The sequence below is a fragment of the Cumulibacter soli genome, from assembly GCF_004382795.1.
GTDB classification, from domain to species: Bacteria; Actinomycetota; Actinomycetes; order Mycobacteriales; family Antricoccaceae; genus Cumulibacter; species Cumulibacter soli.
On record NZ_SMSG01000001.1, the window covers coordinates 399951 to 457621 of the forward strand.

At 64.1% G+C, this 57671-nt stretch carries 51 protein-coding genes and 3 tRNA genes (2 of these 54 cut by a window edge); 24 read left to right on the forward strand and 30 right to left on the reverse strand.

The genetic code is table 11. The features are described from left to right. The 5 genes from E1H16_RS01980 to E1H16_RS02000 all read left to right on the forward strand — a co-directional run. Positions 1-1041 carry the 3' portion of a metallophosphoesterase gene (locus E1H16_RS01980; RefSeq protein ID WP_134321999.1) on the forward strand. 750 nt of this gene lie to the left of the window's left edge, so 1041 of the gene's 1791 nt are visible here — the last part of the coding sequence; its start codon lies off the left edge, out of view; the stop codon is at positions 1039-1041. 119 nt (positions 1042-1160) lie between these two features. Further along, positions 1161-1233, forward strand: a tRNA-Glu gene (locus tag E1H16_RS01985). Between the two features lie 38 nt (positions 1234-1271). After that, positions 1272-1345, forward strand: a tRNA-Asp gene (locus E1H16_RS01990). 36 nt (positions 1346-1381) lie between these two features. Then, positions 1382-1455: transfer RNA gene (locus tag E1H16_RS01995), tRNA-Phe, on the forward strand. A 184-nt stretch (positions 1456-1639) separates the two neighbouring features. After that, positions 1640-2785: an epoxide hydrolase family protein gene (locus tag E1H16_RS02000; RefSeq protein WP_134322000.1), complete on the forward strand. Its 1146-nt coding sequence runs from the start codon at positions 1640-1642 to the stop codon at positions 2783-2785. 189 nt (positions 2786-2974) lie between these two features. Here the strand turns inward: E1H16_RS02000 and E1H16_RS02005 are convergent, their stop codons facing one another. Next, entirely contained in the window at positions 2975-3793 is an 819-nt protein-coding gene (locus E1H16_RS02005; RefSeq protein ID WP_134322001.1) for an ABC transporter permease, read from the reverse strand. A gap of 22 nt (positions 3794-3815) precedes the next feature. Continuing rightward, entirely contained in the window at positions 3816-4712 is an 897-nt protein-coding gene (locus tag E1H16_RS02010) for an ATP-binding cassette domain-containing protein (RefSeq protein WP_243837571.1), read from the reverse strand. A gap of 62 nt (positions 4713-4774) precedes the next feature. Between E1H16_RS02010 and E1H16_RS02015 the strand changes: the two genes are divergently transcribed. Beyond that, positions 4775-5743, forward strand: a complete 969-nt coding sequence (locus E1H16_RS02015) for a helix-turn-helix transcriptional regulator (protein ID WP_134322002.1) — start codon at positions 4775-4777, stop codon at positions 5741-5743. A gap of 35 nt (positions 5744-5778) precedes the next feature. Here the strand turns inward: E1H16_RS02015 and E1H16_RS02020 are convergent, their stop codons facing one another. The 5 genes from E1H16_RS02020 to E1H16_RS02040 form a co-directional block, all read right to left on the reverse strand. After that, a complete protein-coding gene (locus E1H16_RS02020; protein WP_134322003.1) occupies positions 5779-7185 on the reverse strand; it encodes an MFS transporter in 1407 nt (468 codons plus the stop codon). 55 nt (positions 7186-7240) lie between these two features. Further along, complete coding sequence (locus E1H16_RS02025; protein WP_134322004.1) at positions 7241-7873, reverse strand: winged helix-turn-helix transcriptional regulator; 633 nt, start codon at positions 7871-7873, stop codon at positions 7241-7243. Positions 7874-7931: 58 nt separating this feature from the next. Continuing rightward, on the reverse strand, positions 7932-8333 hold the full coding sequence (locus tag E1H16_RS02030) for a PaaI family thioesterase (RefSeq protein ID WP_166741584.1): 402 nt from the start codon (positions 8331-8333) through the stop codon (positions 7932-7934). Positions 8334-8631: 298 nt separating this feature from the next. Next, positions 8632-9651 (reverse strand): LLM class flavin-dependent oxidoreductase, encoded by a 1020-nt coding sequence (locus E1H16_RS02035; protein WP_134322006.1) that lies wholly within the window; start codon positions 9649-9651, stop codon positions 8632-8634. Between the two features lie 115 nt (positions 9652-9766). Further along, positions 9767-10327 carry a GNAT family N-acetyltransferase gene (locus tag E1H16_RS02040; RefSeq protein WP_134322007.1) on the reverse strand — a complete coding sequence of 187 codons (561 nt, stop codon included), beginning with the start codon at positions 10325-10327 and terminating at the stop codon, positions 9767-9769. A 228-nt stretch (positions 10328-10555) separates the two neighbouring features. Between E1H16_RS02040 and E1H16_RS02045 the strand changes: the two genes are divergently transcribed. From E1H16_RS02045 to E1H16_RS02055, 3 genes are all read left to right on the forward strand, one after another. Then, complete coding sequence (locus tag E1H16_RS02045; RefSeq protein WP_134322008.1) at positions 10556-11989, forward strand: OB-fold domain-containing protein; 1434 nt, start codon at positions 10556-10558, stop codon at positions 11987-11989. After that, on the forward strand, positions 11986-13179 hold the full coding sequence (locus E1H16_RS02050; protein ID WP_134322009.1) for an acetyl-CoA acetyltransferase: 1194 nt from the start codon (positions 11986-11988) through the stop codon (positions 13177-13179). Before E1H16_RS02045 ends, E1H16_RS02050 begins: the two co-directional genes overlap by 4 nt. A gap of 71 nt (positions 13180-13250) precedes the next feature. Continuing rightward, on the forward strand, positions 13251-14441 hold the full coding sequence (locus tag E1H16_RS02055; protein WP_134322010.1) for an MFS transporter: 1191 nt from the start codon (positions 13251-13253) through the stop codon (positions 14439-14441). A gap of 186 nt (positions 14442-14627) precedes the next feature. On the opposite strand, the gene E1H16_RS02060 is transcribed toward E1H16_RS02055, so the two are convergent. Together E1H16_RS02060 and E1H16_RS02065 are read right to left on the reverse strand one after the other, a co-directional pair. Continuing rightward, complete coding sequence (locus E1H16_RS02060) at positions 14628-15791, reverse strand: MFS transporter (protein WP_134322011.1); 1164 nt, start codon at positions 15789-15791, stop codon at positions 14628-14630. A 101-nt stretch (positions 15792-15892) separates the two neighbouring features. Continuing rightward, positions 15893-16696, reverse strand: coding sequence for an enoyl-CoA hydratase/isomerase family protein (locus E1H16_RS02065; RefSeq protein ID WP_134322012.1), 804 nt, complete (start codon positions 16694-16696; stop codon positions 15893-15895). 126 nt (positions 16697-16822) lie between these two features. On the opposite strand from E1H16_RS02065, the gene E1H16_RS02070 reads away from it, so the two are divergent. From E1H16_RS02070 to E1H16_RS02080, 3 genes are all read left to right on the forward strand, one after another. Beyond that, positions 16823-17956: a serine hydrolase domain-containing protein gene (locus E1H16_RS02070; RefSeq protein WP_134322013.1), complete on the forward strand. Its 1134-nt coding sequence runs from the start codon at positions 16823-16825 to the stop codon at positions 17954-17956. A gap of 203 nt (positions 17957-18159) precedes the next feature. Further along, the gene (locus E1H16_RS02075) at positions 18160-19752 is read left to right on the forward strand and encodes a VaFE repeat-containing surface-anchored protein (RefSeq protein ID WP_134322014.1); all 1593 of its coding nucleotides are present in this window, start codon (positions 18160-18162) and stop codon (positions 19750-19752) included. Positions 19753-19812: 60 nt separating this feature from the next. Next, positions 19813-20319 carry a MaoC family dehydratase gene (locus E1H16_RS02080; protein WP_134322015.1) on the forward strand — a complete coding sequence of 169 codons (507 nt, stop codon included), beginning with the start codon at positions 19813-19815 and terminating at the stop codon, positions 20317-20319. Here E1H16_RS02080 and E1H16_RS02085 read toward each other — a convergent pair. After that, entirely contained in the window at positions 20316-21668 is a 1353-nt protein-coding gene (locus E1H16_RS02085) for an MFS transporter (protein ID WP_208378802.1), read from the reverse strand. The genes E1H16_RS02080 and E1H16_RS02085 overlap by 4 nt on opposite strands. 337 nt (positions 21669-22005) lie before the next feature. On the opposite strand from E1H16_RS02085, the gene E1H16_RS02090 reads away from it, so the two are divergent. Next, positions 22006-22440, forward strand: coding sequence for a QcrA and Rieske domain-containing protein (locus E1H16_RS02090; RefSeq protein ID WP_134322016.1), 435 nt, complete (start codon positions 22006-22008; stop codon positions 22438-22440). Between the two features lie 46 nt (positions 22441-22486). Here E1H16_RS02090 and ligD read toward each other — a convergent pair whose 3' ends face one another. Further along, a complete protein-coding gene (ligD, locus tag E1H16_RS02095) occupies positions 22487-24442 on the reverse strand; it encodes a non-homologous end-joining DNA ligase (RefSeq protein WP_134322017.1) in 1956 nt (651 codons plus the stop codon). Positions 24443-24503: 61 nt separating this feature from the next. Here ligD and ku point away from each other — a divergent pair, with 61 nt between their 5' ends. Further along, a complete protein-coding gene (gene ku, locus E1H16_RS02100; protein WP_134322018.1) occupies positions 24504-25322 on the forward strand; it encodes a non-homologous end joining protein Ku in 819 nt (272 codons plus the stop codon). A gap of 21 nt (positions 25323-25343) precedes the next feature. Here the strand turns inward: ku and E1H16_RS02105 are convergent, their stop codons facing one another. The 3 genes from E1H16_RS02105 to E1H16_RS02115 all read right to left on the reverse strand — a co-directional run bounded on the left by E1H16_RS02105 (position 25344) and on the right by E1H16_RS02115 (position 29893). Next, positions 25344-25937: a TetR/AcrR family transcriptional regulator gene (locus tag E1H16_RS02105; RefSeq protein WP_134322019.1), complete on the reverse strand. Its 594-nt coding sequence runs from the start codon at positions 25935-25937 to the stop codon at positions 25344-25346. Then, positions 25934-29131, reverse strand: a complete 3198-nt coding sequence (locus E1H16_RS02110; RefSeq protein WP_134322020.1) for an acetyl-CoA carboxylase family protein — start codon at positions 29129-29131, stop codon at positions 25934-25936. The genes E1H16_RS02105 and E1H16_RS02110 overlap by 4 nt, the downstream gene beginning before the upstream one ends. 117 nt (positions 29132-29248) lie before the next feature. Then, the gene (locus E1H16_RS02115; RefSeq protein WP_134322021.1) at positions 29249-29893 is read right to left on the reverse strand and encodes a nitroreductase family protein; all 645 of its coding nucleotides are present in this window, start codon (positions 29891-29893) and stop codon (positions 29249-29251) included. A 141-nt stretch (positions 29894-30034) separates the two neighbouring features. On the opposite strand from E1H16_RS02115, the gene E1H16_RS02120 reads away from it, so the two are divergent. Together E1H16_RS02120 and E1H16_RS02125 are read left to right on the forward strand one after the other, a co-directional pair. Further along, complete coding sequence (locus E1H16_RS02120) at positions 30035-30856, forward strand: AraC family transcriptional regulator (RefSeq protein ID WP_134322022.1); 822 nt, start codon at positions 30035-30037, stop codon at positions 30854-30856. Continuing rightward, a complete protein-coding gene (locus E1H16_RS02125) occupies positions 30849-31235 on the forward strand; it encodes a VOC family protein (protein ID WP_134322023.1) in 387 nt (128 codons plus the stop codon). Before E1H16_RS02120 ends, E1H16_RS02125 begins: the two co-directional genes overlap by 8 nt. 156 nt (positions 31236-31391) lie before the next feature. Here E1H16_RS02125 and E1H16_RS02130 read toward each other — a convergent pair whose 3' ends face one another. From E1H16_RS02130 to E1H16_RS02140, 3 genes are all read right to left on the reverse strand, one after another. Next, entirely contained in the window at positions 31392-32711 is a 1320-nt protein-coding gene (locus E1H16_RS02130; protein ID WP_134322024.1) for a cytochrome P450, read from the reverse strand. 1 nt (position 32712) lies between these two features. Further along, positions 32713-32910 carry a ferredoxin gene (locus E1H16_RS02135; RefSeq protein WP_134322025.1) on the reverse strand — a complete coding sequence of 66 codons (198 nt, stop codon included), beginning with the start codon at positions 32908-32910 and terminating at the stop codon, positions 32713-32715. Between the two features lie 118 nt (positions 32911-33028). Next, on the reverse strand, positions 33029-33793 hold the full coding sequence (locus E1H16_RS02140) for a crotonase/enoyl-CoA hydratase family protein (protein WP_134322026.1): 765 nt from the start codon (positions 33791-33793) through the stop codon (positions 33029-33031). A gap of 294 nt (positions 33794-34087) precedes the next feature. Between E1H16_RS02140 and E1H16_RS02145 the strand changes: the two genes are divergently transcribed. Continuing rightward, positions 34088-34717, forward strand: coding sequence for a DUF2461 domain-containing protein (locus E1H16_RS02145; protein WP_134322027.1), 630 nt, complete (start codon positions 34088-34090; stop codon positions 34715-34717). Positions 34718-34741: 24 nt separating this feature from the next. On the opposite strand, the gene ispF is transcribed toward E1H16_RS02145, so the two are convergent. Then, positions 34742-35221: a 2-C-methyl-D-erythritol 2,4-cyclodiphosphate synthase gene (gene ispF, locus E1H16_RS02150; RefSeq protein ID WP_134322028.1), complete on the reverse strand. Its 480-nt coding sequence runs from the start codon at positions 35219-35221 to the stop codon at positions 34742-34744. Between the two features lie 38 nt (positions 35222-35259). Here ispF and E1H16_RS02155 point away from each other — a divergent pair, with 38 nt between their 5' ends. Beyond that, positions 35260-35931, forward strand: coding sequence for an IspD/TarI family cytidylyltransferase (locus tag E1H16_RS02155; protein ID WP_134322029.1), 672 nt, complete (start codon positions 35260-35262; stop codon positions 35929-35931). 26 nt (positions 35932-35957) lie between these two features. Here the strand turns inward: E1H16_RS02155 and E1H16_RS02160 are convergent, their stop codons facing one another. Both E1H16_RS02160 and E1H16_RS02165 read right to left on the reverse strand, forming a co-directional pair. Then, the gene (locus tag E1H16_RS02160; RefSeq protein WP_134322030.1) at positions 35958-36320 is read right to left on the reverse strand and encodes a glycosyltransferase family protein; all 363 of its coding nucleotides are present in this window, start codon (positions 36318-36320) and stop codon (positions 35958-35960) included. A gap of 4 nt (positions 36321-36324) precedes the next feature. Beyond that, entirely contained in the window at positions 36325-36807 is a 483-nt protein-coding gene (locus E1H16_RS02165; protein WP_134322031.1) for a CarD family transcriptional regulator, read from the reverse strand. Positions 36808-37105: 298 nt separating this feature from the next. On the opposite strand from E1H16_RS02165, the gene E1H16_RS02170 reads away from it, so the two are divergent. From E1H16_RS02170 to disA, 3 genes are all read left to right on the forward strand, one after another. After that, positions 37106-37669 (forward strand): copper chaperone PCu(A)C domain-containing protein, encoded by a 564-nt coding sequence (locus tag E1H16_RS02170; RefSeq protein ID WP_134322032.1) that lies wholly within the window; start codon positions 37106-37108, stop codon positions 37667-37669. A gap of 85 nt (positions 37670-37754) precedes the next feature. Beyond that, positions 37755-39134, forward strand: a complete 1380-nt coding sequence (radA, locus tag E1H16_RS02175; protein WP_134322033.1) for a DNA repair protein RadA — start codon at positions 37755-37757, stop codon at positions 39132-39134. Between the two features lie 46 nt (positions 39135-39180). Then, positions 39181-40236, forward strand: a complete 1056-nt coding sequence (gene disA / locus E1H16_RS02180; RefSeq protein WP_134322034.1) for a DNA integrity scanning diadenylate cyclase DisA — start codon at positions 39181-39183, stop codon at positions 40234-40236. A gap of 10 nt (positions 40237-40246) precedes the next feature. Here disA and E1H16_RS02185 read toward each other — a convergent pair whose 3' ends face one another. Together E1H16_RS02185 and E1H16_RS02190 are read right to left on the reverse strand one after the other, a co-directional pair. After that, the gene (locus tag E1H16_RS02185) at positions 40247-41806 is read right to left on the reverse strand and encodes a multicopper oxidase family protein (protein ID WP_134322035.1); all 1560 of its coding nucleotides are present in this window, start codon (positions 41804-41806) and stop codon (positions 40247-40249) included. After that, on the reverse strand, positions 41803-42273 hold the full coding sequence (locus E1H16_RS02190) for a hypothetical protein (protein ID WP_134322036.1): 471 nt from the start codon (positions 42271-42273) through the stop codon (positions 41803-41805). The genes E1H16_RS02185 and E1H16_RS02190 overlap by 4 nt, the downstream gene beginning before the upstream one ends. A gap of 142 nt (positions 42274-42415) precedes the next feature. Here E1H16_RS02190 and E1H16_RS02195 point away from each other — a divergent pair, with 142 nt between their 5' ends. From E1H16_RS02195 to E1H16_RS02205, 3 genes are all read left to right on the forward strand, one after another. Further along, positions 42416-43561 carry a sensor histidine kinase gene (locus E1H16_RS02195; RefSeq protein WP_134322037.1) on the forward strand — a complete coding sequence of 382 codons (1146 nt, stop codon included), beginning with the start codon at positions 42416-42418 and terminating at the stop codon, positions 43559-43561. Next, complete coding sequence (locus E1H16_RS02200; protein ID WP_134322038.1) at positions 43558-44217, forward strand: response regulator; 660 nt, start codon at positions 43558-43560, stop codon at positions 44215-44217. The genes E1H16_RS02195 and E1H16_RS02200 overlap by 4 nt, the downstream gene beginning before the upstream one ends. Before the next feature lie 185 nt (positions 44218-44402). Beyond that, positions 44403-45293, forward strand: coding sequence for an HhH-GPD family protein (locus E1H16_RS02205; protein WP_134322039.1), 891 nt, complete (start codon positions 44403-44405; stop codon positions 45291-45293). Positions 45294-45313: 20 nt separating this feature from the next. Here the strand turns inward: E1H16_RS02205 and E1H16_RS02210 are convergent, their stop codons facing one another. From E1H16_RS02210 to E1H16_RS02245, 8 genes are all read right to left on the reverse strand, one after another. Then, on the reverse strand, positions 45314-46252 hold the full coding sequence (locus E1H16_RS02210; RefSeq protein ID WP_134322040.1) for a hypothetical protein: 939 nt from the start codon (positions 46250-46252) through the stop codon (positions 45314-45316). A 273-nt stretch (positions 46253-46525) separates the two neighbouring features. Next, positions 46526-49162, reverse strand: a complete 2637-nt coding sequence (locus tag E1H16_RS02215) for an ATP-dependent Clp protease ATP-binding subunit (RefSeq protein ID WP_134322041.1) — start codon at positions 49160-49162, stop codon at positions 46526-46528. 996 nt (positions 49163-50158) lie between these two features. Next, positions 50159-50899: an SDR family oxidoreductase gene (locus tag E1H16_RS02220; RefSeq protein ID WP_134322042.1), complete on the reverse strand. Its 741-nt coding sequence runs from the start codon at positions 50897-50899 to the stop codon at positions 50159-50161. Between the two features lie 307 nt (positions 50900-51206). Then, positions 51207-52793 (reverse strand): acyl-CoA carboxylase subunit beta, encoded by a 1587-nt coding sequence (locus E1H16_RS02225; RefSeq protein ID WP_134322043.1) that lies wholly within the window; start codon positions 52791-52793, stop codon positions 51207-51209. 66 nt (positions 52794-52859) lie between these two features. Next, a complete protein-coding gene (locus E1H16_RS02230) occupies positions 52860-54425 on the reverse strand; it encodes an acyl-CoA carboxylase subunit beta (protein WP_134322044.1) in 1566 nt (521 codons plus the stop codon). 8 nt (positions 54426-54433) lie between these two features. Further along, complete coding sequence (locus E1H16_RS02235) at positions 54434-55390, reverse strand: ABC transporter permease (RefSeq protein WP_208378804.1); 957 nt, start codon at positions 55388-55390, stop codon at positions 54434-54436. A 4-nt stretch (positions 55391-55394) separates the two neighbouring features. Next, positions 55395-56330 carry an ABC transporter permease gene (locus E1H16_RS02240; RefSeq protein WP_134322045.1) on the reverse strand — a complete coding sequence of 312 codons (936 nt, stop codon included), beginning with the start codon at positions 56328-56330 and terminating at the stop codon, positions 55395-55397. A gap of 41 nt (positions 56331-56371) precedes the next feature. Then, positions 56372-57671: the 3' portion of an ABC transporter substrate-binding protein gene (locus tag E1H16_RS02245; protein WP_134322046.1), read on the reverse strand. Its footprint extends 290 nt past the window's final position; 1300 of the gene's 1590 nt are visible here — the last part of the coding sequence; its start codon lies off the right edge, out of view; its stop codon occupies positions 56372-56374.

The following is a 57671-nucleotide window of genomic DNA, read 5'->3' on the forward strand; positions in this document are numbered from 1 at the left end:
GTTGAGGACCTTGGTCAAAAGTTTGCCGATTACCGCCAGTCACTGGTCAAGATGGTGGCCAACGTGTCGAAGCTGTATACGACGGTGTCCACCCTCCCCGCGGATCCGGAAAGCGCCGACACCATCAAGGTGCTGCACATCTCCGATATCCATATGAACCCCGAAGGCTTCGACCTCGCCGCGCAACTCGCTGAGCAGTTCGACGTCGACTTCGTGATCGATACTGGCGACCTCGTGGACTGGGGTACCACCCATGAGGCAGCGACCTTCTCCGCGATCGGCGACATGGACGTCCCGTACGTCTACATCCGCGGAAACCACGACTCGCTGGTCACGCAGCAGCAGGTCGGCGAGTTCGACAACGTGATCGTGCTTGACGAATCGACGGTCGAACTGGAAGGCATCACGATTGCTGGCGTCGGGGATGCCCGGTTTAGCCCCGACCGCCTCACGTACAACAACGCGTCATTGCAGGAGGCCATCGAGAAGTCGGCGAAGGACTTCGACGGCTACTTGCAGGATCTACCCGAAATGCCCGACGTCGTCCTCTTCCACGACCCGGCGGGCGCAGAGTTCCTAGCGGATTCGACCCCACTGATTCTGTCCGGGCACAAGCACACGCGATCCTCCGAGGCTCTCGACAGCGACACATTACTGCTCGTGCAGGGCTCCACCGGCGGCGCAGGACTGCGAGGTCTAGAGAACGAAGAACCAACGCCGCTGGAAGCCAGCATCCTGTACTTCGATGCGAACACGCACGCATTGCGCGCCTGGGACAACATCACCGTTGGCGGGCTCGGAGAATCCGACGTGTCCATCGAGCGCATGCTCGCTCCCGAAGCGATCAACGAGGCCGAAGAGGAAGCCACCAGCATCGAGGAGAGCGAGCAAAGCGCCTCAGACAGCGCCGAGAGCGCCTCGAACGAGTCCAGCTCGGGCAGCGCCAGCAACCCGTCGGACGAAGGGACGGAACCGAATTCCGATACCGGCTCGCCGAGCTCTCCCACCACGACCGGAGCACCGCAGAACCCCGGCGAATAGTCACGCATCGTGACGCTGCGCACCCTGGCTGGCGCCGGACATCGTTCATCCTTTATGCTTCTCTAGCCCCAAACGACGGGAAACAGACGAGAGTTTGTCAAAGGTCGTCCGGCGGGTGAGGCCCCATCGTCTAGCGGTCCAGGACTCTGCCCTTTCACGGCAGCAACACGGGTTCGAACCCCGTTGGGGTCACGAGGTACTCTAGGGTGCTTCGCATATTTGAATAGCAAGGCCCTGTGGCGCAGTTGGTTAGCGCGCCGCCCTGTCACGGCGGAGGTCGCGGGTTCGAGTCCCGTCAGGGTCGCTCATACGTCGAGCGACAAGCAGTACATCGCAGCAAGGCCAGGTAGCTCAGTTGGTACGAGCGTCCGACTGAAAATCGGAAGGTCGGCGGTTCGACCCCGCCCCTGGCCACAGCAGAAAGGGGCCTTCGCGGGCCCTTTTTTCGTCCTCACCAACCTGCGGGGTAGTGAATAACCTCCCGAGCGGTTAGCGTTACTCACTCCCCCGCGGATCCTGTAACGGCCCCTTGCGCGTAGCCCGGATCCCGGCGACCAGGCCGACCGCCGCGCTGATAACTCGGCGTTAGCATCGATGCATGGACATCACGCCCTTCGCGCCCACTATCGATTCCGCGGCCATCGAGGATCTTCGACGGCGGCTGAGTGCCACTCGGTGGGCGACGCAGGAGACGGTCGACGACTGGTCACAAGGTATGCCGTTGGCCTACCTGCAAGATCTGTGCGCGTACTGGGCGAACGACTACGACTTCGGACTCGCCGAACGAGTGAGACGCTTTCCCAACTTTCGTACGACGCTGGCCGGCGGCGGAAGCGAACCCCTCGAGATCCATTTCCTGCACGCGCGATCACCCGAACCGGATGCATTTCCGCTGGTGCTGACGCACGGTTGGCCCGGGTCGGTGGTCGAGTTCTTCGACGTCCTCGGCCCGCTGACTGATCCCGCTGCGCACGGTGGTGATCCTTCCGACGCGTTCCACGTGGTGGCTCCCTCGCTGCCGGGCTATGGCTGGAGCGCCAAACCGACCCGTCCGGGGTGGGGCGTATCGCGGATCGCCGACGCATGGGACGAACTCATGCTTGGTTTGGGATACGTCCGGTACGGCGCACAGGGCGGTGATTGGGGCTCCATGATCACCACCACGCTTGCCCAGGCCCATCCCGAGCACCTCGCCGGCATCCACGTCAACATGGTGAACGTCGGGCCGGACCGTACGACGCTCGACGACCTCACCGCCGACGAACAGCGCGCCCTGGCGGCGATGGAGGAGCACCGGCGTACCGGCATCGGGTATTCCACCCAGCAATCCTCCCGGCCGCAGACGCTCGGGTATGGGCTGAATGATTCTCCGGTCGGGCAGGCGGCGTGGATCGCGGAGAAGTTCTGGGCCTGGTGCGATCACAATGGCACGCCCGACTCGGCGCTGAGCCGTGAGCAGATGCTCGACGACATCTCCCTCTACTGGTTCACCCAGACCGCGACGTCATCGGCGCGGCTGTATTGGGAAAGCTTCGGTGACGCGCCGAAGGCGAACATCACCGTGCCGAGTGGAATCTCCAACTTCCCCGGCGAAATCTGGCGTCCGTCGCGTCGCTGGGCCGAACGCCGCTTCACCGACCTGCGCTGGTACGAGGATCTACCTCGCGGTGGTCACTTCGCAGCTTGGGAACAACCGGAGCTCTTCGTCGACCAGATACGCGGGTTCTTCCGCCTCGTGCGCTGAGCCCGGCGCGTTGCCTGCTCCGGGCTGGATACGCGGCTACACATCGCGCCGTCGGATGACCAGTACCCCGATGGGCAGGACCGCCATCGCCCGTGAGCTATATATCGGCGTCGCTAACTTTCACCAACCTGCGGGGCAGTGAGTAACGATCCCGAGTGATGAGCGTTACTCACTACCCCGCGGATCCTGCTAGCGCGCCTTGCGCATGGCCCGCACTCCGACGACCAGGCCGACCACCGCGACGGCGCTCGCCGCGACCAGTCCGGCCAGGAGTTCGCCTGCCGGCCACTGGCCGGCGAATAGCGCCCGCTCGGCCTCGACGACATACGTCAACGGGTTAATGCTCGAAAGCACCTGCAACCAGCCAGGTGCGCCGTCGATCGGCAAGAGCATCCCCGCCAGCAGCAGCACAGGAAACAGGAATGTCTGCTGTACAACCCAAAACATCCAGTCGCGACCGATCGACGCGAGCGCCAGCGAGTACGAGAGAGCCGACACACCGACAGCGAAGATCGCCATCAGGAGCACACCGACCAACACGCCCGCCAGATGCAGTTCAAACGAGAACGGAGTGGCGACGGCGACGATGATCGCCGCCTGCGCAATCATCGGCAGGATTTCTTTCAACGCGCGTCCGGTCAGTAACGCAGACCGGCGAAGTGGTGTGACGATCATCCGCTCGTGGGATCCGGTTTGCGTCTCCAATAGCAGGTTCGATCCGACCATCGACGAACCCATCAGACACGACATCGCGACGATTCCGGGCACGAACCATTGCAGGGCCGACCCGCCGTCACCGGTTATGGAATCGGGTAGCAGCGGCGCGAACAACGCCAGAAAGAACAGCGGCTGCACCACCGCGAACACGACTTGGAACGGGTCATTGAGCAGCGGTCTGATCTCCCGTGAGAACACGGTCCAGACGTCCGCGAGCCAAGTGGTGCGGGTTAGCTCGACCCGCTCACGCAGTGTCGCGTTGTCGTGGGTGGGGGTTGAAATGGCAGTCATATCGGGAATCTCCAAACTGAGGTTAGGCGGCGTCTTCGCGTAGGCTTCGGCCGGTCAGGTCGAGAAATACGTCGTCCAGGGAGGCAGGAACGACTTTCACCGAGACCGCGGGGTTGCTCGTGTGTACTGCTTCGGCCACGGTCTTGGCGGCGTACTCTCCCCCATTCGGGTGGCGCTCGGTCAGGGTGCGTCCGTCGGCAAAGCGCAAGGCGACCGAATCGCCGATGCGGCGTTTGAGCACGTCCGGTTTGTCGTCAGCGATGACGACTCCTTGATCGATGACCACAACCCGCTGAGCGAGAGCGTCCGCTTCATCGAGGTAGTGGGTGGTCAGCACAATCGTGGTCTGATGCGCCTCGTGCAGCAGCGAGATCTGCTCCTGCAGGTTCGCACGGTTCTGCGGGTCAAGCCCGGTCGACGGTTCGTCCAGAAATAGCAGGCGCGGGGCATGGATCATGCCGAGCGCGATGTCGAGTCTGCGTCGTTGTCCGCCGGACATCTCTTGCGCTTTGCGATCGACAAACGAGGACAGGTCGAGCCCATCGATCAACAACTCGGCCCGCCGCCTGGTATCGGCTCGTGACATTCCGTACGCGCGGCCCTGGCCGAGTAGTTCATCGCGTCCGCGCTGGATATGAGCCGCGCCGTTTCCCTGGCCGACGTAGCCGATGTTGCGGCGTACCTCGGACGGATCGCGGCGTACGTCGTGGCCCGCGACGTACGCCGTTCCGCTGCTCGGCGGCAGGAGCGTGGTCAGCATGCGCAGCGTGGTCGACTTTCCCGCGCCGTTGGGGCCCAGCAGCGCGACGAGTTCGCCGTCGGCAATATCCAGGTCGAGGTCGCGTACGGCGCACACATCGCCGCTGCGGCTTGAGTACGTCTTGGTGAGGTCACTGGTGCAGATCATCGAATCGGTCATGACTCAACGATCTCCGGGTTTCCGGTCACTTTTTGACCGGAAACGAAATTAGATTAAGAAACATGGCTAGCACCAGTTCACGCATGCTCAGATTGCTCTCGCTGCTCCAGACGCATCGCTATTGGCCCGGCATGGAGCTCGCCGACCGACTCGAGGTCTCCGAACGGACGCTGCGCCGCGACGTCGAACGCCTGCGCGAACTCGGATATCCGGTCGACGCCACGCGCGGTCACCGAGGCGGATATCAACTGCTGGCCGGCGCCGCATTACCTCCCCTACTGCTGGAGGACGACGAAGCGGTGGCGATTGCGCTCGGTCTCCGCGCGGCGGCCGGCGGATCGGTCCGCGGCATCGAGGACGGTGCGCTGCGCGCCTTGACCAAGGTGATGTCAGTGATGCCGCCGGGCCTCCGCCGACGCGCCGAAGCCGTGGCGTCGATGACGGTGCAGCCTGGGCGCGGACCCGCCCTCGACGCCGTCGTACTCACCCGCCTGGCTCAGGTCTGCCGCGACCACGAGCGAGTGCGGTTCACGTATTCGGCACAATCTGAGTCCGACCTGGCCCATCGCCACGTTGAGCCGCACTCGGTACTGTCACTGAACACTCGCTGGTACTTCCTCGCCTTCGATCTCGATCGTCACGACTGGCGAACCTTTCGCGTCGATAGGATCAGCGACGTGCAGTCGGCGCGCACGCGGGTGCCGCCGCGAGCATTACCCGACGGGCTCGATCCCGTCGCGTTCGTACGTCAAAATGCAGCGCGGCGCCCACGCCGCCACGAGGTGCACATCCTGGTTCGCGATCGTGCGGTGGATGTCGCGCACGCCATCCTGGGTTGGGGCCGCGTGGATCCCGCGACGTTTCCTGGCGCCGAGGGCGGGCCGGCTTGCCGGATCACCATGGCCACAGACGATCTGACCTCGGTCGTGTGGCTACTGACCGAGCTCGACACCGACTTCATCGTCGAGCAGCCACGCGAACTTGCCGATCTCCTGCAGCGGGTAGGCGAGCGGTTCACGGCGACCGGTTAGCCGAATCAAATTCGGTCACCGGATCTGCGGTGGAGTTACCTACGGTCGTCCGTCAATATCGTTGGCGACTCCACCGCAGGTTCGACCTGCCGCGTGTGACGCGGCAGCAGGAACGCCAGCAACGTGACGACTAACCCGGTGCCGATCGCGAATGTCCACGCATGATGGAATCCGGCGATACCACCGGTCGCGGCGACCATGGCGATCGCGACGGATACACCAATCGTGGTGCCGATATTGCGTGCGGCCTGGCTGGCCGCGGCGCCCTGCCCGAGTTGATCCTGCGGTAGGTCTCGTACCGCGGCGGAGTTCAATTGCGGCATCACCATTGCTACGCCGATCGCGCCGAGCACCTGCGCAGGAAGGTAATGCGCGAGATACTGCGGATGTTCGGTCGCCATCAGGATGAAGTACGCCGGCGCGCTCGCCCACACCAGCCCTCCGGGGATCAGTATGCGGCGCTGCCCAACCCGACCCGCGAGCTTGCCGAATCTCGGCGCGAGGACCGCCACGATCGCGGGGCCGATAGCGATCGCGAATCCCGCTTGGATGACGGAGTAATCCCAGATCTCGGTCGTGAACAAGACATTGCACAGGAACACGACGCCAAATCCCGCCGAGTACACGCACGTAGCCAGGTTTGCCCACCGGAAGCCGGCGGAGGAGAGCAGTTCCAGATCGAGCACCGCGTTGTCGATCCGGCTCGATCGCCAGACGAAGACTGCACCAAGCACCACCGCGACGCCGACCGACAACCCGAGCACGCCACTGAGCCAGCCGACTCGTTCGGTCTGAACGACTCCGTACGACAGCGCCGATACCGCGGCGATCACCAACGCGATGCTCCACGGGTCCGGTATTCGCCCGCGCACAGATTCGCGCCCCTCAGGCAGCACCCGCCGGCCAAGGAGGTAGCTCGCGATCCCGACCGGCACATTGATGAAGAACACCCAGGGCCAGCCAAGCGTCTGAATCACGATCGAGCCCAGCGTTGGGCCTGCGGCGCCCGCCACTCCGCCAATGGCGCCCCAAATCGCGATTGCGCGCGGCTGCTCGGGAGCGGGGAACGTCTGCAGGACGAGCGCCAGCGACGAGGGCACCATGGCGGCGGCACCAAGAGCTTGCAGCACGCGGCCGACGACGAGCAGTTCGACCGATGGCGCGACTCCGCAGAGGACCGAGGCGGCGGTAAACGCGATGACGGCACCGAGGAACATCCGCCGACGCCCGATACGATCGGCAATCCGGCCGGCCGGGATGAGCACGGCCGCGAAAACGACGGTGTAGGCGTTCAGCACCCAGGCCAGCCCTGATGCGGTGGAATCGGGGAACGCCGCACTGATCGACGGAAAGGCCACGTACAGGATCGACGTGTCCAGGAATACGGCGAACACCGACATGCCGGTCGAGAGCAGAACGAGGCCCGGCTTGGACGACGGCACATGCACCTCCGAGTGGGATCACGAGCGACATCCACTCGGTGGTTTAATTTTTACACTATGCCTCGGGAGGTGTCAGCAGCAGTGCGGCCAATACCGCAGCGGCGGCGGCGCCGGGACCCTCGACATGGCCAGTGAACGTAGATTCCCCTCGGCGTACGGAAGCGAGGTTGCCCGCGTCGACGTGCAGGTGTACGACGTCCGAACTTGAGCTGTCCGCGTGCTCGCGCACACCGGCTACGCCGTTCTCAACGACCAGATCAGCCCTCGACCCGTCGGCGGCATGCACAATCACCAGTGGCGGCAACTTGTCGCTCATCGCCCACGGCAGTAGGAAAGCACGCGTGGACCGATACGCATTGACCGGCTCCGTGGGCTCACTCGACAGCCCCCGCACGCCGAAGCGGGCAATCGCCCGCAAGACCGGGATGACCGCCCGACCTTCTTGAGTGAGCCGGTAACCGCCTTCGTCTCGAGCGACCAATCCGTCGGCAACCATCGTGCGCATGCGGGTAGACAACAGGTTCGACGCCAGCCCCGGCAGGGCCCGCTTCAGTTCGTTGAAGCCGCGCGGTCCCCCGACCAACTCCCGACAGATCAGCAGCACCCACCGGTCACCGATCAGATCGAGGCCGGCCGCAACCGGGCAATATTGCCCATAACTGCGTTTAGCAACCGCGCGCTCACGCATTAGTCCTCCACGGCCTTCTCGCTGGAGGCCCACACTACGACGCGCCGCGCTACTTCGACTATCGCTTGCGGCGATCAAACGTACCGAAGGTCGCGATGCCCTCGGCGATCTCGGTACCGTCGCTGGGCCGCAGGACCGTCGCGCGCACGATCACGATGCGCTTGCCGCGTTTCTGCACACGCGCGTTCGCGATCAGTTCGTCGCCGAGTTCGGCACGGTTCAAGAAGGTCAGGTTCAAGGTCGCGGTGGCGGCGCCTTGGCCGTCTGCAGCCACGACCGAGCCGACGGCGTGACCCATTGCGCTATCGCACATTGTCGCGATCGCGCCGCCGTGCAGGATGCCGCCACCATTTAAGTGATCCTCGGTCACTGTCATCCGTGAGGTGGCGAAGCCCGGCTGCTCATCGTCAACCGTGAGTCCGATCAACCGGCGCAGTCCGCGTCGAATCGTGGTGGACATCCTCATCCCTTCATCGCAACAGGTGCGTGAGCCAGCGACTCGCGCTTGGTCACCCTACCGAGCAGTTCCCTGCGCGCTCGGGCACGGGTCCGCGCCGGCTGACACGCACCATTCATCGCACTGGCCGTCGGCGCGGACCAACTTCGCGCGAATGCTGCAAATCTCGCAGCAAAATCGGGCATGCATCGCTGTGGGTGCGACGCATGGCCGATTTCGCTGCGTTTTTGGATCGCGGATCGCTTCGCTCGCATCGAACTCAGGCTCGATAGAAGAGTGTGCGGAGGCGGCGACCGACGAGTTAGTGACCTGGCTTCCAGCCCAGTGCAGGGCCGAGATGTTGCGCCATGTCGTGGATGATCTGCAGGTAGTCCTCGTGCGCGAAGGTAAACGGCAGCGCGAAGGCGACCTCATCCACGCGCTGAAAGCCGGCGTGCTCCCCCAATCGCTGCGCGAGTTGTTCGCTGGTACCGACAAAGTCTGGCGAGAACACCATCCCGCGCGGCCCTTGCGGGGACGTTGTCCGTTCGAACCGGCTGGCGGCGTACGCCTCGTACCGCTCTACTTGCTCAGCGGTGGCCGAGTCCGTCGGGATCACCACCAGCCCTTGGCTCACTCGCCCGACGGGCCGATGCGGATGCGCTCGCCGCCACGTTTCGCGGTAGACGTCGATATGTTCAGCCTGAATCGTGGCGAAGTCGCGAGATTCGGTGCCACGAATATCAACCACCGAACTCGTCAGGTAGTTGAGCCCGTTGAGCGCAGCCCACTGCGCCGAATCACGCATTCCGCCGTACCAGAGGCGGTCGATCAGCCCGGGGCTGTGCGGCTGTACGCGACGCGAGTAATCCTCGATGCCCACGCGCCCTTCGAATGCGCTCAACTCGTCGCCCCGCAATGCAGCCATGAACCGCTCGACGCGACGCTTGGAGAAGTCCTCGACGTCAGAGGTATCCGGGTACAGCGACGACTTCACATCATCGAATCGCATCGGCGGGCCAACCGAAATGCCAGGATTGACGCGCCCTCCCGACAGCAGATCGACGGTGGCAAGGTCCTCGGCCAGTCGGACCGGATTTTCCCACCCCAGCGGGATAACCGCCGTGCCCATTTCGATCCGGTTGGTTCGTTGGCTCGCGGCCGCGAGCATCGCCACCGGCGAGGAAATCCCATGCTGGAAGTGCCGATCGCGCAACCACACCGAATCGAACCCGAGTTGCTCGGCAAGTTCGATGATGCCGAGAGTCTGCTCGTGGCCGGCCGCCGGATCCTGCGGATCAAACAGACCGATCGTCAGAAAACCAAACCGGCGCACAGACATTGTCGGACTCCTCGCGATGAAGGCGCCCGTTCCTCGGGCGCACACGAAGCAGTGTAGTTGAACATTCACCCATCACTGAGCGGGCCAGCGGTTCGGCCACGCCGACTACCTGTCATCACCCGGTCGGAGAGTTCAACGGCATAGCGAACAGGTCGTCGACGAACCGGTGCGCGCCCACCGCAAAGTCTCGCCGTCCTACGGCTCGCATGCCCCATTTGGCGTAGAACGTGCGCGCCCGCGCATTCTCATCGTTCACGCCGAGCCACAACGCCACGCAACCGGCCGCACGCGCACCGTCGATCACCGCCTGCATTAACGCCGCCGCGATCCCATCGCCGCGCCAATCGGCGTCGACATACAACTTCGACAGGTACGCCGTCCGCTCACCGGAGAACTCGCTCGGGACCTCGGCGTGCACGTCATCGATCCACAGCGCGTAGCCATGCACCGCGCCGTCCGCGGACGCGAGCACGACGTGAGCATCGGGCTCGGCAATCCACGACGCGAACCTCGCCGCGGACAACTCCTTATCGATGAACTCCTGCACGTATTGGCGTGACAGCCACGGTGGGCAGGCATCGCCGAACGTACGTGCGGCGAGCGCCGCGACGATCTCCGCGTCCTGCGGGGAGTCGGTGTCGGCGACTTCAATCGACGTCGCATCCATGGCGCTCATCGTAATAACCGAGCCAGGGCGCCCGTCCGGCGAATCTGCAGTCTTGTTTCCATAGACCCCAGCGGGCAATACTGGAGCGACCCGAGCACGCCGGCGCCCTCGCGAGAGACGGTGCGCAGTAGACGCCACGGCCTCTTGCGCCGGTGATGCGGACGCGCCTCGGGCTGCGCGGCCGTGTTCACGAGTTGAGGATCGCTTTCGCCGCGCGACTCGGACGAGGGGAGACAGATGAGCGACGATCCAGGGGTGCTGGCCTATGCCAGCTATCTGCCACACCACCGACTGCACCAAGCGTCTATCACCGGCGTACTAGGCGGAAAGCCCGGCAAGCGGGCACGCACGGTCGCGTCGTACGACGAAGACACCACGACCATGGCGATCGAGGCGGCTCGCGCGGCGCTACGGGCCAATCAAGGTGATCCGGCGTCATTGCTGTTCGCCAGCAGTTTCCCGGCGTACGCCGACAAGACCAACGCGACGACACTGCACGCGGCGCTGAATCTGCCTCGGCAGGTGCGCGCGAGCGATCAGTGTGGGTCGGTGCGCAGCGCGGTCGCCGCATTGCTGGGCGGATTCCATCAATCGGGCACCACGCTCGTCGCGATGTCCGACACGCGCGTCGGACCGGCGGGTTCTCCCGACGAGATCGGCAGCGGCGACGCGGCCGCAGCATTCGTTGTCGGGTACGGCGATCCCGTGGCAACGCTGGTAGGCACCGCGAGCGCAACCGCCGAATTCCTCGATCGCTGGCGCGCGCCGGGCGATGCATGGTCAGCGTCCTGGGAAGAACGGTTCGGTGAGGACGTCTACCTGGAGTTAGCAACCCAGACGTTCGAGGACGCCTGCGAGCGCGCGAGCATCGGTGTCGGGGAGATCGATTCGCTCGCCATCAGTGGACTCTCCCCGCGTGCCGCGAAGCGATTCACTGCTTCGCTGGACCTCACCGACGGCGTGCTCGCCGATGACCTCAGCGCCGCGATCGGGTACACCGGCGCCGCGCACGCTGGCGTTCAGTTGGCCGATGCGCTGGATCGCGCCGATCCCGGCGACGTCATCGCGCTGGTGGTGCTCGCCGACGGTGTTGATGTGCTCCTGTTGCGCGCAACTGCAGCGCTCGCCGACCGACGGCAGCGCGAGTCTGTCGCCGCACAGATCGCGCACACCGATGACACGCTGGACTACGCGAGTTTCCTCACCTGGAAGGGATTGCTCCAGCGGCCGCAACCACGTCGACCCAATCCCGAGCGGGCAGTCGCTCCGGCGTCCTACCGTGGTGTCGGCTGGAAATTCGGATTCGTCGGTAGCGCCTGTGAAAAGTGCGGGACCCGACATCTGCCACCGCAACGCGTCTGCTTGTCCTGTCACGCCGTCGATGCGATGCGTGATGAACCGATGGCTGACGAACCGGCGCGGATCGCCACGTACACGATCGATCATTTGGCCTTCTCCCCCGCACCACCGACCGTCGGCGTCGTCCTGGACTTCGACAGCGGCGGACGGTTCTCTTGCGAACTGACCGACTGCGACCCGGAAACCGTACACGTGGGGCAACGGGTCGAGCTCACCTTCCGCAAGATCTCTGAGGCGAGCGGCATACACAACTATTTCTGGAAAGCACGCCCGATCCACGCGGATACCGGCGGAAAGGAAGCGCAGCGATGAGTTCACATGGCATCAAGGATCGCGTCGCGATCATCGGAATGGGATGTACTCGGTTCGCCGAGCACTGGGACAAGTCCGCCGAAGACCTGATGGTCGACGCGGTAACCCAGGCGCTGGACTCTGCCGGCGTCGACCGCGACGCAATCGACGCGTACTGGCTCGGCACACTGAGTTCCGGCAACTCCGGAATGCTGCTATCGAAGGCACTCAAGATCGATTACAAGCCGATCACTCGCGTGGAGAATTTCTGCGCGAGCGGATCGGAGTCCTTCCGTAACGCCTGCTACGCCGTGGCATCCGGCGCCTACGACATGGTGATGGCGGTCGGCGTCGAAAAGCTCAAGGATTCGGGCTATTCGGGACTCACCACCGGTGGCGCTCCGGACGACGGCACTTCCCTGAGCCTCACCGCGCCAGCGAGCTTCTCGATGCTGGTTCCGGCGTACGCCGAGAAATACGGCATCGCGCGCGACGAAATCAAGCGAGCCATGACGCGGGTGGCCTACAAGAACCACTACAACGGGGCGCGCAACAGCCTCGCGCAGTTCCAGCAGGAAGTACCGGAGGAAAAGATCTCGAACGCCACCACCGTGGCCGGCGACCTCGGCGTCTTCGACTGCTCCGGCGTCAGTGACGGATCGGCGGCCGCGATCATCGTGCGGGCCGAGGATGCACACAAGTACACAGACAAGCCGATGTACGTGAAGGCGTTGTCGTTCGCGGCCGGTCCGGGGACGGGCTCCTACGACCCGAACTACGACTACACGACGTTTGAGGAGGTCGTGCAGTCGAGCAAGGATGCCTACCAGCAGGCAGGCGTGGACGATCCGGGCAATGACCTGATGATGGCCGAAGTGCACGATTGCTTCACGCCGACCGAACTTGTGCTGATGGAGGACCTCGGGTTTTCCGCGCGAGGGGAGGTTGTCGCCGACACGCTGGCGAACAAGTACGCGCTCGACGGTGAACTCCCGGTCAACCCAGACGGCGGGCTGAAGAGTTTCGGCCACCCGATCGGCGCGTCCGGACTGAGGATGCTGTACGAGTGCTGGCTACAGCTGCGCGGTGAGGCACCGCCGGAGCGCCAGATCAAACAACGCGGGAAGCAGTACGGCCTCACGCACAACCTCGGCGGCAGGCCGGGCGAGTGCGTGTCATTCGTATCGATAGTTGGGGCCGAGAAAGGTTAGCGGCCACGGCGCCTCCCAGATGTTGATCCTGTCTTCCACCGTATGAGATCGCGGGCGTAGCGTCGGGCATCATGCCCTCCGAATCCGCCGCCCCGTCCGCACGTCGCTGGCTCATCCTGGCGATCGGGGTGCTGGCACAGACGTCGGCCTGCGCCTTCGTATACGGCATTCCGCTGCTGGTGCCGGTGCTGCGCGATTCGCTGCACCTCGACCTCGCGACCGCTGGGGTGTACGTCGCGCTACCGACATTCGGTTTACTGCTGACGTTGATCGCGTGGGGTGCTGCCGCCGACCGGTACGGCGAACGCATCGTGATGTCCTCAGGCATGGCGATTACCGCGGTCGCCGTTGCGGCGGCCGCGTGGATCGACACTCCCGGTGGCGCGCTGATGACACTGCTGGTCGTCGGAGGCGCTGGTGCGGGGTGCGTCTTCGCGGCCAGTGGCCGCATGATCATGGGGTGGTTTCCGCGCACCGAGCGCGGGCTGGCCATGGGAATCCGGCAGACAGCCCAGCCCTTGGGCGTGGCGTTGGCGGGTTTCGCGCTACCGTCGCTCGCGCTCGCGCACGGCGTGTTCGCTTCGTTGCTGCTGCCCGCAGCGTTGTGCCTGCTGTCGGCCGTTTTGGTCGCGACGTGCGCACCCGACCCGCCGCGTCCACCGCGCTCGCAAATGGTCGGTACGCCGTCGCCGTACCGCACACCTCACCTATGGCGGATTCATGCCACCAGCGCGCTGTTGGTGGTGCCGCAGTTCGCGATCGGCGCGTTCGCAGCCGAGTACTTGGTGCGCGAACAGGGCTGGAGTGCGACATCGGCCGGCGCGTTCGTCGCGACCGTGCAGATCGCGGGTGCAGCCAGCCGCATCGGCGCCGGCTGGTGGTCCGACCGCGTCGGGTCCCGGTTACGACCCACCCGTCAACTCGCGATCAGCGTGACTATCGTGATGCTGGTCTTCGCGCTCGGTGACGCGCTCGCCGCTCCGCTGGCAATCGCGATGCTGGTCGTCGGCGGCATCCTGAGCGTCGCCGACAACGGCCTCGCGTTCACCGCTGTCGCGGAGGTGGCCGGCGTCGCGTGGTCAGGACGCGCGATGGGGATTCAGAACACCGGCCAAAACCTGCTCAGCTCCGGCACCCCGATCGCGCTCGGCGCGTTGATCGGTTCAACCGGGTACGCCGCCGGTTTCGCAATCGCCGCGCTCGCGCCGTTCGCGGCTATCTTCGTGGTGCCAGTGCGCGATGAAGGTCCGCCGACCTGGTGATCCCTGGCTGGCTCACCTGGCGATCGCCGGCCAGGCCGCCGGGCGACGGCCTTCACCGGCTCGGACGCAGTCCGCCGACTTGGTGCTCCTGGTCGGCCAGATCCGCAACTAACCCGCCCCACGACCGGCAGACACGCCAGCGGTCAGACCCACGCGGCGGATCTCAACCCGCTCCCACCGTGGTCCTCAACTCGCGCTCGCCGCAGCCTTCGTCCGTTTGTGCCGCGGCGGGTCTAATACATAACTGATCGCCAGCAGGAGCGCCATCACCGCACCCGCAGCGGCCCATGCCCACTCAGCTCCCCATGCAGCCAACGAAGGCGCCGCCGCGAAAGCGCCGACGCCCGCCGCCACCGAGCCCGCGGCCTCGGCGAGCCCTTGCGCCGACGCGGTGTCCCGTTTGGGCGCGGCCTCGGCGATCGCTACTTGGCTACCGGGGTTGAGTAGCGCTTCCATGATCCCGTGCAGGATCGAGATGAGGATGATGATCCAGATGACGCCGATCACGCCGTAACTCATCATCGCCGGCGCCGTGATCGCCGCAGCGGACATTGACACGAACCGCGCCCCGTTGCGATCGGTAACACCGCCCGCCCAACGCGCCACTACCAGCATCGGCAGGGCGAACAGGGTCATCGAGATAGTGATGAGCATCGTCGAGGCGCCCAGCTCATCGAAGAACACCGCCCACATCGGCTCAAAGGCGCCAACCGAGTACCTGAACGCCATCACCACAAGTAGCGCGGCGATCATGGTGCGGCTACGCAACAACCTACGTAGCACTCCCGAACGCGGCTGTTCCGATTCTTCCTCACCGAGAGGTTCATCGACCCTCAGGCCGCGCAGCGACGTGGCGCTGAGGGCGACGACGAGACCGAGAACGACGAACGGCAGCCGCACGTCGGCGATCGTGGTCAGCAGTCCCGCCAGCGGCGGGCCGAACACAAACCCGGACAGGTAAGCGGCGTAGAACGTGCCAAGCCTGCGGCCCAGATCCACTCCGGCGGTGACCACAATCGCGCGTCTCGCCGCGGGGACGACGATGCCGACCGAGGCACCGAGCATGGCTCGCGCGACGATGAACTGCCATAGTTCGGTCGCGGCCGCGAACCACAGCAACCCAACTACGGACAGTCCTAGACCCACGCGAAGCAGCAGCATGCCGTACCCGCGGTCGGCGTACCGCGCGAGCGTCAACTGCACGCATAGTGCCGCGAGGAACGCCGTCCCGGCGATCCAGCCCAAACTTCCCGGGCCAAGCGCATAGCGATGCTCCAACTCCGCGAGCAGCGCGAAGACCGAGCTGACGCCGGCCATCATCGCAGCGGCGGCGAAGTAGAGGCCTCTCACCTACTCACCCCTCTGGTACGCCCGTGGAGCTCGCGACTATCGGCACCGGCGGCGTTCTGGGCCGCCACGGCGCACAACGCCACGCCGAATCAGCGGCACGTTTAGCGGCCTTTGAACTCCGGATCACGCTTCTGCAGGAACGCTGCGACGCCTTCCTTGAAGTCCTCGGTTCCTAACAACGGCAGCAGTTGGAGGTACACGTGGTGCACGTTCTGCTCAAACGTTTCAGTCTCGGCGGCACGCATCATTCGTTTGATTGCGCGCACCGCGAGCGGAGCGTTCGCGGCGATCTCAGCGGCGATACCGCCGGCGAACTCAGCCAGCTCACCGGCGGGTACGACGTGGTTGACGATCCCTAACTCGAGCGCCTCGGCAGCGGTCAGCGTCTTTCCCCGGAATGCAATCTCGGCAGCCTTCGCGTAGCCGATCATCCGCGGGAGCAGCCAGGTACCGCCGCTCTCCGGCAAGATCCCCCGCTTGGCGAACCCGGTGTTGAGTTTCGCCGAGTCGGCGGCGATCCTGAAGTCGCAGCCAAGGGCGAGGTCTAGGCCGTATCCGGCCGCACCGCCATTAACGACCGCGATAGTGGGTGTGTCCACGTTGTGCAGCACGTTCGGCGGAGCGGTACGCATCTCCAACTCGCCCGGAGCACCCGAGCCCGTACTCAGATTTCCGAGACCGCCTGATTCGGTCTTCGATTGGGCCTGCAGATCAAGACCCGCACAGAACGCGCGCCCGGACCCGGTCAGCACGATGCAGCGCGCCTGCGCATCGCGATCGGCCTCGATGAGACGTTCGGAAATCGCGGCGAGCATCGTGCCCGAGATCGTGTTCATTCGTTCGGGAGCGTTCAACGTAATCGTCGCGACGCCATCGGCTACCTGGTAAAGCACTTCATCCGTCATGCGCTCACCCTAGCTATGGCCCGCGAGCAGAATTCGATCGACCGTTACATTCTGACCTCGCCGCAGCTTGACTCGATAGTGTGATCGGCGGCACGTTCACTTCCACCGAGCGAGAGGCACGTCTTCATGGCACAGGTCAGCGGCACGTACGACCCGAAATTTCAGAGCGTCGCGGACACGCTCTCCGGACTCATCGACTCCGGGCAGGACGTCGGCGCCTCGGTCGCCATCGTGATCGAGGGCAAACCGATTGTCGATATCTGGGCCGGCTGGATGGATCAGGAAAAGACCCGGCCGTGGGAAAGGGACACGATCACCAACGTGTGGTCGACCACGAAGACCGTCTCGGCCCTCGCCGGTCTGATGCTCATCGATCGCGGTCTCATCCATGAAGACGATCCGGTCGCCAAGCACTGGCCTGAGTTCGCTGCCAACGGTAAAGAGAACGTCACCATCGGACACGTCCTGTCCCACACCAGCGGCGTACCGGTATGGGAGAAGCCCATCACGCTCGAGGAGGTGTACGACTGGACGACCGCCACCGAAAAGTTGGCCGGCCAAGCGCCATGGTGGGAGCCGGGTACCGCCTCGGGTTACCAGGCGATGAACTACGGCCATTTCATCGGTGAGGTCGTGCGGCGGGTCACCGGAAAGCCATTAGCCCAATTCGTCGCCGAGGAAATCTCCGGCCCGTTGAATGCCGACTTCCAGATTGGCGCTGCACGGGCAGACTACGACCGGATCTCCCCGGTCATCTCTCCTCCGCCACCGGAGCCCGTCCCTGGCCTCGACCCGAACAGTGTGATGGCTCGCGCGGCAGGCAGTCCGCTGATCAAAGCCGGATATTCAAAGGGGGACGCCTGGCGCGGGGCCGACATCAGCGCCGCGAATGGGCATACCAATGCCCGCGGAATCGCACGCGTGCAATCGGTCGTCTCCAACGGCGGCGAGGTCGATGGGGTCCGGTTGCTATCGCCCGACACGATCTCGCGGATCTTCCGCGAATACTCCAACGGCGACGATCTAGTCCTCGGACGTTGGGTGCGGTTCGGTCTCGGCTATGCACTACAGTCCAGCGACATTCCCTATATACCTCAGGAAGGCGTCGCATTCTGGGGCGGATGGGGCGGATCTCTCGTGGTCAACGATATCGATCGCAAGAGCACTATCTCCTTCATGATGAACAAGATGAACGCCGGAACGCTAGGCAATCCCTCCTCGCAAGCGATCTTCGAGGCGGCGTACGACGCACTTAGCTAACAGCCCCAGTCACCCGCGTCCACTCCGATCTGGAGTGGACGCGGGCTTTGGTTATATCTCGAATCGGGGAATCCAGCGCTGCCCGATTACCCGCCTGTGCACAACTTCGCGGTTATCCACAGAGCCCGCTCGACCCGCTGGCGCCAGACACGCCTCAGGCCTAGTTTCGCTGCACCAAACGAAACCAGCACTCAGGCGGTCCGATGCGAATTCTTCGATCCATTCTCACCCTTGCCGCGGCATGCGCTTGTGCGCTGCTCCCCACGGCAGCATTCGCCGAGCCCAACGATGATCCCCCAACGTTCATCGCCGGCGACATCGAAGCCGAGGGGCTGCAACTGAAGCTGCCGGGCCAACCCGCCTTCGGCACGTTCACCTACGCCGCAACGTCCGCGGACGGAGAGCACATCACCGGATACTGCATCGATCTCGATGCGAACTATCACCCCGGCGCCGCCCTCACCGAGTCCGACTGGTCCACACCGTCGGCGATTACGCAGCACGCAGACAAGATCAACTGGCTACTGCATCAAAGCTATCCATTCGTCCCGCTCGCGCAGATCTGGCCGGGCGCCGGATTCAACAACGGGCTCTCGGAAGCTGAGGCAGTGACAGCGACGCAGGCGGCCGTGTGGCACTACTCGAACGGGCTCGACCTCACCGAAGCGCACATCGTCGGCACGGCGACCGAACGCCAAGACGTGCTGGCGCTCTACGGGCACCTCACGGGTCCAGCGAACACCGGCCAACCACAGATACCAACCGGCACACTGTCGCTCACCGCTGATGGCACCGGCGGTGTTTCCGGCACCTTGATCGGGCCGGTCACCCTCGATGCGTCAGAACCGACCACGCTCACCCTCGACGGTCCGCCCGGCGGCGTAGAACTTGTCGATGCCGACGGCGCACCGCTGGACACCGAGACGATGGCGACCGATTTCTACCTCGATGTCCCGCTCGACACCCCTGCCGGGTCGGTGATGGTCACCGCCAGCGCAACCACACACGCGCAGACCAGCAGGCTATTCATGCCGACCGGCGCGCAGCCGGCTACCCAACCGCTCGTGGCCGCATCACTGACCAGTTATCCCATGCATGCCACGATCACGATTCCGTGGACGCCAGCGCCCGCATTGATCACCAGCGCGACCGACGCGGAGGACGGAGACCAGCGGGTGCGCCCGGGAGGAACGGTGCACGATCAGGTTGCATACAGCGATTTTGTCCCAGGCACCGAATACACCCTGGTCGGCGAACTCATCGACGTCGACACCGGTGAATCGACCGGCGCCAGCGGATCAACTACGTTCACGCCGACATCAGAGGCTGGTTCGACGCAGGTCACGATCCCGGTACCGCACGATGCCGTCCCGGGCACACAGTTGGTCGTGTTCGAGCGGGCATACGACGCCGAAGGCAACCTGGTCGCCGAACATACCGACATCGCAGCCGTCTCCCAAACGGTCACGATTGACACTCCGCTGCCTGTACCGCCCCCGGACTCTCCGGCGCCCGTCACGCCCGAGTCCGTCACACCTGAGCCCGTCACACCGGAGCCAGTCACACCGGAGCCAGTCGCGCCGCAACCGGACACCGGCGAGCAAGTCACACCCGAGCCAGTCCTACCTGAACCGGCCGCGGTGATCGAACACGGCACGGATACGGCTGTCGAGATGAGCGCCGAGGAAGATCAACTCGCCGAGACCGGCACAAGCCTCGGCCCCTGGATCCTGCTATCGGGCACCGCGCTGCTGGTAGGTGCCGGCACGATGGTGCTGGCCCGGCGCGCCCGATGATGACGACGCGCGCGGTCATGCGGCACAGTGGAAGGCTCACCGAAGAACCGAGGAGCCGCCATGACCGACGCACCCGAGACCGCCTTCACGCCGGAGGCGCATCGATTCGCAGAATCGAGTTATTTCGAGGATCTATCCCTCGGCCAGCGATTCTACATACCCTCGCGCACGCAGACCCCGGCGTTATTCAGCGCCTTTCAACTCGCCAGCGGCGACAATCATCCGATCCACTACGACCGCCCGTACTGCCAGGCGCGCGGTCACCGTGACATGCTCGCGCACGGACTGCAGGTCGCGATCCAGGCAGCGGCAGGCGCTGGCGTGTTCCCGCATGTCCTAGGCGACTCATTGATCGCATTCATCGAGCAGTCCTCGAAATTCCGCGCACCGGTGTACGCCGAAGACACCCTGTACCCGATGTTGGAAATCACCGCGTTGGAGCCCGGACGTACGACCGGCGTAGTGGTTGTTGCGGTCACCATCCACAACCAAGACGGCGTCCTAGTCATGGATGGTGAGCACAAGTACCTCGTGCGCCGTCGGCCCGACGCAGCTGCCGGCGACTAGACCTCCAACATCGCGCCGGTCTTGGCGTCGTGTCGTCGCAACGCCCTCGTCAGGGGGAGCACGATGACCACGGCGACTGCCGACAGCACGCCCACCACGGCCATCCCGCTCAACGGTGATCCGGTCACGCCTTCGGAGATGCCGAACAGGTACGGGCCGACAAACCCCCCGACGAGTCCGATCGTGTTCACCAGCGCCAGACCCGCGGCGGCCTGCGCGCCGAGCACGCGCCCCATCGCCAACGACCAGTACAACGGCTGCACGCCGGTGATACAGAACCCCATGACGACCAGCAGGATCATCTGGATGACCGCGTTATCGATGGTCAAGAAGGGGACGGTGAGCACCGCCAGCACAACGGTGAGCACCACGATGATCGCTGCAGGGCGGTTGATCCGGGTGTTGATCCGCGGTACGACGATCGCGCCGACGAACGACCCGATGTATGCCACGGCGGAGACAAGGCCGATCACAAACGACCCGTCGACGCCCATTGACTCGACGATCGACGGCACGAAGAACACCACGCCGTACGTGACGATTTGGTTGATGAAGTAGATCGCCGCAATAAGCAGCAGGAAAGGCTGCCTGCTCACGGTGCGCAGGATCATGCCGACGCTCTCGCCCGACCCATCGTCCGGTGGGGCGACCCGCGCCAACACGATCGCCTTTTCCTCCTCGTCCAGGAACCGGGCATCACGCGGTCCGTTCGGTAGCCGGAACAGGATGTAGATGCCGATGAGCACCGGCGGGATGCCCTCGATCAGGAACATCCATTGCCAGCCGTGTAGACCCCCAGCGCCGTCGAGCAGCATCAGTCCACCGCCGATGGGGTTTGCGATCATCAACGCGGCGACCGCCGCGAGCAGGACGATGCCCACCGCCTTCGCGCGATCCTTCTGTGCGAACCAAACAGTGATCAGGTACATGATCCCGGGGAACAGACCCGCTTCGGCCGCACCAAGCAGCATCCGCAGCACATAGAAAGAAACCGGGCCGCTGACGAACATCATCGCTGACGAAATCAGTCCCCAAGTGATCGCGATCCGCGCGATCCACACTCGCGCGCCAATCTTGTGCAGCATGAGGTTGCTAGGGACTTCCAGCAGCGCATAGGTGATGAAAAACAGTCCGGCGCCCAGACCGTATGCGGTCGCGCTGAGGCCGACGTCTACTTCCATCCGCTCTTTCGCCAGACCCACGTTGGTCCGATCGACGAACGCCATGAAGTAGGCGAAGAGCAGGATCGGCATCAGGTACCGGAAGATCTTCCTGGTGGCCTGTCGGTGCTTGGCGTCGTACTTCGCGTCCGTGTACTGCTCACCGGCCACGTCAGCAGGCACGCTCACCGACGACGTCTGCCTGGACCTTGGTGCCGCATCGCATGGCGGGCCGCTTGCAGGTATTGATTCGCCGGACTCCACGTTCGGTTGTGCGTCGCGCATTCGTCAGCGCCCCTTTCGGACGAGCTTCGGTAGGCACCGTCCTTCCGTCGTGCGTGGGAGCCTAGCCAGCAGCCCGATCTGGTCGTGTGACCACGAACACAACCGCGGCAGCGTGTCTGAGCAGCCACGATCAGACGGCGGCTCCTGAGCAGAATCTGGGACAATGAACCCAACCCCGCGATGAGCGAACACGAGGTGTGTCCAGCCCTCCGCGGTGCTAGCAGGAGGAGCGGCGACAGGTATGCCAGGAACGACCGACCCAACAGTGAGCATCATCGGCACGAAGACCCGTCGCTCGTTCATGGTTGGCACCACCGCGCTCGCGGCAACGGCGGCACTTGCCGCATGCACCCAGCAGGGCGGCGGACCCAAACGCGATGAGCTCAAACCAGGCGAGCTGATCGGCAATCTCGATCAGGTCGCCCTCGGTAACGGGAAGGTATTTCCGGAGGCCAGCGTCGTCGTCACCCAACCCAGTGAGGGCGAGTACGTGGCGCTATCGGCGATCTGCACGCATCAGTCCTGCACGTTGCGCGAGGTCAATAGCGGCGAAATCTACTGCGGATGCCACGGATCAAAGTTCGACCTGCAAGGCAAGGTTCTGCAAGGTCCCGCGACCGAGGATCTGCCTTCGGCCGAGATCGAAATCAAGGACGGAAAGATCTACGCCGCCTGACCCCCCAGCGCCCGCGAGAGCGCGTCCCGCAACGGCGCGCCCTGCGTCAGCCGTCATCCTCGATGCGGACCTCGGCGGCATTCTTGTCCGGCCGCCAGCCCTTCCACACCGCGTGCCGCAACCGCCGTGAATCGGTCCAGTGCGCATAATCCACTTCGCCGACATAGACCGGATCGACCCACCGCACACCCTCAGAATCAGCGAGCGGTACGCCGTCGACCTGCGGCCGCGGCACCTCGATCTCACCGAGCCTGGCTAGCGCGTCGACCAGTGCGCGATCCGTAAAGCCGCTACCTACTTTGCCGACATAGGTCAGTTCCCCCTCGATCGGAACTGCCAGCAGCAAGGACCCCACCGTTGCCTTGCGGTTACCGCGACCGGGTAGCCACCCGATAACAACGACCTCCTGGCTACGGACGTGCTTGATTTTCACCCAGGAAATTGACCGCTCTCCGGGGAGGTACTTGCTCTCCACTCGCTTCGCGACGATTCCCTCCAGTTGCAACGACCGACTGGTAGCCAACGCGTCTTCGATCGAGCCGCCCAACACGGGCGGAACGTGCACCGCAGGCGTATCAGTGATCACCGCTTCGAGCGCCGCGCGTCGCTGCGTGTAGGGATGATTCAGCGTCGACACCCCATCGATTTCCAGCAGGTCGAACAACATCAGTTGTAGCGTCCCGGCGCCGTCCTGCAGCAGGTCGAACCGCGGTCGCCCGCGCTCATCTACCGCGACGATCTCGCCGTCCAGCACGCATGACTCAACGCCAATCGCCGATGTTGCAGCCTGAAGCTCGGCGAATTTGTCAGTCAGATCGATACCGTTGCGGCTCGTCAGGGTAATTTTCCCGTCGCGTAGCCGCACCACGGCACGATATCCGTCCCACTTGACCTCATAGGCCCAATCCTCCCCGCGCACCTGTGCGGGGGTCCCGGTCCGCGCCTGCATCGGACGCAGTTCACCGGATGAAGCCGCCGCGCGTGTACCAAACCACCGCGGGCGCTGCGCGGTCGTGCGGACATTCTCGGGCGACGGCGCCAATTCCAGCATCGGGTCACCATCAGAGTCGAGCCGTTCGATCACCTCGTACAGTTCCAGTTGCCGCAGACCGGGAACGATCTCCTCCCACCGCCGCGGGCACGCGACCTGCGGGCGCTGAGTTCCACGTAGCGAGTACGGCGCGACGGTCGTCTTTGCCGCGTTGTTCTGTGACCAGTCCAGCAGCACCTTTCCACCGCGAAGGGATTTCTTCATATCGCTGACAATCAGCTTGGGGTGGTCTGCCTCCAGAGCTAACGCCAACGTGTGCGCGAAGGAGGACGCCTGCTCGGAGGTCTGCGCCCCATCGAGTTGCGCGTACAAATGGATCCCCTTACTTCCCGAGGTCACCGGAACGCTGGGCAGTCCGACTTCATCAAGGATCGCCCGGCACAGCAGCGCGACCTCCACGCACGCGTCCAGGTCAGCCCCGGGCCCCGGATCGAGGTCCAGCACCAGCCGGTCCGGATTTGCTGGTACCCAGCCGGATTCCGGCCCAGCGCCCGCACCGGACCGAGGCTCGGCGCCGACACCGGATCCAGACTCAGGGCCGGCGCCGGATTCTGAATCGACGAAGGACCACTGCGGCACGTGCAGTTCCAACGCACCCATCTGGGCGCACCACACGACGGTTGATGCATCGTTGAGCAGCGGGTAGGTGACGCCGCGGTCCGAATGCTGCATTTCCACCCGTTGCACCCACTTGGGAACGCCACTGCCGAGATTCTTTTCGAAGAACACCTTGCCCGGCGTAGCGTGCGTCCCTACTCCGTCGACGTAGCGCTTGCGCGTGGCCGGACGCATCCGTGCGTGCCGCACGAGATGGGGCGCTACCGCGGCGTAGTACGACAGCACCTCCTGCTTCGTCGTGCCGGCCAGCGGGTACATGACCTTGTGCAAGCTGGTCAGGCGCAGGGTCCGTCCGTCGATCACGGTTGCTGCGGGATCACTGTTGCTGGCCATAACATCAAGTCTGACGGCAAAATGTGTCGAACGGTGCGCCAATCAGGAAGTGAGCGGACTCATGAGGTCGATCTGGAAGGGCGCGATCGCGTTCGGACTGGTCAATGTGCCAGTCAAGTTGTACTCGGCGACGCAGAGTCACGATGCGCCGCTTCATCAGGTGCACGACGAGGACGGCGGGCGGATCCGCTACCAGCGGCGCTGCGAGCGCTGCGGCGAGATCGTCGAGTACCGCAATATCGCCAAGGCGTTCGTGGACGGCGACTCGACGATCATGCTGACCGACGAGGACCTCTCGACGCTGCCATCGGAGAAAAGCCACGAGATCGAGGTTGTCGAGTTCGTGCCGCGCGAGCAGGTACCGCTGGAGCTCTACGCATCGACGTACTACTTGGAACCGGATTCGAAATCGCCCAAGGCATACGTGTTACTGCGTCAGACCCTGCAGGACACCGACCGGATGGCGATCGTGAAGTTCGCGATGCGCCAACGCACCCGCCTCGCTGCCTTGCGCGTCAGTGGCGACGTGCTCGTGATGCAGACCTTGCTGTGGCCAGACGAGGTGCGCGAGCCAGCTTTCGACGTGCTCGACACCGAGATCAAGGTCAGTGACCTCGAACTACAAATGGCCGCGCAGTTGGTGGAGTCACTGGCAACCGACTTCGAGCCGGACAATTTCACCGACGAGTACCAGGAACAGCTACAGCAGCTGATCCAGGCCAAGATCGAGCAGGGCGACACGTTCGATACGGAGGCGACGTTCGGCGAGCAACCCGCCGCCGAGGGCGAGGTCATCGACCTGATGGAGGCGCTACGCCGCTCCATCGACTCCAAGCGCGCCGCGGCCCAGGCCGACCCCCAACAGAACGTTGGCTCGTAACTTCCGGTTGGCGCGGTTCGCCTAGACGGACGCCTCCACGCTGCACCTACCCGCCTCAGCGGTGAGGTTCAACATGCTCAGATGCGCGTGCACTAAGGCGTCGCCGTACTGCTGCTCGCTCTGCTCATCGGCGCCGGACAGCTGCGCGAACCGCATCGAGGCGCCGGTAACCAGTTCGGCGATCATCCGCGGCGGCAGGTGCGGCATGGCCAGGCCGGCTTCCACCAGCGAGACCATGAACTTCTCGTGCCGACGGTTCGTACGCCGATGAATCTGGTCCAGCAGTCGCTCGTACGCCGGATCACCCAGTGCCTGATGCTCGATCACCACGAGGACGCCGTAGTGCCGCACGAACTCACGTAGGTACTGCCGCAGGGTGAGTTCGAACGTTTCCGCAGGCGTGTCACCCGCGAGCTCCTGCAGCGACAGGAAGTGATCGCGCACCGCCCCGGCCACGCCGGCCAGGACATCGTCCTTCGAGGAAAAGTACGCGTACACGGTTGGTCGCGTGACTCCCGCGGCCTCGGCGATGTCGGCCATCGTCGTATCGGCGTACCCCTTGCGAGCGAAGACCGCCTCCGCTGCCTGTAGCAACTGCTCATGTCGCGGCGTCATAGTAGGCACGCTCGCAACGCGCGAGTCACGATGTCGCGGGTATCCGCGGGATCGATCACGTCATCGACTTCGAAGGCGGCCGCGAAACTCAGCGCCTTGCCGCGCTCGTACTGCTCAGCGACGAGTTCGTCGTAGCGCACCTTGCGCTCGGCAAGGTCCTCGATCGCTTCCAGTTCCTTACGGAAGCCGAGCCGTACGGCGCCTTCCAGGCCCATACCGCCGAACTCGCCCGTCGGCCACGACACCGAGAGCACCGGGGCGTGGAAGGACCCACCGGCCATCGCCTGTGCACCAAGTCCGTATCCCTTGCGCAGCACCACCATCACGATCGGGGTGCTCAGCCGCGCGCCGGCGACGAAGAATGCCCCAAACTTGCGTACTGTGGCGTGCTTTTCCGACTCCGGCCCCACCATGAATCCGGGCGTGTCGCATAGCGAGATCACCGGCAACTGGTGGTCCTGGCACATCGTCAGGAAGCGGGTGCCCTTTTCGGCCGCGTCGTGATCAATCGCGCCGCCGAGGTGATGCGGATTGTTGGACATGATGCCGACCGAGATTCCATTGATACGGCCGATCGCGGTGACGATTCCGGCTCCGTAGCCACGCCGCAGTTCCAGCATCGACCCTTCATCCAGCAGGGTCTCGAATACTGGGCGGACGTCGTAACTGCGCAGCCGGTTCTCCGGAATCAGGTGTCGCATCTGGCGTTGGTCTGCCGCTGCGACCTCGCTGTCGGTCTTGTTCAGCAGCGAGATCGCGCGGCGCGCCTCGGCGACCGCGCTGACCTCGTCCTCAACGAGCACGTCGACCACGCCGTTCGCGTACTGGATCGACATGGGGCCGACCTCGCCCGGCTCGTAGACGCCCAAACCGCCGCCTTCGATCATCGCCGGACCGCCCATACCGAGGCTGGCTTCCTTGGTCGCGATCACGACGTCCGCGCAACCCACGAGCGCGGCATTGCCGGCGAAGCAGTACCCGGACACGACGCAGACGATCGGGACCTGCCCGACGAGCCCGGCGAGGGTACGGAAGGTCGGCACGACCAACTGCGCGACGTAGGGATGGTCGGTATCTCCGGGACGACCGCCGCCGCCTTCGGCGAACATGACCACCGGCAGACCCTGACGCGCGGCGAGTTCGAGGAAACGGTCGGTCTTGCGATGGTTCTGCATTCCCTGGGTGCCTGCGAGGACCATGTAGTCGTAGGACATCACCGCGACCGGTTTGCCCTCGATAGTGGCGGTACCGACGATGATCCCATCACCCGAGGTGCGTTCAATCAGGTCTTGCAGTGATCGGCGTCGGCGCTGAGCGGCGATAGTGAGCGCGCCGTACTCGACGAATGATCCTTCGTCGACCAGGTCGGCGAGATTCTCCCGCGCGGTACGACGCCCGATGCCGTGTCGCTTGGCGACGGCCTCGGGCCGCCCCTCGTCGAGCCCGTACATGTGGCGATCGATCGATTCCTGCAGGTCGGGGCGGATCTCGTCGAGGTCGAGCTCGACCTCGCGCGCCGAACTTTCCCCGGCGGATTCGGTTTCCTCCAGGTAGACCAGGGGCTGTCCTTCGGCCGCAACGTCCCCGGACTCGATGGCTATCGCGCGCACAATTCCCGCGCGTGGTGCGGTGATGACATGCTGCATCTTCATCGCTTCGAGGACGACCACCTCGTCGCCGGCCGCGACCGCATCGCCTTCGGCGACCCCGATCTCGACGATGACGGCCTGCATAGGCGCGGCGATGGCGATGGCGTCGTCGGGCACGTCGATGGCAGCAGCGCTCTCGACCTGCGCGGCGTCATCGGCACGTCCGCTCACCTCTTTGGAAGCCGCCACGGCAAGCAACTCGGCCAGATGCGCATCGACGTACCCGGTGTCAACACCCGATTCGTGCAATGTGTCATTGCTCAGGATCGCCCGCAGGACGGCGATGTTGCTCTGTACTCCGGCGATGTCGAAAGAGCTCAGCGCGCGGTCGGCGAGCGCGAGCGCACCGGAGATCGTCGGCGCGGTCGTGATGACCTTCGCCAGTAGCGAGTCGTACCGGGGGCTGACGGCGTAACCGACGTAGCCATGGCTATCGACGCGGATACCGCGTCCGGACGGCGGCTGGAAGCGCGTCAGTCGGCCGACGCCGGGATGCACGGTGCCGTCGGCATTGAGGACTTCAGAGTTGACCCTGGACTGGACCGCAAACTTGGTGGTCTTCGGGGATCGGACGACACCAAGATCATCCAGGGTCGCGCCGTCGGCCACCCGCAGGCCCACCTCGACCAGGTCCAGCCCGGTGACCTCTTCGGTAACGGTGTGCTCGACCTGAATCCGTGGATTGACCTCAAGGAAGATGATCTGCTCGGCAGCAGCGAGGAATTCGACGGTCGCCAGACCGACGTAGTTCGTGGTGCCGATGATGTCCTCCGCGGCGGCGTGTAACCGAGCGCGGACGTCATCGCTGACCCACGGCGCCGGGCCGATCTCGATGAGTTTTTGCCGGCGGCGCTGAGCCGAGCAGTCGCGATCACCGACGGCGGCGACGTTGCCGTGCGCGTCGGCGACGACCTGCACCTCGATGTGATGGGCGTCGCGAACCAACTGTTCTACGTACAGATCGCCGTTGCCGAAGGCGGCCTTGGCTTCGGCGGCACAGCGCTCAAATGCCTGTGGCAGATCCTCGACCGACGTCACTGGGGTCATCCCGCGGCCCCCGCCGCCAGCGATGGCTTTGACCATGACCGCGGCATCGTCGCCGAGTGAACGCATCAGGTCCGTGGCCTGCTCGAGGCTGGTCGCGCCCTCGGTGGCCTTCGCGACGGGCACCTGTGCCAACTGTGCTTGTGCCCGGGCGCTGGACTTGTCACCGAAGGTCCGCAACGTCTCGGCGTCCGGCCCGACGAAGGTGATGCCTTCCTCCGCGCAGCGCCGGGCCAGATCGGCGTTCTCGCTGAGGAACCCGAGCCCGGGGTGCAGCGCGTCGCATCGAGCCTCCTTAGCGGCCTCGATAACTGCCTCGACGTCCAGGTACGCCGCAGCGCCCGCACCGGGGATGAGCACCGATTCGGTCGCTCGCTCGACGTGCAATGTGCTCTGGTCGTCGTCGGGGTAAATCGCAACGGTGGTGAGTCCCAACGCTGCCGCGCTGTCGATGATCCGGACCGCGATTTCTCCCCGGTTGGCGACTAGCAACCTGCGCACGACATCAAACCCTCTCGGTTAAACTGGACTGTAAAATCTCACCTCAATTTTTACACGAATGTAAAGAGTGAGACAAGGGCTGCGACCGGCTCGTCCGGCGGGACGAGCACTCGCGCATCACCAACTATCGAAGGAAACAATCTCCTCGACGTTTGGGCGACGGACCGGCTTGAAGTCGGTTCCTTTGGTGTAGGCGACCGGCAACAACGCAACTTGCGTGTAGTCATCGGGAATGTTCAACAGTTCGGCCGCACGCTCGGCCAGGTTCAGGTGCAGCGTGGTGTAGCAAGTGCCGAGTCCACGCGCGCGCAGCGCCAGCATGAAACTCCAGGTTGCCGGCACGATCGAGCCGTACAGCGAGGCGATTCCGGCCAACGGCATCGATTCCGGACGGCCCGCCACGCACGGGATAACCAATGCCGGGGCTTGCCCCATCACATCCCGCAGATAGCGCGCACTGGAGCGCACCCGGTCGGTTTGTGCTTGATCGAAGTCGGCATCGGGTTGTTCGCCGTTGAAATACTCCTCGGAGGAATCCCAATAGATCTGGCCGAGCTCCCGTCGCTTCTGCTCGTCGGTCACCACCACCCAATGCCACCGCATCCGGTTGCTGCCGGTCGGTGACTGCTGCGCGATATCGATGCAGTCCAGCAGCACCTTCCGCTCTACCGGGCGTTCGAGGTCCAGACGCTTGCGCACGGCACGCGTCGTCGTCAGGAGTTTGTCGGTAATCGCGAGATCGAAGGGCGCGTCAGTCGTCATGTATACATAAACACCCGAATGTGACGCGTATGTCAAGTCTCTGAACCGAACGCGTGCGGCTACCAGCGGGTTACCCGCACAACCACGGGCATTCCACGGGAACCCGTCGTCACCTGCCGCGCAGTGACCTAGCCTTGAGGAATGGACGAGGAGGTCACGCACGCTCCGGCGGGGGCGCTCGCAGCGAGCGTTCCGCGGTTCGTCGCGTACCGCTCTGAGGGGCTGACTCCCGGATCACACGTCGGGCTCCCCTCCAGCACCATGACTCTCGTGCTCGCACTCGACGAGGGCCTCGACGTCACGCTTGGCGGCACGCGCGGGACGTACGACGCGATGCTCAGCGGACTGCATACGACGCCGGCGACAATCCGTTACGGCACCGCGCAGGTCGGGATCCAACTCGCCATCGACCCGCTCGCTAGTCGTGGGCTGTTCGGGATGCCGGCGGCGGAACTAGCGCACAGCGTGGTCGACCTCGACGCCGTGTGGGGACGCCTGGGCGAACAGGTGCTGGACGCGGCGGGCTCCGCCGACTCCCTACGCCAGGCGTGTCGTGCGGTCGAATCGAGTATCAGCCTCGCAGGAAATCCCGGCGTACGACGCGAGGTAGCCGGAGCGTGGCAGCTCATCATGAACGCGCGGGGCCAGATCTCTGTCGACGTCATCTCGGAGGCTGTCGGCTGGTCCCGCCGGCACCTGGAGCAAGAATTCCGCCATGAGTTCGGAGTCAGCCCGAAACAGGCGTGCCGACTACGGCGCTTCGAGCGGTCGGTCGAATTGGTGCGGGCGCATCACGATCTCGCTGAATCGGCAGCAATCGCCGGATTCAGCGACCAATCGCATCTGAATCGGGACTGGCGCGCGCTTGCCGGCACCAGCCCGACGAGGTGGCGCCGAAACGAGAATCTCGCATTTATCCAAGACAGCGCCCGTGCGCTGGCGGATAGTCACCTACATGACTGATCACAACATTTGGCCCGGATTTACCTACGACGACCCGATCGCGGCCCGCGCTTGGCTTACCTCGCTTGGCTTCGCCGAGGGAATTCTGGTGCTCCAGGACAGCGACCCCACAATCGTGGAGCACAGCGAGATGTACTGGCCGGAGGGCGGTCGCGTGATGATCAGCAGTCGCTCTCGGGACAGCAAATTCGCAACCGCACCCGGCGCGCAGGGCGTGTACGTCGTCTGCGACGACCCCGATGCCGTCTTCGCTCGAGCGCAGCGCATCGACGCCGAGGTCATTCAGGGACTGACGGACGAAGACTACGGATCGCGCGGATTCTCGGTCCGCGACGTCGAAGGCAACATCTGGAGTTTCGGCACGTACGCCGGCTCCTGACGCGCAACTTCCGCTGCCGGTCGAGTTGGGCAGCTTGGACGGGGTGGGACCGCGCTGAAAACGCAGCCGCAGCAGCGGGATAGCGGCTATAGAGCGCTATCTCAACTCCTGGGCTGCGTTTTCAGCAGGCTCGGTTGCCTGGTTCCGCCGCGGTAGCTATCCGATCCGCAGCGGTAGGGCGCGAGGACCACGGATCTGCCCCACACTCCACTGCGTCTGATCCCCATCCGGCGGCAGCGAGAAGTCCGGGAATCGATTAATGAACTCCTCGATTGCCACCCGCAGTTCCAGCCGAGCCAGGTTGGATCCCAGGCAGCGATGGATTCCCAACCCGAACGCGGAGTGCCGGTTCACCTCGCGGTCGATGATGAACTTGTCGGCGTTCTCGATGAACTCCTCGTCGCGGTTGGCCGCTGGGAATGGCAGCAGGACGAAGTCCTCTTCCTTCATCGGGCATCCGCCGATCTCGACGTCCTTGGCGACGAGGCGCGCCATCGTCACCGGCGCGTACGCACGCAGGAACTCCTCCAGCGCAAAGATCATCACGTCAGGATCCTTACGCAACCGCTCGACGTCGGCCGGGTTCTGCGCCAGGTGCCACAGCGACGCGCCGATCGCGCTCCAGGTCGTGTCGATCCCAGCAATAAGTAGCAACAAGATCGCACCGCGGACTTGCTCATGCGGTAACGGTTGACCGCCGATCTCCGCGTTGATCAGGTACGTCGTGAGGTCGTCGCGGGGGTTCTGGCGGTGGTCTTCGATCTGCGCATCGAGATACTCGTCGAATTCCATCGCAAACGCCCGCTTCTGCTCGGGCGGAGCGTCGATCTCTTCGAGCACGTTATGGATGAAGTAACGGAACTTATCGTCGTCCTCGGGCGGGAAGCCCAGCAACCGCGAGATTACCGCCGGCGGGATGTGTTGGGCGTACTGCGCGGCGGCATCGATGATCGTCTCCCCCGGCTCGATCTCGCCTAGGTCATCGAGCCGCTGCCGACAGACCTCACGGATGTCACCTTCGAGCGGGTTGATCTTGTTCGGCCGGAACTGCGACAGCAGGAGTTTGCGAGCCATCTGATGGAACGGCGGATCGCTGGTGATCGGCGGCGCCTGACCGATGGGGCTCTTCGCTGGATCGATGCGGCCATTGACGACAATCACCTGGCGGCTGGTGAAGTTCTCGGTGTCGTAAGCGATCGCCCGGACGTCCTCGTGCTTGGTCGGCAGCCACGTGCCGCCGTACCGCTCGGTGTGCGCGATCGGGCACTTCGACCGCAACTCGTCCCAGATTTCGTGCGCGTTCCGGTTGTACTCGGGATCCGCGTGGTCGAAGTCGGTGGCCCAGTCCGCAACCGGAACCCCGTGGCTCGAGGGATACAGCTTGTACACGTCGTCGGGTAATTCGTGTCCGTCGGCGGCGTAGATCGGTTCGCCACGGGGCGCTGGTCCTTGGTTCTGCACGGGGTCAGCGGACATCTCAGTCATCCTCCAGGGTGAGCGCGAACTCCGGGCAGTTGTCGACGGCGAGCTGCGCCTTGTGCAGCAATTCCTCCGGGACGGAGCCGTCCTCCAGGACGACCGCATAACCCTCGTCATCCGCTTCGATCAGCTCGGGCAGCAGCACCATGCACCGGTTGTGGCCCTGACACAGTTCGGAGTTCACTTGCAGTCTCATTACTCGACGGTAACCCGTCGTGAACTTAGTCACAAGTCATCCGACCAAACTCCGCTAGAGATGCCGAAAGGCGCCAACAATGCGTCAGCATCATCGGCGCCTTTTGGAGGCTAGGGAGTTAGCGGCCCTTCCACTGCGGTGCGCGCTTCTCGGCGAAGGCAGTCGCGCCCTCGATTGCGTCTTCCGACTTGAACACCGGGTCGATGACCTCGGCCTGCAGGGCGAGCAGGTCCTTGTCGATCCACTTGATGGAGCGCGAGACCAGTTCCTTGGACGCCTTGACCGCGAGCGGGCCGTTGGCCGCAATGCGCTTCGCGAGCTCGAGCGCGCCCTCAAGCGCCTTACCGTCCTCGGTCACGCGGGTAACAACGCCGAGCTCCTGGGCGCGCTCGGCGTCCAGGAAGTCACCGGTGAGCGCGAGCTCCATGGCGGCGCCGTACGGCATGGTCTTAGCGAGCTTGAGCACGCCACCGCCGGCAGCGACGAGGCCACGCTTGACCTCCGGGATGCCGAGCTTGGCGGTCTTGGCAGCGACGATGATGTCGGTGGCGAGCGCGAGCTCGCAGCCGCCGGCCAGGGCGTAGCCTTCGACAGCCGCGATCAGTGGCTTGTCGACGACGTGCTCGGACAGACCACAGAACCCACGACCCGGGATGGACGGACGCTCGCCGCGCGTGAACGCCTTGAGGTCCATACCCGAGCAGAAGGTGCCACCGGCTCCGGTGACCACGATCGCGACGACAGCGTCGTCGGCCTCGAAGGCGTCGACCGCGGCAGCGACGCCCTGGGCGACGGCGAGGTTGACGGCGTTCTTAGCCTCCGGGCGGTTGATCGTGACGATACCGACGCCGTCGGTGATCTCGGTCTTCACAACATCACTCATGTGCGCTCCTGATGTGGTTAGCAGAACAAAGTTTCGCCCCTGACTCTAACCGCACCGGGCGAACCTGACCAGCGTGTCAGGTTCGCCCGACGCATCACAGGGCGGGCGACCGCGTGAGAAGAGGACGGGCGACCCGACGGGACCCCGGAGTCGACGGGAAGGCTGGCGGGACGACGGGGCGGGAGTGCAGGGACAACAGGCAGGGACATCGAACACCGAGGCACCGGACGCCGAGACGCCGAGACGCCGAGACGCCGAGACGCCGAGACGCCGAGACGGGCATAGTGTGTGCGCGTGGAGTTCACCGGATTCTCCGAGCGCGCGCTCGATTTCTACGAAGACCTCGAGATCGACAACACCAAGTCGTTCTGGGACGCACACAAACACGTCTGGCAGGACGACGTACGGGCCCCGATGGCCGCGCTGACCGGCGCCCTCGCCGCAGAGTTCGGTGCGGCCAAACTGTTCCGCCCACATCGTGACGTCCGGTTCTCGAAGGACAAGACGCCGTACAAGATTCATCAGGGCGCTTTCGTCGGCACTGCCCCGGCCACCGGTTGGTACGTCGAACTGTCCGCTGCTGGACTGCGAGTCGGCGGCGGTTGCTACCACGCCGATGCCGCTCGCCTCGCCGCTATTCGCGCGGCGATCGATGCCGATAAGACGGGTACGAAACTGGTGAGGATCGTACGGAGGCTGGAGGGTTCCGGGTTCACTGTGTCCGGCGACCGGCTCAAGACCGCGCCGCGGAATTACCCGAAGGACCATCCGCGGATCGAGTTACTACGACACAAGTACTTGTTCTGCGAGTTGCGGTACGGCTTCGACGGGCTCGATTCGCCCGAACTCGTCGAGCGAGTACGCACCGACTGGCGCACCGTCCGCCCACTGGTGCGCTGGCTCGAGGCAATTCGGGCCGACTGACCCAAGACGCCAGCGGCCGAACGCTCAATCTTGGCGTGCGTAGATCAGCGCCGTCGCATACGCCGTGCGCCCCTCACCGCGCCCCTCGACGCCGAGCCCGTCAGTCGTCGCCCCGGCAACCGAAACGGGCGCCCCCACTACCCGGCTCAGCAGATCCTGCGCCTCGTCGCGCCGCGTGCCGAGGCGCGGGGTGTTACATACGACCTGCACCGTCGCGTTGCCAACGTCGTACCCGGCCTCGCGCACCAGCCGTACGCTCTCGGCCAGCAGCGCCACGCCCGACGCCCCGGCCCATTCGGGCCGGTCGGTGCCGAACACTGCCCCGAGGTCGCCGAGTTGAGCAGCGCTCAGCAGTGCGTTGCACAGCGCATGGCAGGCGACGTCGGCATCCGAATGTCCCGCGCACCCGTCCGCGTCGTCCCACCGCAGCCCGGCCAGCCAACACTCGCGGCCGACTTCAATGCCGTGTACGTCGATACCGTTTCCGACCCAAGGGATGAGCATGCGCCCACCCTAAGCGGTAGCGATACTCTCGTCGGACTATGGGACAGACAGTTGCGGTGGTGCTCGCCGGAGGCCGCGGAAAGCGCGTCGGCGCGGACCGCAATAAGGTGCTCATCGAGGTTGCCGGGCGCACCGTGATCGAGTGGAGCGTGCGCGCATTCGCCACCCACCCGGCGATCGAGCGCACCATTCTCGTTGCGCATCCCGACGACGCGGCCGAACTACGCGTCATCGCCGCGGCGTACGGCGAGGTCGCGGTGATCAACGGTGGCGCGGAACGCGCCGATTCCGAACGCGCCGCCCTCGATCATCTACGCCACGACATCACCGCTGGCGCGCTCGACGCGGTGTTGATTCACGATGGCGCGCGGCCGTGCATCAGCGCGCCACTGATCGCATCGACGGCGGCGATGGCGTCCGAGTGCGGCGTACTGCCGGCGCTGCCGACCCCGATGCTGGCCACCATCGAGCAGGGGGTTCTTCAGCCGGTCGACGGACGACTCGTGCGTGCGCAGACGCCGCAGGGCGCCCCGGCAACCTGGCTATTGCGGGCGTACGACGAGGCGCGAGACGAGGGGTTCACCGGCACCGATACGGCCTCCTATTTGGAGTACGCCGGATTCACCGTCCAAGTGATTGACGGCGAGCAGTCGAATCTCAAGGTGACGTATCGCCAAGACCTCGACCGCGCGGCCGCACTACTGCAGTAAAGAACGACTACTGCGGTAACGCGCGGCTACCGCGCCACAAGCGGGCGGGCCCCACCGGTCGCGAGCGCACGCTGCAACGCATCGTCCGGCTCGGCGCATCCACCGAGCAGCGCGGCGGGCACAACGATGGGAAACCCGACAATCTGCACCTGCTCGCGCGGGACGGTGCCCAGCACGACCTGGTTGTCGTCCACTCGCTTGACCGTTTCGGTCATCGGTACGACGGTCACCCACACGCCCGGGTTGAGCGGCGGGGACGCCGTGCCGGCCGGGAACAGCGCCACCGGCTCCTGCGGATGCGATTCGGGGAACGCAAGAAGGTCGCTCGCCGATACGCGGCAAGCGACCTTCTGTTGCGTACTGACCCATTCCAGGTCGGTCCACTGCATATTTCTAGGAAGCGAGAACCTCGTCGAGGAGCACTTCGGCCTTGTCCTCGGACGTCGACTCCGCCAACGCGAGTTCGGAGACCAGGATCTGCCGGGCCTTCGACAGCATCCGCTTCTCACCCGCGGAGAGCCCACGCTCCTTGTCGCGGCGCCACAGGTCGCGGACAACCTCGGCAACCTTGTTCACATCGCCGGAAGCAAGCTTCTCGACGTTCGCCTTGTAACGGCGGGACCAGTTCGTCGGCTCCTCAGTGTGCGGCGCACGCAGCACCTCGAAGACCCGATCCAAACCCTCCTGACCAACCACATCTCGTACGCCGACAATTTCGGCGTTGTCAGCCGGCACTCGCACAGTCAGGTCGCCCTGCTGCACCTTGAGAACCAGATAGGTCTTCTCTTCGCCTTTGATCGTGCGCGTCTCGATCGCTTCGATAAGTGCCGCACCATGATGGGGGTAGACGACGGTTTCACCGACGTTGAATTCCATATTCGCTTATCTCCTATCGGGTTGTGTCAATTCTAACACGCACCTTGCGTCGAAAAAAATCGGATGCCGTTGTAAAAGGCCTGTTCAGCGGCTACTTTCGGAAGCGGACTCGGTTTGACTTTCGCGCCAAGATTTGCTTGCCACCGCTAAACAACCCGCTCCGAGCCCTCATGCGGCCACCGTGAGGTAGTAACCGTGACGTCCGCCCGTCTAGGATCCGTGAGCCGGTCGTAAACGCGCGAGGCCAGCGCACTAGTGTGTTAGCCAGGTATGTGCACCGAATCCTGAGGAGACCGCCGTGAGCCTGACCGCCACATCGCGCCGTCCAGCGCGCAGTACCCGCCTCACCGCTGCTGCGATCGCGACGCCGTTCGTGCTAGGCGCTGTGCTTACCGGCTGCTCCGCCGGCCAAGTCACCCAGACCGCTGAGAAGCGACCGTCGGTCGAGGGCGAACAGGGCGAAGTCGGCGACCTTAAGGTCCTCAACGCACACTTCGTCGCACCCACAGACGAGGGCAAGTACCAGGCTGGCGACACCGTTGAGATCGAGTTCGTGGTCACCTCCGACGGCCCGACTGACGAACTCACCAGCATCGACGTGGACGGCGCGCCCGCCACGATCGTCGGCGCAAGTTCGATCGAGATCCCCGCCGGCGACCACGTCATCGTCGGCGAGAACGGCGATGTCACGGTCGAAGCCACAATGACCGATGAGGTCTACCCGTCGGCCCTGATCCCGGTCACCTTCACCTTCGCTGAGGCCGGCGAGTTGGAGATCGAGTTGCCGATTGCGGCCTCACTCGATGAGATCCCCCGGGACCCCGACCAAACCTACTCTCCCGAAGAGGGTGGCGGACACTAACGCCAACAGTCTTGCGCGCGTGGCGCCCGGCACACCGTCGGGCGCCACGCGCATTTCTGTCACCGACGTACGGCAGGGTTGAGGGATGGCGTCGAAGGTAAAGCAGAGTTACAAGTGCTCCGAATGCGGCAACCTAACCGCCAAATGGTTCGGCCGGTGCCCCGAATGCCAGTCGTGGAGCACGATCGAGGAGACCGCAACAACCGCAGCCGCCCTGCGCAAGGTCAGCGCCGGCGCGGTGAGCGCTCCCGCCCGCCGAATCGCCGATGTCGATGTCGAAGCCGCCCGCGCTCGGCCCACTGGAGTCGAGGAACTCGACCGAGTGCTCGGTGGCGGACTAGTACCTGGATCGGTCGTACTACTCGCCGGCGAACCCGGTGTGGGTAAGTCCACGCTTCTACTGGAGGTCGCGAGCCGGTACGCCGGTCGGGGCAAGCAGACCGCACTCATCGTCACCGGCGAGGAGTCGGCGTCGCAGGTGCGGTTACGCGCCGAACGCACCGGAGCGCTCGCGCCCGCTCTGTACCTCGCCGCCGAAACCGACCTATCCGCGCTGATCGGGCACGTCGATACCGTCAGCCCAGGGCTGTTGATCGTCGATTCTGTGCAGACCATCGCCTCGCCCGCGATCGAAGGCAGCGCCGGCGGAGTCACCCAGATCCGCGCTGTCGCCTCGGCATTAATCGCGATGGCCAAGGAACGCGGTATTGCGACCGTCATCGTCGGGCACGTCACCAAGGACGGCGCGATCGCCGGACCTCGACTACTCGAACACCTGGTGGACGTCGTACTGCATTTTGAGGGCGATCGGCACTCCACGCTGCGGTTGGTGCGGGCGGTGAAGAACCGCTTCGGCCCCGCCGACGAGGTCGGCTGCTTCGAAATGGTCGACGAGGGGATCCGCGGGCTCGCAGATCCCTCCGGCCTATTCATCAGCGACCGCGAGCATGCCGTCGCCGGCACCTGCGTGACGATTACCGTCGACGGACGACGCCCGCTTCCCGCCGAAACTCAAGCACTTGCCACCGACAGCAACCTTGCCTCCCCGCGGCGTTCGGTCAGCGGCCTGGATGCCGCTCGCGTCGCCATGTCGATCGCCGTACTCTCCCGCTGTGGAGTCAATCTGGGCAAGCATGATGTGTTCGCCGCGACCGTGGGTGGAGTGAAAGTAACCGAACCGGCCGCTGATTTGGCTCTCGCGCTGTCGTTGGCGTCATCGGCTCGGGACCGCGCTTTGCCGGTCTCGATGGTCGCCTTCGGCGAGGTCAGCCTCGCTGGTGATATTCGGCGGGTCACCGGCGCCTCACGCCGGTTGGCCGAGGCGGCGCGGATGGGATTCAAGACCGCGATCGTGCCCAGCGGGTCCGGTAAGGCGCCCGCGGGGCTGCGCGTCATCGAGGTTCGCACTCTGGCAGAAGCGGTTCACGCGGCCGGGCTCCACGAAGGCTCGCCGACGGGCGGTTAGCATGAGGCGCTCGCATCTATTGCCTAGCCCATGAGCAGAGGACACCATGCTGCGCACGATCCTGGCCTCGATCGCCCCAGGCACCGACCTGCGCGACGGTCTCGATCGCATCCTGCGCGGGCGCACCGGCGGATTGATCGTGCTGGGGTGGAATCGAAGCATTGAGCAGATGTGCACCGGCGGGTTCACCATCGACATCGAGTTCTCCCCCACCCGACTACGCGAACTGTGCAAGATGGACGGCGCCGTCGTACTGACCACGGACGGTGCGCGCCTCGTGCGCGCCGGCGTGCATTTGATGCCGGACGCGTCCGTGCACACCGATGAGTCCGGTACCCGCCACCGCACCGCGCAACGCGTCGCGATCCAGGCCGACGTCCCGGTGATCGCGGTCAGCGAGTCGATGAACGCGATCACGCTGTACGTCGGCAATGAGCGGCACCAACTCGAGCAACCCACGCGACTTCAGGACCGCACTAACCAGGCCCTGGCGACCTTGCAGAAGTACCGCAACCGGCTGGATGAGGTATCCGGATTGCTCTCGGCGCTGGAGATAGAGGACCTGGTGACGGTCCGCGATGTCGCCTCGGTGAGCCAGCGCCTGGAGATGGTGTCGCGGATTTCTGAAGAGATCGCCGGGTACGTCAGCGAACTCGGCACCGATGGGCGGTTGTCGGCGCTGCAACTCGAAGAGCTCCTGGCCGGCGTGGTGGACGAACGCGCGCTGATCGTCCGCGACTACCTGTCCGCGAGCCGCCGTACTCGCACGGTCGAGGACGTACTCGTCGATCTGGCCGATCTACCGGCATCCGAACTGATCGACCTCGCCCGGATCAGCGAAGCGCTCGGCTTCAGCGGCGTCGCCGACTCGCTGGACGATCCGGTCAGTCCCCGCGGGTATCGGCTGTTGGCGCGGGTGCCGCGGCTGCCCGCCGCGGTCATCGATCGCATCGTGGAACATTTCGGCTCACTACAGCGGCTGCTGGCAGCTACCACCGACGAACTGACCCAGGTCGAAGGCGTGGGTGAAATGCGAGCGCGCGGGATCCGGGAAAGTTTGTCGCGGCTAGCCGAGGCAACGATCTTCGAACGACATCACTGATTCCGTCGCACTATTGAATGTCGAACCTCGACATCATCATCATGTCTTCGTGCTCGAGATTGTGACAATGCAGGACGTACTTACCTGGATATCCGTCGATGGGCACGAGTACTTCGCAAGTATCGCCAGGATGTAGGTCAATCGTGTCCTTGATTCCGGCGTACGCCGGCCCGGGGTCCGCACCGCGATGACGCACCACGTGCATTTGCAGCAGGTGTACGTGTATCGGGTGGTGTACGTCGGTGCTCAGTCGCCATCGTTCGACTGTCCCGGACTGCAGGGTCATCAGTGGCTTGTCAGGGTCGAAGATCTCGCCGTTGACCATCCAGACGCCATGCGGATGCTGCTCCGAACTAGGGCCCAGCGCGAAGTGGAGGTCTCGTACGACGGACACCTGAGCCTCGTCAGGCACCTCGTAGGAGCTGAGTTCGGTCGGGATCTGCGCCTCGGGCTCGGAGGCTCCTGCGACGTGAAACTCCATAATATCGGCCATCTGGCCGTCGCCAAGCAAGTTGCGTACCCGCACCCGGCTACCGGCGGCGAAGGCGGAGAAGTCCACGAGGACGTCAACGCGTTCAGCCTGCGCCAGCGTCACACTTTTCCGCTCGAGGGGCTGCTGCAGCAGCCCTTGATCGGTGGCCACTTGAATCAGCGGCTGCTCGTCGATGCTGATTTCGATCCGCCGGGCATTTGACGCGTTCAACAACCGCAGCCGATACCTGGCGGCGTCCACCTCATGCACCGGCCACGGTGCACCGTTGACCAACATGACATCCGAAAGCAGCCCACCCAAGTACTCCGGGTCCACCACATCGTCATGGCCACCGCCGTGAGCCGAATGACCCGAATGACCCGAATGGCCGGTTCCATGGTCGCCATCACCACCGTGATCGTGCCCGGAGCCGCCATGATTCGGACCGCCTGCATCAGCGGAGCCCGTTGGGTAGTTGAGTTGGTGGCCGGCGTCAAAGGAGCGGTCGCAGATCAGTAGCGGCAGATCGCGATCGCCGGTCGGCAGGCCGAGCGCGTCCTCGGCTTCATCATGCACAATCGCCATACCGGCCAGCCCGTGATAGACATTGGCGCCCGTCGCGTCCATCGTGTGATCGTGGTACCAGAGAAACGCGGCGCGCTGCTGCATCGGATAGACATAGTCCCGACTCGTCCCCGGCTGCACCAAGTCGGTCGGAAACCCGTCGCTGTCAGATGGCGTGCGCCCGCCGTGCAGATGCAGCACGGTCGGTCGGTCCAGCTCATTGGTCAGTCGCACCGTCAGCGGCTGGTCCTTCGTTGCACGAATCGTCGGCCCCGGGAACGTTCCGCCGTACCCGCGGATCTTCGTCTTGTGGCCACCGAAGATCTCGATCCAGCCCGGTTGCACGGGCAAATCGATCACGCCTTCGGCGTCCGGGACGAGCTCGGGCGGTATCGGAAGCGGTTGGCTGAAGCGCTTCGGGGGTGCCACTGCGCTGCGCAGCAGAGTGCCGGTCGAACCAGACGACGCGCAAGCGGCAGCGGAGAGCACCAACGTCGCTGCCCCGGTGAGTTGCAGGAATCCACGGCGATTCATTGGCTACTCCCGCGCAACGTATCTAGCCGCTGATGACTGTCGGCGGACGCCGCATCCGGTGGTGCGCTGCTGCGGCTTCTCGATCTGCTCAAGTGACGAGTCATCGGCAGCCACGACCACACGGCGAGGGCTCCGGCGATACCGATCAGCACGACGCCCAGCGGTATGTGCAGTGCGGTGGCGCGTTGCATTCCGACGACGAACTGTCCCGCCAGGGCGAAGAACATTCCGACGCTCAGCGCAGCGGGCCACCAACCCAACCGGGCGAGCCAGCCGATCGCAACGGCACCGGCGAATACCAGCCAGGTCGCGGCGATAGCGGCGCCGCCGACCGCGCGATGGACGGCGAGCTGGTCGAACTCGCCCTGCAGGAATAGTCCGATCCAGATCGGTTGCGTCATCACCAGCAGCGCGAACACCGTCGCGATTAGGCGAAAAGCCCAGATAGCCAGGCGTGCGGAGGTCATATCACCGACGCTACGAAGGACGTGCGGCTGCGTCGTCCGATCGGCATCGACACCTCACTGTCGCTTCCCGACGTACTGCCCGACGTGGGATGTCAACAGTGAGCGACTGCTACGCGGGGCGTGTTGCGGCTAACCTCAGGTGGTGACCGAGCCACGCGTACGTCTAAGTGCGCCCGCCCTGGACGCGACCTTGGCCGTCGCCACTTTCGTGATCACCGCGACGAGCATCGCGGCCAGTACGCCGGGCACCGGCGACAACCCGACCGACCTGCTCGCGTACGCGATGCCGACGCTCGTCGCTGGCTTGCTCGGCTGGCGCCGACGGTGGCCGATCACGATTCTGGCGTTGAGCGTATTGCTCGTGCTGGGCTACTTCGCGCTCAACTACCCACCAATCAACCTCGCCCTACCGCTGGCCGGAGCACTGTATTCCTGCGCGGAAGCGGGGCGAAGCATGATCGCGAGCGCGATCAGCGCGGTGTTGCTGGGTGGCGCTGCGTTCTTCAGGATCGTCATCGCCGGTCAGGATCCGACCCGGGTGCTGCTCGTGGACACCGTGCAGATCGCTGCGATCATGTGCGGAGCCATCGGACTGGGGTATGCGGTTCTCGCGCACGAGAAACTACGCGTGCAGGAGCGCGCAGCCGCTGAGCAACAGGCCGCACGAGCGAAGCAGGACGCGGACCTGCGCATTGAGGAGGAACGGTTGCTGCTGGCCCGGGACCTGCACGACGTACTGGCGCACACCGTCTCGGTGATGTCGATCCAGGCGGACGTGGCCGCTGAAGCCCTCGGCGATGATGACCCCGAGGTGGCGCAACGTTCCGTGGCCCTCATCCGCCAGCAGTGCGCAAACGCGACGACGGAACTGCGTGGCACAGTGCAGCTACTGCGCGGGGACCGGCAGCGCGAGCCCGTGGCCGATCTGGCGGATCTACCCGGACTCGTCGAACGCGCCCGCGCCGCCGGCGTCGAGGTATCCGTGCAGCGCAGCGGCGTACTCGATGACCTGCGGATTCCGGTACGCACCACGGCCTATCGAGTCATCCAGGAAGCGGTGACCAACGCGCTACGCCACGCTGCAGCCGAGCGGATCGACATCACGCTCGCGCGCGACGCCCGACAATTGACGCTCTCGGTGATCGACGACGGTCGAGGCAGTACGCCGGGCCCTGCCGGCCTGGGACTACGCGGAATCAGCGAACGCGTTGGCCTACTCGGCGGATCGTCGCAATTCGGACCACGGGAGGCCGGTGGTTTCGGTGTATGCGCGAGAATTCCGTTATGACGGTCTCGGTACTGATAGTCGATGATCAGGAATTGGTGCGCTCGGGCCTTCGCGCACTCCTGGCTCGCTCCGACGACATCAACGTGGTCGGCGAGAGCGGCAATGGCCGCGACGCCGTTGCGCAAGCGCTCACGCTGCTGCCCGACATCATCTTGATGGATCTGCGCATGCCGGTGCTGGACGGTGTCGCGGCGACCGGCCTGATCGCGCAGGACGAGCGGCTATCAGCGTGCCGGGTCATTGTGCTGACGACCTTCGACGCCGATGCCGATGTATTCGAAGCGCTACGTGCTGGCGCGTCCGGGTTCCTACTCAAGGACACCTCGCCGCAGCAGTTGCGGGAGGCAGTACGCACGGTGGCTCGCGGCGACGGTTGGTTATCCCCCGCGGTGACTGAACGAGTAATGCGCGCCGCATCAGCAGGCGGCGAGCGGGCTGCCCGGGAAGACCTGCTCGCATCGGTGACCGCGCGCGAGCGAGACGTACTGCGTGAAGTCGGGCGCGGCCTGTCGAATGATGAGATCGCTGAGGTGCTGGTGATCTCGCCGGCGACGGCACGCACGTATGTCAGTCGGCTGCTGGCCAAGCTCGGCGCGCGGGACCGGTCTCAGCTCGTGGTGACTGCGTATGAGTCCGGGCTGGTCCGTCCCTGCTGACGCAGCGCGCTGGGCCGGCCGGTGTCGAACCCTCCTTGCCCTAGAACCCTGGGCTTCTGGCGCGGCGCACCCCTGCTGACGTACGGCTGTAGGGACTTGCTGGTGCGAGGTCGGCTCAGCTGCGCTGGCCCGGCTGGCGCGATGCTGATTCCGACAGGCGCGGGCCGGTTGGCAAGATGGAGCGCATGCCCGAGACGTATGCGCCGCTCATCGAAGCCGTCGGTGACTGGTATCGCGGCGCTAAGCGTGAGCTGCCGTGGCGCGGGGACGACGTCCCCGCCTGGGCGGTGATGGTCAGCGAGTTCATGCTGCAACAGACCCCGGTCGCTCGCGTGCTGCCGGTGTTCGAAGAGTGGATGCAGCGCTGGCCTACCCCGCACGACCTCGCGGCGGACAGCCCAGGAGAGGCCGTTCGGATGTGGGGCAAGTTGGGCTATCCGCGTCGAGCGTTACGGCTGCACGCGGCCGCGGTTGCGATCGACGATCGCCATGGCGGCGACGTACCCAGCGATCCAGCTGCCCTGAAGTCGCTGCCGGGTGTCGGCGACTACACGGCGGCGGCGGTGGCAGCGTTCGCGTTCGGGCAGCGGATCGCGGTCGTCGACACGAACGTGCGACGCGTCGTACACCGCGCGGTACTCGGCGCTGCCGACGCCGGGCCATCGACGACTCGGGCGGACTTCGCGTTGGTCGACGACATGCTGCCCGACGATCCAGCGCAGGCCGCGCACGTCTCGATCGCGCTGATGGAACTCGGCGCGCTGGTCTGCACCAGCAAGAGCCCGCGGTGCGCGGACTGCCCTGTCGTGGCCGCGTGCGCTTGGGTCGCTGCTGGCAAGCCAGCGTACGACGGTCCACCTAAGCGCGCCCAACGGTTCGCCGGCACCGATCGCCAAGTGCGCGGCTTGCTGATGGACGTGCTGCGCGGCGCGGATGAGGCGGTGCCACGTGCGGAGTTGGACGTCGTGTGGAGTGACGACGTACAACGGCAACGCGCGCTACAGGGTCTACTCAGCGACGGTCTCGTCGTCCTCGAATCCGACGGGCGGTACGCGCTGCCATCCGGTCGCCCGTAGGGGGCACCGGGTGCGGCGGCCTAGTAGTTCTTCAGGTCAAGTTCCGGGTCGGCCGCGCCGGCGGTCGTCAATGACTCAATGATCGAATCAAGCTCGTCGAGCAGTTCAGGTCCGACCTCCTGGCCATCGTTGAGTTCAACGGTGAGAATGGTCGACATCCCGTCGAAGGCGACGGAAAGTTCGCGCACCACGCCGGTGTCGACGCCCTCGATATCTCGACTAATCCGGTCAACGGCTGTCGCGGCCGCGCTATAGGTCGGCTGGAATACCGATCCTGCGGCGATGCCCGCCTCAAGTTTGGCGGCACCACAATCAAATCGGACTGAACTGAACGCAATACCACCGGCGGTTGCCGCGGAACTGAGCGCCGGGACAACCTGCGCGAGCGCCGCATCGGCGTTTTCACACACCAGCCCGGGGACGTTCGCGGCGATGCTCAGCAGCGGTGATTCTCCGGAAGACGGTGGGCCGTAATCGACGGCGACCTGAGCCGAGGCGGCCGATGCGGCCAGGAAAGCCGCCGCCTGCGTGACGCCGAATCCGTAGTGCACCGGAGCGACCTCAAGCGTCTTGTCGGGCGTCAGCATCAGCGTGATTGGTACGTCCTGCATCCCCACCTGCGACGGCGCTATCTCGTCGTGCTTGGCAACGATCGCGCTGATCTGCTCGGCTGTCGCCGAGGCCCGGAGTTCGATCGTGGCCTCATAACTGCGGCGCGTTTCGCTGCAATCATCGACGCATTCCACGGTGTCCGTGACCTGCGCGCTCTTGACCCCCTCCAGGCTGTCGAGGTCTTGTTCGATCTGCGTGGCGATGGCCTGGTCGGGTTGAGTGGGCGCGTCCGAAGGGCTGACCGTGTAGCCGGTGAGGATCCCGGTGACAACGAACCCGAGCAACGCGAGCACGCCAAAGACGATGACAGCGACAGGTCGCTGCGTACCGTCCTCGCGCGTGGCCATCTTCTGTCACCGATCCTCCGAGACACATGACCACCACGGTCGCGTTCTCGCGTTGCCCAACTTGTAGGTAGATATGTGAGTAACCGCAGTCGATAGATAAACCGACTACCACTTGTTTACGGTACTAGCCGATTACGACAAAACCCTGTGATTCGCCAAACTTCACGCGCTCAGATGCAGATATGGCCCGCGCTCGTTCCGAACGCGGGCCATATCTTTTGCTATTCGATTTCCTTCACCATCCACGCGGAATGGTTAGGCCTTTCTTGCCGACTAGGCCGTTCCGCCCGCGACGCCGCCGGGCGTGCCGAGGTCTGGCTTACCCGGCACATCCGGGACGATGCCGGTGCCACTCACGTGGTCGATACCTGTTCCGACCTCATCGGCGGCCACGGTCACCGGCTCACTCTTCGGCTCGCTGTGGAACGCGAAGTGGAAGTCGAGCAGCCCGTTCTTGTCGGCCGACAGGATGTCCTTCACCTCAAGCGACTTGCCGTCAGCGTCGATGACGTCGACAGTGATCGCCGAACCCGACGGAAGTTCGCCGTACAGAATCTTCTCCGAGAGCTGGTCCTCGATATCGCGCTGAATCGTGCGACGCAGCGGACGAGCGCCCATGACCGGATCGAAACCGCGACGCGCGAGCAGGTTCTTCGCCGCGTCGTTCAACTCCAGCGTCATGTCCTTGGCAGCGAGCTGCTGACCGACACGACCGATCATCAAATCGGCCATCTCGACGATCTGATCCTGGGTGAGCTGGTGGAACACGACGATGTCGTCGATACGGTTGAGGAACTCCGGACGGAAGTTCTTCTTCAACTCGTCGTGCACCTTGAGCTTCATCCGCTCGTAGTTCGACTCATCGCCCTGCCCCGACTGGAAGCCGAGACCGACCGCCTTCGCGATGTCCTTCGTGCCGAGGTTGGTCGTCAGGATCAGCACCGTGTTCTTGAAGTCGACGATGCGTCCCTGGCCGTCGGTCAACCGACCCTCTTCCAACACCTGCAGCAGCGTGTTGAAGACGTCCGGGTGCGCCTTCTCGATCTCGTCGAACAGCACAACGGAGAACGGCTTGCGGCGGACCTTCTCGGTCAGCTGGCCACCCTCGTCGTACCCGACGTAGCCGGGAGGAGCGCCGACCAGGCGCGAGACTGTGTACCGATCGTGGAACTCGGACATATCGATCTGGATCAACGCGTCCGGGTCGCCAAACAAGAACTCGGCAAGCGCCTTCGCGGTCTCGGTCTTACCGACACCGGACGGGCCGGCGAAGATGAACGAACCGCCGGGACGCTTCGGATCCTTCAGACCGGCGCGGGTACGACGGATCGCCTGCGAGACAGACGTGACGGCGTCGTCCTGCCCGATGATCGTCTTGTGCAGCTCGGCCTCCATGCGCAGCAGGCGAGTCGTCTCTTCTTCGGTCAGCTTGAAGACCGGAATGCCGGTCCAGTTGGCCAGGACCTCGGCAATCTGCTCCTCATCGACCTCGGAGATGACGTCCAGGTCGCCCTGGCGCCACTGCTGCTCGCGCTCGGTCTTCTGCTCCTGCAGCTTGCGCTCGTCATCGCGCAGCTTCGCGGCGCGTTCGAAGTCCTGCGCGTCGATAGCCGACTCCTTATCGCGGCGTACGCCGGCGATCTTGTCGTCGTACTCGCGCAGGTCCGGCGGCGCGGTCATCCGCTTGATCCGCATCCGGGCCCCGGCCTCGTCGATCAGGTCGATCGCCTTGTCCGGCAGGAAACGGTCGGAGATGTAGCGGTCGGCCAACTGTGCGGCCGCGACCAGCGCGTCATCGGTGATCGAGATGCGGTGGTGCGCCTCGTAGCGATCGCGCAGACCCTTCAGGATCTCGATGGTGTGCTCCAACGACGGCTCGCCGACCTGGATCGGCTGGAAGCGGCGCTCAAGAGCGGCGTCCTTCTCCAGGTGCTTGCGGTACTCGTCGAGGGTGGTCGCACCGATCGTCTGCAGCTCACCGCGGGCCAGCATCGGCTTGAGGATGTTGGCGGCATCGATTGCGCCTTCGGCGGCACCTGCGCCGACGAGCGTGTGGATCTCGTCGATGAACAGGATGATGTCGCCGCGGGTGCGGATCTCCTTGAGCACCTTCTTTAGGCGCTCCTCGAAATCACCGCGGTAGCGCGAGCCGGCGACCAGAGCGCCGAGGTCGAGCGTGTAGAGCTGCTTGTCCTTCAGCGTCTCGGGGACGTCGCCATTGACGATCGCCTGGGCCAAGCCCTCGACGACCGCGGTCTTGCCGACGCCAGGTTCGCCGATCAGCACGGGGTTGTTCTTGGTGCGACGGCTCAGCACCTGCATCACGCGCTCGATTTCCTTCTCGCGCCCGATGACCGGGTCGAGCTTGCTCTCGCGCGCGGACTGGGTCAGGTTGCGGCCGAACTGGTCGAGCACCAGGCTCGAGGACGGCGTGCCCTCCTGCGGAGCGCCGGCGGTCGCGGTCTCCTTGCCCTGGTAGCCCTGCAGCAGCTGGATGACCTGGGTGCGCACGCGGTTGAGCTCGGCGCCCAGCTTCACCAGCACCTGAGCCGCGACACCCTCGCCCTCACGGATGAGGCCAAGCAGGATGTGCTCGGTACCGATGTAGGTGTGGCCCAACTGCAGCGCCTCACGCAGCGACAGTTCGAGGACCTTCTTGGCGCGCGGGGTGAAGGGAATGTGCCCGGACGGCGCCTGCTGACCCTCGCCGATGATCTCCTCGACCTGCGAGCGCACAGCCTCGAGGGAGATGTTGAGCGACTCCAGAGCCTTCGCGGCGACGCCCTCGCCTTCGTGGATCAGCCCGAGCAGGATGTGCTCGGTACCGATGTAGTTGTGCGAGAGCATGCGGGCCTCTTCTTGCGCCAGCACGACGACACGACGGGCCCGGTCTGTAAAGCGTTCAAACATGCGTCAGTCTCCTTATGAGACCGCCCCCTAGGAAGCTGCGCCCAAGGGCACGAGGCGGTCATCCCATTAAACGACGCATAGGGCCGAGTTTCTTCCGTTGTGGCGCTCGGATGGGTACGCCACAAGCGAACGCCCTTATTCCCACCGCTGCTTCCCGACAGTTCTGCCCCACGGCGGGGCAGATTCGGAGCCGGTTCGGGGCCGCGGCGGTGCCCGCTCGGGCCGCGCGGGGTCGGTTCGAGCTCCCGCCGCGGTGCCAGTTCGGAGCCGCCGCCACATCCTGGCGGCAGATGTTGAACCGTAGTCGGTTCAACATCTGCCGTCGAAACCCGCCACCATCTGGCTCGCACCTCACCGTCATCGATTGCGGGAGCCCCACCGGCGACCAAACAGAGATGCCGGGCCGCCAGTGTCCGCGTCCAACCCACTAACCTGCGCGCCGCCGTACGCCCGCGCCGCCGCCGCACACCGTGCGACGTACACCCCACGGGCTCGTCAGCGGACTTGCCGCTGACGGGCGGACTTCCCCAATCCACAGCGGGGATCTTTCCCGGCTTCCACCCACGATCCCCACTCGCGGCCCCAGAACCCGCCCTCGATCGACAGCGCTGACCGAGCCGTCCCGGCTCCCGCCCGCTAACCCCACTCGCGACACCGAAGACCCGCCCCCGATCGGCAGTGCTGACCTGGCCGGCCACCCGTTCTCGGCTCCCGCCCGCTAATCCCACGCACAACGCCAAAACCCCGCCCTCGATCGCCGGCGCTGGCCCGACCGGCCGCCGTACACCGTCCGCCGCGGATCGCGAACGCGCTTCCCGCTACCGGGCGGACTTCCCAATCCACAGTGGGATCTTTCCCAGCTCCCGCCCGCTAACCCCACTCGCGACACCAAACCCCGCTCCCGATCGCCTGTGCTGACCTGACCCAGGCGCCGTACGCCCTCTGCTGCGGGCCGGCCGCACGCCGTCTGCCGCGGGCTGCGGTGCTCCGCATCCGTCAGCCGCGGCCGGCAAACGGCATTCCGGCGGCGATCACCATCAGTTCGGGCACCGCGACCGTATTGGGGAGGGCGATGACGTCGCGGATCATGGCCACGAGGTGCTCCGGGTCGAACGTTGGTTCGGCGCGGCGGGTGCCGTCGGGCTGCGGGGCCTCGATCATGCCGCTGGTCATCGCGGTTGCCGCGTTGCCGATGTTGAGTTCCGTCGCGGTGATCTGATGCGCCCGTCCGTCGAGGTTGATCGAGCGGGTCAGTCCGGTAATCGCGTGCTTCGTGGTCGTGTAGCCAATAGATCGCGGGCGCGGGACTCGAGCCGAGATCGAGCCGTTGTTGATGACCCGGCCACCGTCACCCTGCTCCTTCATCCGCTTGATGGCTTCGCGGGCGCAGTAGACCGAGCCCGAGACATTGGCAGCGAGGATGGTGTCCCAGTCCTCGTCGGTAACCTCATCGATCGACGCAGGGCGGCCGAACACTCCGGCGTTGTTAATAAGGACATCGACGCGGCCGAACTGCTCGTCGACGGCCGCGAACAGGCGGCGCACGGAATCCGGATCGCGAACGTCGGTCGGCACACATACCGCGTTGGGGTCCTTGCCCGCTGTCTCACAGAGCGCATCTTCGCGGCGTCCGGCGAGTGCAACGCGATGTCCAGCGGCGAGAAGGCCACGTGTTAGTACGCGACCAATCCCGCTACCCGCGCCGGTAATGACGATGACCTTCGAAGCGCTGCCCATGTGTGGAGCGTATCGGTGGATCGGACTAGGCCGAGGACCATACTGAAGTCCGCCCCGCACAGCGGGGAAGACCCGGGGTCTTCCCCGCTCCAGGATACGGCCACTGAGCAGGGCGAATGTTCGGACCGAGAAAACCGCTCGCGGTCATCATGCTCACGAGCAGTGCATCATCGGGAAGCAGCGTGACCAGCACTCCGTCGGGCTGGCTCTACTCGCATATGGGCGCCCGCGAGGCTGGCGCTGATCTACGAGAACGCAGACTCCGGCCTGGCCGGCCGGTTCGTCACAACGGTTCACCTACAGGAGATCATGGGAATAGACCGTAGTGCTGCCACGGTCCGGTGTTGCGCTCCTGCGATCGCCTAGCGCGTCGGAACGCTCGAACAACCCGGGCACGCGTCTCTCGCGGATCAATCAACTCATCAAAGTTGAAGACGCCCGCCGCAGGAAAGGGTCCAGCATCCGAGCTTATGCTCGATTCGAACTCGGCTCGGACGGCCGACGCATCCTTACCGCCGGCGATTTGGCTCTTAAACGCAGCGTCGACACCGCCTGCGACCGGCAGTGACCCAAACTCTGCCGAGGGCCAGCACAGAGTCGCACTCTGTCCGCCTCCAGGTCCATTCATCGCCGCGGCGCCCATTCCGTATGCCTTACGAATAAGCACGGTGACGTTCGGGACCCGAGCGTGAGCTGTCACCCACGCGACGCGCAGGCCACGCTTTAAGATCGCTTGCCTCTCGGTTTCGGGGCCGACCATGAGTCCGGGTACGTCGACGAGGAAGACCATTGGGATGTTGAATGAGTTACACAGCGAGATGAAATGGACCGCCTTGTCGGCCTCGTCGCCTGTCATAGCTCCGGCCCGGACCTTTGGTTGGTTGGCGACGATACCTACCACGTGGCCATCCATTCGGGCCAAGCACGTGATGAGCGACTTTCCGAACGTCGGCTGGATCTGGAATACCGAATCGTGATCGACAATCCGATCGACGATCTGCTGCATGTCGTACGGCGCCCGACGGTTTCGCGGGACGATATCCAACAACTCGTCGTCCGCCCGCCATGGATCATCCGTCGGCGCCACCACCGGGGGCAGTTCGTCGCAATTTAGCGGCATATAGCTCAGATAGCGACGAATCTGAGCAATCGCGTCCGCGTCATCTTCTGCCGCATTATCGACAACCCCTGCTGTTTCGACGGCGATCTTGTACCCACCAAGGTCGATCTTGTCGATGTCAAGGCCGAGGGCCGCCTTGACCAGCGGCGGGCCGCCGGTGAACAGTGCACCTTCGCCTTTCGACATGATCTTGAAATCGCACAAGGGAACCTCGAGCGCAGGATCGCCGCCGAGCCCTCCTAATACAGCGCCAACCTGCGGAACGATGCCAGCCAGTCGAGACTGCACCAAAAAGTGCGACGAATCGGGCCATCCAGCGAGGATTGCTTCCTGCCCGCGCGCGCCAGCCCCATCCAGCAAGTACACGATCGGAAGTCGCTCGCGACCCGCTAGCTCCTTCAGTCGATTGCGTTTCTGGATGCCAACCGACCCGGTCGAGCCGCCAAGGACTGTGAAGTCTTCGGAGAACGCGAACGCCGGGCGACCGTCAATCAGCCCAGAAGCAGTCACCACACCATCGGCCGGGGCATGAAAATCCTTGAGGTGACGCCGCGTGCCGGCGTGATCTGCGAGAATTCCAATTTCTTCCATCGTTCCGCGATCAAACAGTAAGTCCATCCGCTCACGAGCGGTCAGCTTCCCACGCGCATGTTGACGATCGATACGCTCCTGGCCGCCCATCTCAAGCGCACGCTGCCGCAGCGAATTAATCCGCTCGACCTCGGGGCGCCATCCCTCGGCGACAGACCCTGATTCCCTACGACCTACCGACAATTTGTTGCCTCCCTGATATGACAAGTTTCTTGGAGCGCTGACGCGCACATCGTTTCAGCCGCCGGTTTACGGCGTATATGGATACTTCGGCGGGCCCAACTGCCTACGAAGAACCGGTTGCGCATCAGCCACGAACTCACGTATCAGGCGAGGTGATTCAGCCGGATCGATGATGTCCTGCCCTGTCGCTTCGGCTGTGCGGAAGGGAGAAGCGATGTTATGCAACCGCTGCTCAATCTCCCTTTCCTTCGCCAGAGGGTCCTCGGCCGCCTCGATGATCGAACGGAACGCGGCCTTTGTGCCACCGCTGATATGCATTGATCCCCACCGCGCCGATGGCCACGCGTAGCGACGGAACATACCGGTCGAGCGGTGATGGGTCTGACCTCCCACGCCAAACAATCGGCCGACGATGATCGTCAGCCACGGCATCCGTGAATTCACCGTCCTCCACACCAATTGCGCGCCAGCGACTTCAATTCCCGCGCGCTCAGAATCGGGGCCTACAAGCACACCCGGCTCGTCAGGCAGAGTGATCATCGGGAGGTGGAAGAGGTCGCATAACTGCAATAGGTGAACCGCCTTGCGACCCGCGGCGACGTCCGTGGACCCTCCAAGGAATCGGGTGTTGTTGGCCATGATCCCTACGGGCAGGCCGTCTATCCTCGCCAGACCTGTGATCCTCGACCGACCATAGTCAGGGGCAAGTTCAAAGAACGAGTCCGCGTCAACCACGGCCTTCAGCATCCTGCGCGCGTCTCCTGGCCGCCGAGGGTCTTCTGGGACTACATCGCGCAACACCTCAGGCGCAAACTCAGGGTCGACCGGCTCGGCTCTAGGAGGCATCTCGTGCACGTTCGATGGCAGATAAGACAGGAAGCGCTGAATCTGCCGCAGCGCGTCCTCCTCGCTCGACGCCACGTTGTTAACTGACCCGCTGAGCCGGGTGTGTATCGCGGCGCCACCCAGGGTTTCCTTGTCGATATCGAGTCCCAGCGCCGCCTTCGCGACGGGTGGCCCACCAGGGAACAACTGCGAACTGCCCTCAACCATCACATTGAAATGAGCCAGAGTGGCATATATTGCTGGCAATCCGGCGGTGGGGCCCATCAGCGCCGACACCACTGGAACTTCCTGCATCATTTCAACATCGGTGTGCACCCACATGTTGGCGTCCGGCACATAAGTTCGGCCGAGTTCAAGGAAGTGCGCAACACTGCCGCCACTAGCGTCCAACAGTCGAATGTACGGAACTTGCCACTCCTGCGCCCGTTCAGCCGCCCGCAACTCGTACCCGAGGAGCCCACCCGTTGTGCTCGCACCGCCACCTGAGCCGCCCCGCACGGTGAAATCTCCCGCGTTCACCATCACAGTCCGGCCATCGATCTTGCCCGCACCATTAACTTCCGCCTTCGGCACGAAGTCCTTCAGTTCCCCGCCGTCGTCGTAGGTCCCAGTCCCGCACAGTAGCCCGAACTCACGAAAGCTTCCTTCGTCAACGAGAAAATCGATACGCTCTCTGACCGTCAACTTTCCTTGAGCGTGTTGCCGCGAGATTCGTTCCTCGCCGCCCATCTTCCTGGCCAGCTCTCGTCGACGTTCAAGTTCGCTCAGCGCTTTCTCCCATGCCATTTCTTCAGCTACCTCGTCTCATTGATTTGCGTTGCCGTACGGGAAACCCGGCGGAATTTTCGGCGTCGACCGGTTGTGTTCTGATCTGGATCCAGAATGTCTTGAAGGGCATCGCCCAGCGAGTTGAATGAAAGAACAGTAAGCCCAATTGCCAATCCTGGGATGTAAATCATCTCGGGCCGCTGACCGATGAACTGGAACGCGGATTGAAGCATCGATCCCCAACTCGGCGTCGGCGCTTGTACGCCGAGACCCAGGAAACTAAGACTTGCCTCAGCCAATAGAGCCGTCCCCATCATCAACGCCGTCTGCACAATCAATGGTCGGAGCACATTCGGGATGATGTGTCGACGAATGACACGTGCGCTAGACGTTCCGTACGTGAAAGCGACGGTCACGAAGAGACGCTCTTTAACCGCTAGCACCTGACCACGCGCAAGCCGCGCCAAGACCGGCGAGAACACGATGCCGATAGCGATCATCGCATTCGTCAAACCAGGACCAAGCGCCGCGCCAACACCTACTGCCAGAACTAACGCGGGGAAGGACAGTATCGTATCGACAACGCGCATCAGTACCGCGTCCACCCATCCGCCGAAGTATCCTGCGACGATTCCGAGCGGAATGCCGATTGCCGCGGCGACAGCGGAAGATATGAGCGCCGCAAACAAGGATATCCGAGCGCCGTATACAACCCTCGCCCAAAGGTCGCGACCTAGGTCATCCGTGCCCAGCCAATGCGCCCCAGACGGACCTTGCATTATCGCTGTCAGGTCCTGGGTCGCGGGATCGATCCCCCTAGATACCCACGGCGCAAACACCGCCGCGAAAACCACCAGCACCACGAACACCGAACAGCCCAGCGTCATCGGGTCTCGGAACGCGCCCAACCAAGGCCGTCGAACGCGGCGGCTAGATGGCTCGACCACGGGCTCTAGTGTCGCAGCCTTCGTATCCTCTGTCATTGGATCACCGAATCCTTGGGTCGACCAGACGATAGGACAGGTCAACGATCACGTTCGTCATAATCACGATCACAGCCATAACCAGGACGACGCCCTGAATTACGACCATGTCTTTCTTTAGCGTTGCCCCCATAATCAAGCTTCCCAGCCCTCCGAGCCCAAAGATCGTGTCGATAACGACCGTCGCACCGAGGAAACGATTAATTTGCAAGCCCACGATAGTCAAGAGCGGAACACCCGAGTTTTTCAGTGCGTGCCGAATAACGCGGCTGCGCGACAACCCCTTCGCATACAGCGTGCGGACGTAGTCCGAATTCAGTGCCTCGATCATCGCCGAACGTAATTGACGCGCTATTTCACACGCTCCGACAATCCCCATCGCGAAGCTCGGAAGTATCAGATGACGAAGGTAGTCGACGGGTGACTGGCTAATCGGAACGTATCCCGTAGCCGGAAGCATATTGCCTTGGACAGCGAACAGAGAGACCAAGACCAAACCGAACCAGAACGTTGGCATTGCCATGAGCACAGATACGAGCGTCGAAACTGTCCGATCTGCCGCCCGTCGGGCGTATGCTCCCGCGATCAGCCCGGCAGGAATCCCAATCACCAGTGAGAATACTAACGCAAGAGCGACCACGCTAACGGTGATGAATATCGTTCGCCCGATCGCGACGTTCACCGACTCACCAGTTAAGAACGAGTTTCCGAGGTCACCGCCCAGGAGGCTCATTAGCCAGTCCCAATACTGCACAATGAGCGGCTTCTCTAGACCCATTTGTTCCCTAAGGGCGGCGATGATTTCGGGAGTGGCACTTTCGCCGGCAATCGCGACCGCGGGATCTCCTGGCACGAATTGCACCAGGAGAAACACGACGACCGACGCAATAAATAGGGTCGGTATGACCGGGACAAATCGGCGAAGCAGGGTGCCGGCCACTATTCCCCTCCTTTCGTCACCAAATTACCTAGCATTCCATGTCACTCGCTAACGCAAAGAAAGCTGACATCCACCTTGCCATACAGCCCTGACTCAAAGCCCCCGACATTAGTGGACAACACAGTGGTAATAGGAATGAACACTAACGGAAACGCAAGCGCCTGATCTTCAATCAGTTCAACCAGAGGTTTGTACGCTTCGGCCCGATCTTCGACCTCCGGAGATTGCTGACCAGCTTCAATCATTGCGTCGACATCATGACCTTCGGGCTCAAAGTCACCTGCGTTATAGAACCCGCCCGGAGAAACGATGCTTTTGAACGTATCCGCTGGGTCTGGACGTCCGCTCCAACCGGCAATATAGAGTTCGCCATTCTTATTAGCAAAGAAATCGTTGGTAGCGGTGCCTACTTCCTGTGACACAAGTTCAAGTTCCACTCCAACATCTTTAAGCATCGCCTGAATCAACTGGGCACGACGATCCGCACCTGCAGCTGGGTACCACAGCGCTGTAATCTTCGAGCCCGCCAATCCCGAACTCTCAGCGAGATCCTTTGCCGCTTCAGGGTCGTAAAAGTTGTCGGTAAGACCATCCTGATAGGCCCAATAGTCTGTTGGAAACAATTGCGTCGCCGGCTCGCCCTTGCCGAGATATAATGTGTCGTTTAACGCCTCGGTATTGATAGCCGCTCGCAACGCCTGGCGCGCTTCGAGGTTATTGAAAGGCGCCTTGTTCGCGTTGACGTAGAGATAATCTCCGAACACTGACGGGTCTGTATGGACTGCCAACCCCGAATTAGTCGATAGAGTTTCGGTAAACTGCAATCCTACATTTAATGCCGCATCTGTCTGACCACTCTGCAGCGAGTTCACCACGGTCTGCCCATCAGTGAGATAAGTCAGCTTCACATCATCCAGGTACGGCATGTCGGTCTGCCAGTAGTTCTCGTTTTTCGTCAGCTCCAACGACGTACTCGGCGCATAATTAGATACTTCGAAAGGGCCTGTGCCTACCGGATGTAGCCCGAATTGCTGATCCCCTTTTTCCTCGATCGCCGTCGGAGAACTCATCATGCCTGCACGATCCGCGAAGATTAGCGGCAAGGTCGTGTCGGGCTTGCTGAGATGAATGGTGACGGTGTTTTCGGCCGTCGCTTCGATCGAATCGATCGATGTGAGGTTCGCGGCTACGGTTGAGGTCGGGAGAGTGCGCGCGCGCTCCAAATTGAACTTCACGGCCTCTGCGTTGAACGGCGTTCCGTCGTGGAACTTCACTCCGGTTTGCAGGGTCAGCACGAGGGTCTTGTCGTCCGGATACTCCCATTTTGTTGCCAGCCCCGGT

Coding starts and splice junctions, on each gene's coding strand:
- E1H16_RS02000 (WP_134322000.1), top strand. CDS start 1,640: ATGGACATCACGCCCTTCGCGCCCACTATCGATTCCGCGGCCATCGAG.
- E1H16_RS02005 (WP_134322001.1), bottom strand. CDS start 3,793: ATGACTGCCATTTCAACCCCCACCCACGACAACGCGACACTGCGTGAG.
- E1H16_RS02010 (WP_243837571.1), bottom strand. CDS start 4,712: ATGACCGATTCGATGATCTGCACCAGTGACCTCACCAAGACGTACTCA.
- E1H16_RS02015 (WP_134322002.1), top strand. CDS start 4,775: ATGGCTAGCACCAGTTCACGCATGCTCAGATTGCTCTCGCTGCTCCAG.
- E1H16_RS02025 (WP_134322004.1), bottom strand. CDS start 7,873: ATGCGTGAGCGCGCGGTTGCTAAACGCAGTTATGGGCAATATTGCCCG.
- E1H16_RS02030 (WP_166741584.1), bottom strand. CDS start 8,333: ATGTCCACCACGATTCGACGCGGACTGCGCCGGTTGATCGGACTCACG.
- E1H16_RS02035 (WP_134322006.1), bottom strand. CDS start 9,651: ATGTCTGTGCGCCGGTTTGGTTTTCTGACGATCGGTCTGTTTGATCCG.
- E1H16_RS02040 (WP_134322007.1), bottom strand. CDS start 10,327: ATGAGCGCCATGGATGCGACGTCGATTGAAGTCGCCGACACCGACTCC.
- E1H16_RS02045 (WP_134322008.1), top strand. CDS start 10,556: ATGAGCGACGATCCAGGGGTGCTGGCCTATGCCAGCTATCTGCCACAC.
- E1H16_RS02050 (WP_134322009.1), top strand. CDS start 11,986: ATGAGTTCACATGGCATCAAGGATCGCGTCGCGATCATCGGAATGGGA.
- E1H16_RS02055 (WP_134322010.1), top strand. CDS start 13,251: ATGCCCTCCGAATCCGCCGCCCCGTCCGCACGTCGCTGGCTCATCCTG.
- E1H16_RS02065 (WP_134322012.1), bottom strand. CDS start 16,696: ATGACGGATGAAGTGCTTTACCAGGTAGCCGATGGCGTCGCGACGATT.
- E1H16_RS02070 (WP_134322013.1), top strand. CDS start 16,823: ATGGCACAGGTCAGCGGCACGTACGACCCGAAATTTCAGAGCGTCGCG.
- E1H16_RS02075 (WP_134322014.1), top strand. CDS start 18,160: ATGCGAATTCTTCGATCCATTCTCACCCTTGCCGCGGCATGCGCTTGT.
- E1H16_RS02080 (WP_134322015.1), top strand. CDS start 19,813: ATGACCGACGCACCCGAGACCGCCTTCACGCCGGAGGCGCATCGATTC.
- E1H16_RS02090 (WP_134322016.1), top strand. CDS start 22,006: ATGCCAGGAACGACCGACCCAACAGTGAGCATCATCGGCACGAAGACC.
- ligD (WP_134322017.1), bottom strand. CDS start 24,442: ATGGCCAGCAACAGTGATCCCGCAGCAACCGTGATCGACGGACGGACC.
- ku (WP_134322018.1), top strand. CDS start 24,504: ATGAGGTCGATCTGGAAGGGCGCGATCGCGTTCGGACTGGTCAATGTG.
- E1H16_RS02105 (WP_134322019.1), bottom strand. CDS start 25,937: ATGACGCCGCGACATGAGCAGTTGCTACAGGCAGCGGAGGCGGTCTTC.
- E1H16_RS02115 (WP_134322021.1), bottom strand. CDS start 29,893: ATGACGACTGACGCGCCCTTCGATCTCGCGATTACCGACAAACTCCTG.
- E1H16_RS02120 (WP_134322022.1), top strand. CDS start 30,035: ATGGACGAGGAGGTCACGCACGCTCCGGCGGGGGCGCTCGCAGCGAGC.
- E1H16_RS02125 (WP_134322023.1), top strand. CDS start 30,849: ATGACTGATCACAACATTTGGCCCGGATTTACCTACGACGACCCGATC.
- E1H16_RS02130 (WP_134322024.1), bottom strand. CDS start 32,711: ATGTCCGCTGACCCCGTGCAGAACCAAGGACCAGCGCCCCGTGGCGAA.
- E1H16_RS02135 (WP_134322025.1), bottom strand. CDS start 32,910: ATGAGACTGCAAGTGAACTCCGAACTGTGTCAGGGCCACAACCGGTGC.
- E1H16_RS02140 (WP_134322026.1), bottom strand. CDS start 33,793: ATGAGTGATGTTGTGAAGACCGAGATCACCGACGGCGTCGGTATCGTC.
- ispF (WP_134322028.1), bottom strand. CDS start 35,221: ATGCTCATCCCTTGGGTCGGAAACGGTATCGACGTACACGGCATTGAA.
- E1H16_RS02155 (WP_134322029.1), top strand. CDS start 35,260: ATGGGACAGACAGTTGCGGTGGTGCTCGCCGGAGGCCGCGGAAAGCGC.
- E1H16_RS02160 (WP_134322030.1), bottom strand. CDS start 36,320: ATGCAGTGGACCGACCTGGAATGGGTCAGTACGCAACAGAAGGTCGCT.
- E1H16_RS02165 (WP_134322031.1), bottom strand. CDS start 36,807: ATGGAATTCAACGTCGGTGAAACCGTCGTCTACCCCCATCATGGTGCG.
- radA (WP_134322033.1), top strand. CDS start 37,755: ATGGCGTCGAAGGTAAAGCAGAGTTACAAGTGCTCCGAATGCGGCAAC.
- disA (WP_134322034.1), top strand. CDS start 39,181: ATGCTGCGCACGATCCTGGCCTCGATCGCCCCAGGCACCGACCTGCGC.
- E1H16_RS02185 (WP_134322035.1), bottom strand. CDS start 41,806: ATGAATCGCCGTGGATTCCTGCAACTCACCGGGGCAGCGACGTTGGTG.
- E1H16_RS02190 (WP_134322036.1), bottom strand. CDS start 42,273: ATGACCTCCGCACGCCTGGCTATCTGGGCTTTTCGCCTAATCGCGACG.
- E1H16_RS02200 (WP_134322038.1), top strand. CDS start 43,558: ATGACGGTCTCGGTACTGATAGTCGATGATCAGGAATTGGTGCGCTCG.
- E1H16_RS02205 (WP_134322039.1), top strand. CDS start 44,403: ATGCCCGAGACGTATGCGCCGCTCATCGAAGCCGTCGGTGACTGGTAT.
- E1H16_RS02210 (WP_134322040.1), bottom strand. CDS start 46,252: ATGGCCACGCGCGAGGACGGTACGCAGCGACCTGTCGCTGTCATCGTC.
- E1H16_RS02215 (WP_134322041.1), bottom strand. CDS start 49,162: ATGTTTGAACGCTTTACAGACCGGGCCCGTCGTGTCGTCGTGCTGGCG.
- E1H16_RS02220 (WP_134322042.1), bottom strand. CDS start 50,899: ATGGGCAGCGCTTCGAAGGTCATCGTCATTACCGGCGCGGGTAGCGGG.
- E1H16_RS02230 (WP_134322044.1), bottom strand. CDS start 54,425: ATGGCATGGGAGAAAGCGCTGAGCGAACTTGAACGTCGACGAGAGCTG.
- E1H16_RS02235 (WP_208378804.1), bottom strand. CDS start 55,390: ATGACAGAGGATACGAAGGCTGCGACACTAGAGCCCGTGGTCGAGCCA.